We start from the raw sequence: 43,393 nt of genomic DNA, 5'->3' as shown, positions 1-43,393 counted from the left end.
TGGAAATCAACAGCCCCCATTCGCAAACAAATAAAAAGACTGTAGACAAACTTCAATTTTCATTGAGTTTGTCTACAGTCTGAACTAGCAGTTTTTCTAATTGTTCTTTAATTTTCTAAAAAGTTTTCCCCGCTGCATCAGCCTCTTCGTTATAATAGGATTTATAGAGTGGTAACAAATGCCTATCGGCTAATTAGACTGGATTCAGTAAGTAGGGGGATAAACATATGGGTGATTATGAGCAGTTTATTGTCAATATTAAAAGAAAAACAGGCATTGATCTTAGTAAATACAAAGAGGCACAAATGAAGCGGCGCCTCACATCGCTGTATGAAAAAAAAGGCTGCCGTTCTTTTAAGGACTTTTTCGATTTAATGAATGCGGATGCCAACCTTCTTAACGAGTTTTTAGATAGAATGACGATCAATGTATCGGAATTTTACCGGAATGCCAAAAGATGGGAAGCGTTGGAAAAGAAAATTTTCCCGCGGCTGCTTTCGGAAAACAAACGGCTGAAAATTTGGAGTGCTGCCTGCTCAACAGGAGAAGAACCGTATACAACAGCCATGGTTCTTTCCAGTTATTTGCCGCTGCCGCAAATTTCTATTGTAGCGACGGATCTGGATGCCAATGCCATTCAGAAGGCAAAGCGCGGCGTATATTCTGAGCGCTCATTGGCTGAAGTTCCATCAGAGAAAAAACGTCAATTTTTCACAAAAGAAGGAGATTTCTATACAGTCAGCGAAGAAGTGAAGAGAACCGTCACATTCAGAAAGCAGGATTTACTGGCGGATCGGTTTGACTCAGGCTTTGATTTAATTATTTGCCGCAATGTCATGATTTATTTTACCGAGGAAGCAAAAGATCAGCTGTACAAAAAATTTAGCGCTGCTTTAAGAACGGGTGGTGTTTTGTTTGTTGGCAGTACCGAACAGATCTTTAATCCCGGAGAATACGGCTTTGAAGCAGAAGATACCTTTTTTTACCGAAAAACCAACTGAACACAGAAATAAAGGGCTTTCAAAAGGAAGGCCTTTTTCTTTATAATCAGCAAGATTTCGAAAAATCTAAAGAATTATGACAAATTTGACGGCGATTGTGGTAAAATTCTCAAAAAACATACTTAAGAAGTGCAGCAAATTCAAAAAAATATGTTATAGTAGTACATAACCGCTTTAACGAGTTGAAGGGAGAAAGTATAATGAGATATTTAACAGCAGGAGAATCGCATGGACCACAACTAACAACTATTATTGAAGGGCTGCCTGCGGGCATGCCGCTTGTGGCTGAAGACATCAACAAAGAGCTGAGCCGCAGACAAAAAGGCCACGGACGGGGTCGCAGAATGCAAATCGAAAAAGATCAGGCACAGATCAAAAGCGGCGTCCGCCATGGTTCTACGCTTGGCTCGCCTGTTACTCTTGTTGTCGAAAATGACGATTGGAAGCATTGGACAAAAATTATGGGCAGCGAACCGCTTGACGATTCCGAAGGAGAGGAAGTTAAGCGCCAAATTACCCGTCCTCGTCCAGGGCATGCGGATTTAAACGGCGGCATGAAATATGGCCATCGGGATATGAGAAATGTGCTTGAGCGCTCTTCAGCCCGTGAAACAACTGTCCGTGTAGCCGCTGGCGCGGTTGCAAAACAATTGTTAAGACTGCTTGGAATTGAGATCGCCTCGCATGTAATTGAAATTGGCGGCATCAAAGCTGAACAGACAGCAGTGGAACATTTACAGCAGCTGCAGGAATTGAGCGAAAAGTCGCCAGTCCGCTGTCTTGATCCGGAAGCAGAAAAGAAAATGATGCAGGCTATTGATGATGCGAAAGCAAATGGCGATTCAATCGGCGGCGTCGTTGAAGTCATCGCTGAGGGCATGCCAGCAGGAATAGGAAGTTATGTTCATTGGGACAGAAAGCTGGATGCAAAGGTAGCGGCAGCCGTAATGAGCATTAATGCATTTAAAGGAGTAGAGATTGGCATCGGTTTTGAAGCGGCTGAGCGCTTTGGCAGCGAAGTCCATGACGAAATCGCTTGGAGCGAAGAGAGAGGATACTACCGGAAAACGAATCGGCTGGGCGGCTTCGAAGGTGGAATGACAACAGGCATGCCGATCGTTGTCCGTGGAGTCATGAAGCCAATCCCTACGCTTTATAAGCCGCTTGAAAGCGTAGATATCGATACGAAAGAGCCTTTTACAGCGAGCATTGAGCGTTCGGATAGCTGCGCGGTGCCGGCAGCTGCAGTTGTAGCTGAAGCAGTTGTAGCTTGGGAACTGGCCGCCGCCATTGTTGATCAGTTTTACAGTGACCGGATGGAGGCTTTATCTGCGTCATTAGAAGAATTCCGTCGTTACGCGAAGGAGTTCTAATGATGAGAGAGTTGATAATTGAAACACCAGGCCAATCGTACCCTGTGTATGTAGGAGAAGGGGCTTTAGACAAGCTCGCTCATTTGTTTAGCGATTCTTTAAAGGGGACAACCAAGCTCCTCATTATTGCGGATGAGCTGGTTGCCTCTCTTCACGGGGACACATTGAAACAGGCTTTGCCTCAGCTGCCCTATGAATGGCTGACAGTTCCAAGCGGTGAAAAGGCCAAGACGTTTGCTTCATTTGAGACGTGCTTAACGTTTGCTCTTGAAAAAGGGCTGGATCGCAAATCTTGCATTCTGGCATTTGGCGGCGGCGCCGCGGGCGACTTAGCCGGCTATGTGGCCGCGAGTTACATGCGCGGGATTCCGTTTATTCAAATTCCTACAACTATTTTGGCGCATGACAGTGCTGTTGGCGGAAAAACGGCTATTAATCATCCGCTTGGCAAGAACATGATCGGCCATTTTCACCAGCCGGCAGCAGTGGTGTTTGATACCCGCTTTTTGCAAACATTGCCGGAACAGCAAGTACGTTCTGGCTTTGCCGAGGTAATTAAGCATGCATTGATCGCTGATCCTGCCTTTTTAAAGGAACTTCAGACGAATGTAAGCAGTTTTGAAGATTTATCAGCGGATTTTCTTTCTTACTGTCTGGAAAGAGGAATTCAAATTAAAGGGGAAATTGTTCGTCAGGATGTAAAGGAACAAGGGATCAGAGCCTATTTGAATTTTGGCCATACATACGGACACGCTCTGGAGGCTAAGCTCGGTTATGGAAAGGTTACACACGGAGAGGCTGTGGCAGCGGGCATGGTCTTTGCTTTGCATATAAGCGAAAGAAAAGCAGGGTTGGCATTTAATCTCAAGGAATTTATAGCTTGGCTGAAGCAGCTCGGCTATCCGCTGGATTTGAATAAGGAGCTGCTGTTTGACGAACTATATGCGTTGATGGCCAGAGACAAAAAAACCATCGGTGAGAGCATCCGCTTTGTCCTGCTTGAAGAAGTAGGCCGGCCGGTTATCAAGCAAATGAGCCGGATGGAACTTGAGGAGGCCGATCGCTTTATAAGAGAGGAGGCTGCTGTATGATCAGAGGCATCAGAGGAGCGACGACGGTTAAACAAAATACAGAAAAAGAAATGATTGATTGTACGGAAGTGCTTTTGAGAGAGATGGTCCAGCAAAATAATTTGCAGCCTGAGGATGTTTGCTCGGTTTTTATTTCGGTAACAGACGATATTAATGCCGCTTTTCCGGCTAAAGCGCTTAGACGGCTGCCGGGCTGGGAGTATGTGCCGGTGATGTGCATGAATGAAATTCCCGTGCCGGGGAGTCTGACACAGTGCATCAGGGTGATGATGCATGTGAATACGAAAGCAGCACAGCAGGAAGTGAAACATATTTATTTAGAGAAAGCTGTCAAGCTGAGGCCTGATTTGCAAAAGTCAAGCCAATGCGGCCAGTTGAGCAAGTAACCAAAAGAAGGGATTGTGATGAAGATGAAATGGAAACAACAAATTACCAATTTAAAAGCTTATCAGCCTGGACGGTCAATCGAAGATGTGAAAAAAGAGTATGGTCTTGAGAAAATTGTTAAGCTTGCTTCAAACGAAAATCCTTTCGGTTCATCCAATAAAGCAAAAGAGTGGGTGCAATCTTACGGGGCATCGTATGCTCTTTATCCGGACGGTTATACAACAGCTCTCCGTTTAGCTCTCAGTGAATTTCTCAAAGTAGATGAAAAACAGCTGATTTTCGGCAATGGGTCTGATGAGCTTATTTTAATTATTTCCCGGGCGATGCTCGAACCAGGAAAAAACACAGTAATGGCGACCCCGACTTTCCCTCAGTATCGTCACAACGCAACAGTGGAGGGAGCGGAAATACGAGAAATACCTCTTGTAGACGGTGCTCATGATTTAGAGGCGATGTATGCGGCGATCGATGCGCAAACGGCAGTTGTTTGGCTGTGCAGTCCAAATAATCCAACAGGTGTCTACATTAACAATGATCAACTTGTGCAATTTTTAAATAAAGTACCGAATGATGTGCTTGTCGTTCTGGATGAAGCCTATTTTGAATACGTAACGGCTGAAGACTATTACAATGCATTGGACATTGCCAAGCAATATCCAAATGTGCTCGTTTTAAGAACTTTTTCTAAAGTTTACGGCCTTGCCAGCTTCCGGGTCGGTTATGGATTCGGCTCCGAAGAGGTCATCCGTGCCTTAGAACCTGTCCGTGAGCCTTTTAATATCAATACATTAGCAGAAGGCGCGGCGTTAGCGGCTCTTTCTGACCAAGACTTCATCAAGAAATGCCAGGAAGAGAATAAAAAGGGCCTTCAGCAGTTTTATCAATTCTGTGAAAGTGAAAAGCTTGACTATTATCCTTCAGAAGGAAACTTTATTTTAATTAATTTCAATTGTGACAGTGACGAGTTGTTTCAATATTTGATGGAAAAAGGCTATATCGTCCGTTCAGGAAATGCTCTTGGCTGCCCGGGCGCTGTGAGGGTAACGGTCGGTTCACAAGAGCAAAATGAAGGAGTTATTCAGGCTATGAAGAGTTTCATAGCAGAAAAAGCGATTAGACAGTAGGTGCTGGTAGAGAATGAGGGGAACTGTATTTATTGCCGGGTTGGGCTTGATTGGCGGATCGCTCGCGAAGGCGATCAAAGCAGCCCATCCCCAGGCAGAAATCCTCGGATATGACATCCGAGCAAATGAAGTAGGCCTTGCAGAGGCGTTAAATATCATTGATAAAAAAGCAGACACCTTCCAAGAGGGTGCTGAGCAGGCGGACTTGATTATTTTGGCTGTACCGGTTTTGCAAACAGAAAAGCTGATCAGAGAGTTAACTCAATACCGTTTAAAAGACGGTGTTATTATTACCGATACCGGCAGCACAAAAAAAAGAATCATGGATTGCGCCCGGGTTTTAGAAGAGCATCAAATTACTTTTATTGGCGGACATCCGATGGCTGGCTCGCACAAGAGCGGCGTGGCGGCTTCGAAGGAACTTTTATTTGAGAACGCCTTTTATTTATTAACCCCTGGTGAAGGGGCGAACGAAAAAGAAGTAGCTGTCCTGAAAAAATGGCTGCAAGGAACGAAAGCGAAGATTCTTGAAGTCCCTGCAGAGGATCATGATCATCTGACCGGAGTTGTCAGCCACTTCCCGCATGTCATCGCAGCCTCTCTTGTCCATCAGGCTCGTAAATATAACAACAGCAATTCGCTGATTTCCCGCCTTGCTGCCGGCGGCTTCAGAGATTTAACGAGAATTGCCTCCTCTAGTCCGGAGATGTGGAAGGACATTTCACTACATAATAAAGACGTGCTGCTGACCCTTTTGCATGAATGGAAAGCAGAGATGGAAAGAGTCATAGATATTTTGCAAGAAGAAAGCGCTCCGCTCCTCTTTGACTATTTTCATGGAGCGAAAGAGTTTAGAGACGAGCTTCCGGCAAAATCAATGGGAGCCATTCCATCCTTTTATGATTTGTATGTGGATGTTCCGGATTATCCGGGGGTCATTTCAGAAATCACCGGCTACTTAGCAGAGGAAAGAATCAGCATCACCAATATTAGGATTATGGAAACGAGAGAAGATGTGTACGGAGTGCTTGTAATTAGCTTTCAAAATGAAAAAGACCGGAAACAGGCCCGGCAATGCATTGAAAAACACACAAACTACGACTTATTTTTGGCATGAAGGGTGATTCGATGAAGGAACTAAAGCTGACAAATTCCCCGCTGAATGGGCGGGTGGAAGTACCGGGAGATAAGTCCATTTCCCATCGGTCGGTCATGTTTGGCGCCTTAGCAGAAGGCAAGACGACGATAAGGCACTTCCTGAAAGGGGAAGATTGCTTGCGGACCATTGATTGCTTCCGCAAGCTCGGTGTGGACATTGAAGAAACAGAGGAAGAAATCATTGTTCATGGGAAGGGATGGGGCGGTTTAACTGAACCTTCCGAAATTCTTGATGCCGGAAATTCCGGCACCACAATAAGGCTGCTATTAGGCATTCTTTCCGGCCGGCCTTTTCACTCTGTGCTAATTGGCGATGAATCGATTGCCAGACGGCCGATGGACCGGGTGGTGGTTCCTTTAACGGAGATGGGGGCTAAGATTAACGGCAGAAGCAACGGCCGCTTCACCCCTCTCGCTGTGGCTGGCTCCAGCTTGCGCCCGATTAACTACGAATTGCCGGTAGCAAGCGCCCAGGTGAAATCTGCGATCTTATTTGCCGCTTTGCAGGCAGAAGGAGAAACGATTATTACGGAGCCGCAGCTTACCCGTGATCATACAGAAAAAATGATTAAGCAGTTCGGAGGAGACATCACAAGGCGCGGCAATGATATCGTCTTAAGAGGCGGCCAGCCTTTTACAGGAACGGATATATATGTGCCTGGTGATATTTCATCGGCAGCCTTCTTCCTCGTCGCCGGTGCTGTCGTTCCCGGCAGTGAAGTGATCCTTGAGAATGTCGGCTTAAACCCAACAAGAACGGGAATTATCGATGTACTTGTGCAAATGGGGGCCGATATCAAGGTGGAAGAAGCAAATACGGCTGGAGAGGAAATGGGGACCATTACAATCCGCAGTTCCAGCTTAAAAGGCATTGAAATTGGCGGCGATTTAATTCCGAAACTAATTGATGAAATTCCGGTGATCGCCCTGCTTGCTACGCAAGCAGAGGGGAAAACGGTTATCAAGGATGCTGAAGAACTAAAGGTAAAAGAAACGAACCGGATTGATACGGTAGTTAATGAGCTAAAGAAGCTGGGAGCAGACATTAAAGCAACCGATGACGGAATGATTATTTACGGCAAGAGCCCATTAACCGGTGCTCGTGTTTCCTCGCATGGAGATCATCGCATTGGCATGATGCTCGCTGTTGCCTCCCTTGTTGCTGAAGGAGCAGTAGAGCTCGAGAACGATGAAGCCATCGCCGTTTCCTATCCTTCCTTCTTTGAAGATATGGCTCAATTGACTAGCAAATAGTCAGGCTTTGTAAAAATGTAAGGCGAATTCAGAGACCTCACAGCCAAATAGGGTCTCATCCGCTTAAAGACAGAAAAGGAGCTGATTCTATCAGCTCCTTTTCTTATAGAAAGCAGGAAATTCTCTTTTCCTGGAGAATGTATTTAGTATTAAAGGCAGGCTCTCTCACAAATATGGTTGCTTTTTTATCCATTTCGCTGCAGGCAAGCGCTGAGCGGCTTCTCCCGTCCCTTTATGAAATAATAATAGAGCCTAAAGATAAAAAAGTTGCTGTCCGGCTTTTCTTTCACTATGATAACAATATTGAAAGGTGCTGTCCGGGCTATACCGGAAGCACCTGCGGACTGAATGAAAGCGGCTATTCCGTGCGCTGCAGGCAAGACTGCAGTGAAAGAAGCAGCCGTTTGCACAGCCTGCATAATCGCAAACTGTTTTGTAGAAAGGATTCGGAGAAAATGTCATACGCACAGCAGATGCTTGAAAGTTTAGAAAAAGGGGAAGATCAAAAAGCGTTTTCCTTATTTAAGAAGGTTCAGTCGTTTTCTTCAGATGAAGAGAAATTTTCGCTGGCTGAACAATTGTATGGCTTAGGTTTTTTGGCAGAAGCGCAAAAGCTGTATCAAGGGCTTCTTGAAGCTTTTCCGGAGGAGGGAGAGCTGCGTGTCCTTCTTGCTGAAGTGCTCGTTGATATGGATAAAGAAGAGGAGGCTATGCTTCTTCTGGAACAGCTGAACCAGGCAGATGAAAACTATCCAAGGGCGCTCCTGCTGCTGGCGGATTTATATCAAATGCAGGGGCTATATGAAGTAAGCGAGCAAAAGCTGCAAGCGGCAAAGGAGCTGCTTCCTGATGAGCCGGTCATTCAATTTGCCCTTGCTGAATTTTACTCGGAACAGGGCCGGTTTTTGGAGGCTGTCCGCCTCTATAAGGAGTTGCTTGCCGGCGGCCAGGAAGAGATAGCCGGCATCTCCATTCACCAGCGTTTAGCTGAAGCATTAAGCGCAGGAGGGGCATTTGAAGAAAGCCTGGGGTTTTATGAAAAGGCGCTTGAAGGCCAATTGGAGATCAATACATTGTTTGGTTATGCTTTTACCGCTTTTCAAGCCGGCTTTTATCAAACAGCTATTGCCAAGTTTGAGGAATTAAAAGCGCTTGATCCGGACTATCATTCTATCTATCTCTATTTAGCAAAAGCTTATGAGCGGGAGGAGGAGCTAGAGAAAAGCATTGAAGCTGCGAAAGAAGGGCTTCGCCATGATGAATTTCATAAGGAGCTGCACTTCATTGCCGGCAAGCTGAGCTTAAAGCTGGGCAGAGAAGAAGAAGCAGAGCAATTTTTGCGCTCGGCCTTGGCATTAGATCCTGAGTTCTCAGAGGCTGCTCTTACTTTGAATAAGCTATTCTTTCATCAGGAGCGTTACGAGGATGTCTTGGAAATTACTGAACTGCTGAAACGCGAAGGAGAGTCGGATCCGCAGTTTCTATGGGATGAGGCAAAAGCTCTTAATGAATTAGAAAACTATAGTCAGGCATTAACTGCTTATGAGGAAGCATATAATTTCTTTAAGGATCAAGTGCACTTTTTGGAAGAATACAGTTATTTTCTGATGGAAGAAGGCAAGCGGCAAGAAGCGCGCCAAATCTTCCGCAAGCTGCTGCAAACTGATCCGGCGAATGAAGAATGGCTGCTGCTCATTGAGCGGCTTTCGGATTAATCCAACGACTATCTTCACAGAGGAGGGATTTACAAAATGGCTGCCCCTGTATCTGTTCATGAGAAAAAAGATTTTATCCGCTGGTTTTTAAATCACTATCAATTAAAGAGAAGAGAATCTGTCTGGATTTTAAATTATTTGATGAGCCACGATCAGCTTATGGAAAGAGTGCATTTTGTGGAAGACGCCCAATATTGCCCGAGAGGAATGATTATGTCTACTCATTGTGTGGATAGCGCGCCGTTTCGCTTTTTCAAAGAAAACATTATGACGACGGATGCAGAAAAATCCTTTCATGATATCCGGCTGAATAAAGAAGAAGATATTTATATTGAATTAAAGTTTAAATCGGCGAATGTCTCCCATCAGTATGCAGCGGTAATGGAGGAAAACCCGTTTATGCCGAGGAATTTGCGGATTACGGAAAAGGATAAAGTGCTTGCCGAGAATTTCCTCAAGGAAGGCATTTACCGTTTTCAGAAAGAGCGGCTGCTTGAAGAGATCGATCAAGCGCTAGACTGCGGGGATAAGGCGGCGTTTTTGAAGTTGACTGATCAATTGAATGCCTTAAAATAGTCTTTTGCCAAGGGCAAAAGACTTTATTTTTGTGTATGAAGCGTGCAAGAACGTTATACTGGATCATACCTTGTTCATCAACAAAGGTGATTCTTGTAAAAGCATTGTGCTACTATAAGACAGAGGTGAATGAAATGAATTGGAATGGCAAAGACACAGAAAGCTTTCAACAGCAAAAAGAGTATGTCGATACGGCTCTTGTGCCGCTCGTCCCGATTTCTTTTGAAAGCGACATGAAAGAAACTGCTTCGCAGCATGAATTTGTTCAGCTATTAACGATGCTGCTTGAGAAGCAATTCAAGGGCAGAATCCTGCTGATTCCTCCGTTTACGTATATCAAGCAGCAGGAGGAGGAGGAGAAGCTTGCTGCCTTAAAACGCTGGTCAGATGAAATCGACAACGCAGGGTTTAAGCACAAGCTATTTTTTACTTCTGACAGCAACTGGAAGCTTGCTGAAGACAAAATTGACGGCTCACTCGTCTGGGTGCCGGCTGTTCCGCTGGAGCATATGGAGGATTCGTACAAGTATTCATTGATTGAAGATCAGGCCAAGCAATTTGTCAATATTATCGTCCATAAATGGCAGCAGGATTTGTCATAATTCAGAAATTCGTCACACACTTTGACAGATTTTCGAACGCTGTGATATTGACCTGCTATCGAGTTTGGATTATCATAGTGATGTCCTAGTTTATGTTTGTGCGCTTATATTCATGTCCAGTGCGGACACAGCTTACAATAGAGGGGGGAAAAGAATGAGTAAACAACCTGTATCAAGACGTCAATTTCTTAACTATACACTGACAGGCGTTGGCGGCTTTATGGCAGCTGGCATGTTGATGCCAATGGTTCGTTTCGCAATTGATCCGGTTTTGGCGCATGGTGGAAAAGGCGAATACCACACTACGAAGCAAAAAGTGGATGAATTGTCTACGAAACCGACTCGTGTGGACTTCTCTTACGAACAAAAAGATGCATGGTACACATCCGAGGTTACACAAACGGCTTGGGTTTACAAAAACGAGAAAGGCGAAATCGTCGCTCTTTCACCTGTATGTAAACATTTAGGTTGTACGGTTGACTGGGAAGGAAGCGGTCACAAAAGTCAATTTTATTGTCCTTGCCATGGTGGATTATATGAAAAGAGCGGAAAAAACGTTCCAGGTACACCACCGACAAGACCGCTTGATCGGTACCAAACAAAAGTAAAAGACGGTTTCTTGCAGCTTGGCAAGCCAGAGCCACAAGATATTGCGTAAAGGAGGCGTAATTCATGCTAAACAAAATTTATGACTGGGTTGATGAGCGTTTAGATATTACGCCTTTGTGGCGGGATATTGCTGATCATGAAGTGCCTGAACACGTAAACCCGGCTCATCACTTTTCAGCTTTCGTTTACTGTTTTGGCGGATTAACATTTTTCGTAACGGTGATCCAGATTTTATCAGGAATGTTCTTAACTATGTACTACGTGCCTGATATTAAAAACGCCTGGGAATCCGTTTACTATCTGCAAAATGAAGTAGCATTTGGAATGATCGTGCGCGGTATGCACCACTGGGGTGCAAGTTTAGTTATCGTTATGATATTCTTACATACATTGCGTGTGTTCTTCCAAGGAGCTTACAAAAAACCTCGTGAACTGAACTGGGTAGTCGGCGTATTGATCTTCTTCGTTATGCTCGGCCTTGGTTTCACTGGCTATCTATTGCCATGGGATATGAAAGCGCTGTTCGCAACAAAAGTAGGTATCGAAATCGCTGCCTCTACTCCATTAATTGGGGAACAGGTAAAGATTTTGTTGGCGGGTCACCCAGATATCGTCGGTGCCCAAACGCTGACTCGTTTCTTTGCGATTCACGTGTTCTTCCTGCCGGCAGCATTGCTTGGCTTAATGGGAGCCCACTTCATCATGATTCGCAGACAAGGTATTTCTGGACCATTGTAAAATAAAAATTTTATTGAATGTGTAACGATCTTTTTAAAGGAGGGGAACGCCATGCATCGTGGAAAAGGGATGAAATTCGTTGGTGATTCGCGTGTCCCGGCAGTGCGCAAACCGAATATTCCGAAAGACTATTCGGAATATCCGGGAAAAACCGAAGCCTTTTGGCCGAACTTTTTATTAAAAGAGTGGATGGTTGGTGCCGTTTTCTTAATTGGTTATTTATGTTTGACAGTCGCGCATCCATCTCCGCTTGAGCGTGTCGCGGATCCAACGGATACAGGTTATATTCCGCTTCCAGACTGGTACTTTTTGTTTCTTTACCAGTTATTGAAATATACTTATGCTTCTGGTCCTTATAACGTTATTGGAGCTTTCGTTATTCCGGGACTTGCTTTCGGAGGACTTTTACTTGCTCCGTTTATTGACCGCGGACCAGAGCGCAGACCGATGAAACGTCCATTTGCGACTGGATTCATGATGCTTGCTTTAGTATCCGTTATTTTCTTAACTTGGGAATCTGTTGTTCACCATGATTGGGAAGCTGCTGAAGCCCAAGGTAAGATTGTGGAAGAAGCAGAATTTGACAAGAACGATGAAGGCTATAAAGTCTTTGCCGATCAGAAAAACGGCTGTATCAGCTGTCATGGGGAGAACTTGACTGGCGGTGCTGCTGCACCATCGCTTGTCGGCACAGGATTAAAGCCGGACGAAATCAAAAAGATTGCCAAAGAAGGGCGAGGCGCTATGCCTGCTGGATTGTTTAAAGGCACAGATGAAGAGCTCGACAAAATGGCAGAATTTATTTCTAACCTAAAATAATGAACGCGAAAGATGCCCTATGTTGAATAGGGCATCTTTTTTTCTATATAATGACAGTGAATCGTTCGAATTGAGCGTATGGATGAAGCAAAGAAGATAGGATGGTGCTGCGTTGCAATATGTATACTGGTTTTTAGCGAACAGAAAATTTTTGCTCCTGCTTTTTGTTATTAACTTAGTCGGTACGATTTACGGTTATATCTGGTATGCGCCGCAGCTGGCCCGCACCGATTGGTTTTTTTGGCCCTTTGTTCCTGATAGCCCGACGGCCAGCTTGTTTTTCACAATTGTTTTGCTTGGGTTTTTGTGGAGAAAGTCGTGGGGGCTTATGGAAGCGTTAGCGATTGTCACTTTATTTAAATACGGAATATGGGCAGTTGTTATGAATGGGCTCGTATGGAAGGTGACAGGCTATTTGCCATGGGAAGGGTATATGCTGATGGCCTCACATTTAGGCATGGCTGTGCAGGGGCTGCTTTATTCCCCGTTTTACCGGATAAAGCCGTGGCATTTAGCCATTGCTGCTCTTTGGGCTTTACACAATGAAATCATTGATTATGTATTTATGCAGTATCCCGTTTATTCGCAGTTGAATTTATACATTAAAGAAATTGGTTATTTTACTTTTTGGTTAAGTGTTCTTTCCATTTTCCTTGCTTGGTATTTAACCGTCAGGGAAAAGCGTGTCAAGTGGACGCTCTACTAGGGGGACGAAAGAAAAAAGACGCTGTAGCGGCTTCCCGGTCTTTGCGGAGAAGTTTCTCTTCTCGTTTTGTTCGCTCATGCATATATTAACAGCAGGAGCGGAGGAGGGAGAGAAATGAAAAAAATAAAGTGTTTGTTTCTTATTTGTTTCTTGTTTATCATTCCCATTCATACTCAGGCTAAGGATGCCGATGCCCGCCTTCTTAGATTCGATCAAATAGCCGGCCAGGCTCTAGAGTTGACAAAAGCCGGTCATTATGAAAATGCCCAAGCCCAGCTGAAAGCTGTCCAGCTTGAACTTGTACAACCCCAAGTTAAGGACAGTGAGCTTTCTGTGGAAGATTGGACGATTTTATCAACGGCTCTTGCTGAAGCGCTGCAAGTAATAGACTCTCCTGATGGAAAAGAAAGAGAAATTTTAGAAGCTGTTACAACGTTTCGGCTCGTAGCGGATGCAATTGTTTCCCGTTATCAGCCCTTGTGGATCGAAATGGAGCAGCCGGTTATGTCTTCTCTGCAATCTTTAAAAAATTCTTCAGTTACGGCTGATTCCTCGGCGTTTCATGAATCATTGAACCGGTTTTTAGCTAATTATTATATAATTCAGCCAAGCCTGCAGGTAGATGTTTCTGCAAATAAGGTCCGGCTGCTCGATGAACAAGTTCGCTACATGGAGCGCAATGGGGAGAAGCTATTGGGAGAAGCGACTGCTGAAGCTGAGATTCAAGAGCTTGAAAAGACTATGGAGAGGGTATTTGCCGAGATGAAGAAAGAGGATGCAGCCCAGCCTTCTCTTGGATGGGTCATCAGCATTACCGGCGGCATTATTATCATGACGCTGTCTTACGTCGGATGGAGGAAATATAAGGGAGAGAAGAAGGATGGAAGCACAGAGCAGAATAATTGATACAAAAACGGGAAGAGGATAAAATAAAAGAGAAGTGAATAACTATAGGGGGTAACACTAAACGATGAGTTTTCTTCTTTACTTTCTTCTTCTTATCCTCGTTCCACTCTGGGCACAAATGAAAGTAAAAAGCACATACAGCAAATATTCACGCGTTCCTGTTTCTACCGGCATTACCGGGGCGCAATCTGCCCGGCGAATTTTGGACGAAAACGGTCTCCCGCATGTAAAAGTCGTAGAGACACGAGGTTTTTTAAGCGACCATTACAATCCTATGACAAAAACGGTTCATCTTTCTCCAAATAACTACCATGGTCATTCGATTGCGGCAGCTGCTGTCGCAGCCCACGAAGTCGGCCACGCGATTCAAGATAAAGAAGGGTATGCTTTTCTGCGTTTCCGGCATGCGCTTGTGCCGGTAGCTAATATCGGATCCAACTTGTCATGGATTTTCATTATGATTGGGCTATTTACATCGATGACGGGCGCCTTTATGATCGGGATTATTTTAATGGCGGCAGCTGTTTTGTTTCAGCTAGTTACGCTGCCTGTTGAATTTAATGCCTCCTCCCGTGCGATGGACCAAGTCGTTTCATCGGGAATTATCCGTAATACAGAGGAGCGGGAGGCGCGTAAAGTGTTGAATGCAGCAGCGATGACGTATGTTGCGGCAGCGGCAGTAGCCGTGCTTGAGCTCGCCCGTCTAATCTTTATCTTTACAGGCATGCAGCGCAGCGAGGAGTAAGGTGAAGCGTCGGCTTTGCTTTAGCAACTGTTCTTTCCGGTACAGCCGTGAAAGAAGAAAAGCAGGAAGACCCCAGGCCTTCCTGCTTTTTTATATTTCAATGGGTTGTTTGTTCTCATCAAGAGTAAAGCCTTCGCCGAGCACATCATGAACAACCGTTACGGAAACAAAAGCATGCGGATCAACCGAGTTAATAATGTTCTTAAGGCGGACAATTTCATTTTTGCCAACAACGCAGTAGAGAACTTCACGTTCCTGCTGTGTAAATGCGCCGTGGCCTCTTAAAACGGTAACACCTCGTTCCATTTGCTTTGTAATTTTCTCGGCAATTTCATCATGCCGGCTGGAAATAATCATTGCTCCTCTGGCTGCATAAGCGCCTTCCTGCATAAAGTCAATGACGCGGGCACCGACGAACACAGCAACAAGGGTATACATGGCCTGCCGGTAATCAAGGTATGTCAGTGAAGCGGTAATCACGACAGCATCAAATAAAAACATTGTTTTCCCCATGCTGACGCTTCGATATTTATGAACGAGGCGGGCAATAATATCCACTCCCCCGGTCGTTCCGCCGTAACGGAAAATAATTCCAAGTCCGACTCCGATAAAGACACCGGCAAATAAAGCAGCGAGAAATAAATCGTCATGCAGCGGAATAGGCAGCTGATACCGCTGGAAAACCCATAAAAAAACGGAAACGCTTACCGTACCGATTACTGTATAAAAGAAAGGCGTCCGTCCCAGCAGCCTCCAGCCAATGAGAAAAATAGGAATGTTAAGAACTAAGTTGGAGTAGGACGGATCAATATTATATAAATTGTACAGTAAAAGTGTGACACCGGTAAAACCGCCTTCTGCCAGCTTATTTTCCATATTAAAATGAACAAGGCCAAAACTGTAAATGGCGCTGCCAAGCAGAATGAAGAAAATGTTTTTAAATTTCATGCCAAACATCATAGGGGAACCACCTTTATATTCAAAATTAAGACAACTGCCGGTAACTGACATTATATATTAACAATATGGCATCCTACAATAAGGAATAGAGAGGGCAGAAGGATAAATTCATTGTCAACTACTTAAGAATTAGCTAACATAAAATTATTAAAGGAAGAAAGCAGGGAAGACATGGATAAGACAATCAAAGAAATGCAAAAAGAAGTCGATGAGTACATTAGCCAATTTAAAGAAGGCTATTTCAGCCCGCTTGCCATGATGGCCCGTTTGACAGAAGAGCTGGGGGAGCTGGCGCGTGAAGTGAACCATCATCATGGGGAGAAACCTAAGAAAGCAACCGAAGAGGCAAAAACAATTGCAGAGGAGCTTGGTGACTTGCAATTTGTCATCGTCTGTTTAGCCAATTCATTAAATATTGATTTAGAGGCAGCTCATAAGCAAGTGATGGAGAAGTTTAATACAAGAGATAAAGATCGCTGGACGAGAAAAGAGGGGGAATAAATGATGGAATCAATTAAAGTTATTATCGCCGGGCCGCGCGGCAGAATGGGAAAAGAAGCGGTTTATATGGTGGAGAAAGCTGAAAATTTGCAGCTGACGGCTGTTTTGGATCGCAAGTATAACCGCCAGTCCTTAAGTGATCTTGAAGGGTTTGCAGGAATAGATGCCCCTGTGTTCACAGATATTCACGAATGTTTTAGCGAGGTAGAAGCCGATGTGCTGATTGACTTAACAACGCCAGAAACGGGATATATACATACAAAAACTGCATTGGAACATAATATTCGGCCGGTTGTCGGTACAACAGGGCTTACAGAAGAGCAATTGACAGAACTAAAAAAGCTTTCTGAGGAAAAAGGCCTTGGCTGCATTATTGCCCCTAACTTTGCCATTGGGGCAGTATTAATGATGAAGTTTTCGCAAATGGCTGCTAAGTATTTTCAAAATGTGGAGATTATTGAGCTGCACCATGACCGGAAGCTGGATGCTCCATCTGGAACCGCTATTAAAACCGCTCAAATGATTGCTGCAGTAAGGGAGAAGAAGCAGCAAGGCCATCCGGAAGAAAAAGAAACAATGACGGGTGCGCGTGGAGCAGATATGGAAGGCATGCATCTTCACAGCGTCCGTTTGCCGGGACTCGTTGCCCATCAGCAGGTGTTGTTTGGAGCAGATGGCGAAACGCTCACAATCCGCCATGATTCTTATAATCGCGCTTCATTTATGTCAGGCGTCAAAATGTGCGTAGAAACAGTCATGAAGGTGGAAACGCTGATTTACGGCATGGAAAATATTTTAGACTGAGGAGACGCTTATGAAAATCGCTTTAATTGCCCATGATGAGAAAAAAGATGATTTAATCCAATTTTTTTTGGAGCATGCAGATGTCTTTTCAGAGCATGAGCTCTTCGCCACTGGCACGACCGGGCGGCGGCTGATGAAGGCCTCAGGGCTGTCGATCCACTGTTTTCAATCGGGCCCGCTTGGCGGAGACCAGGAAATCGGAGCGAGCATTGCCAGAGGAGAAATGGACTTAGTTTTCTTTTTCAGAGATCCGCTGACGGCCCAGCCGCATGAGCCGGATGTTTCGGCACTTGTACGGCTTTGTGATGTATACACAGTGCCGCTCGCTACCAATATTGGCACTGGAACGATTTTAGCAGAAGGACTGAAGCGGGGCGATTTTGATCAACTACAAGGAAAGAGGCCTACTTATGGAAACAGTTAAAGCAGACATTCTTGCTTTCGGCGCTCATGCCGATGATATTGAGATCGGCATGGGCGGAACAGCTGCCAAGTATGCGGCTGCCGGAAAAAAAGTCATTTTCTGCGATTTGACAAAAGCGGAACTGTCATCGAACGGTACAGTTGCTTCCCGGTTGGCAGAAGCGAAAGAAGCAGCCTCCCTTCTCGGTGTTTATGAGAGAGTGGGTCTGGATTTGCCTGATAGGGGCCTTTTTTTAACGGAGGAGGCCATTCGGGCGGTAGCTGAGATGATTCGCCGTTACCGTCCGACAGTTATTTTTGCCCCTTATGAAAAAGACCGCCATCCTGATCATGGCGCCTGCTCCCGCATCGTCCAGGAAGCTTTTTTTTCTGCCGGGATCAGAAAATATCAAACGCCCGGCCATGAAGGCGCTCATAAAGCCAGCCGATTGTATTTTTATATGATTAATGGCTTTCACCATCCTGATTTTTGTATAGATATCAGTAACTTCATGGATAGGAAAAAACAAAGCCTGCGTGCGTACGAAAGTCAATTCGAAATCGGAGCGCACTCTGTTGCGACACCCTTAACGAATGGCTATATCGAAGCGGTGGAAGCAAGGGACCGCCTGATGGGCAAAGAAGTAGGGCGGACATTTGCAGAAGGTTTTCTGACAAACGTCCCGCTAGTATTAGAACAAGATTTGATTGGGGATTTAGAATGAAATTAAAAATAGGAATTACGTGTTACCCCACTGTTGGCGGTTCCGGAGTAGTGGCATCAGAGCTGGGAAAGCTGCTCGCAGAAAAAGGGCATGAAATTCATTTTATTACAACTGGCCGTCCGTTTAGATTAAACCGGATGTATCCTAATATTTATTTTCATCAAGTAGACGTGAATCAATACTCTGTTTTTCAATATCCGCCATATGAGATCGCGTTAGCTAATAAAATTGCTGAAATTATTAAAAGGGAAGAGCTTGATATTTTACATGTGCACTATGCGATTCCGCATGCCGTTTGCGCCATTCTTGGCCGGCAAATCGCACGTTCCAGCATTAAAATTGTGACTACACTTCATGGCACGGACATTACTGTGCTTGGCCATGATCCTTCTCTGTCGGCAGCTATCCGCTTTGGCATTGAAGAATCAGATGCTGTAACAGCCGTTTCCCATGCGCTGATCTCTCAGACGATGGATGTCATTTATCCAAAGAAGAAGATTCAGCCGATTTACAACTTTATCGATGAACGGGTTTATCGGAAAAGACCGGCCAATGACCAGCTGCGTCACGAACTGGGAATTGCCGATGAAGATAAAGTGATCATGCATGTGTCGAACTTCCGAAGCGTCAAGCGGGTTCCTGATGTAGTCCGTGTCTTTAAACGGGTGAGGGAGAAGATGCCGGCAAAGCTGCTTCTAGTTGGCGATGGGCCGGAAATGACAATCGTCTGCAAGCTTGTTTCCGAGCTGCAGCTTGAGGGAAGCGTCCTGTTTCTTGGCAAGCAAGATAATTTAGAAGAGCTGTACGCACTCAGCGACCTTTTGCTGCTGCTCTCTGAAAAGGAAAGCTTTGGTCTTGTGCTATTAGAGGCGATGGCTTGCGGTGTGCCTTGCATCGGTACAAATGTCGGCGGTATCCCGGAGGTTATTGAACATGGAAGAAACGGTTTTACCTCTGAGTTAGGAGATATCGAGTCGATGACAGCACAAGCCCTGCAGCTGCTGACGGATGAAGAGTTTTATCAAAAGGCCAGTGAACAGGCGCTAAAAACAGTGCAAACGCGCTTTGATTCACAAAAAATTGTTCATGAATATGAAACGCTGTATTTTAACCTGCTTCTCGAACAGGCAGGTGCCGGTCATGAATAACCAATCGATGTTTGAACAGGCCGCCCCGCTGCTTGCTGAGTTGGAGAAGGCGGGGTTTGCTGCTTATTATGTCGGAGGAGCTGTCAGGGATTATTTATTGGACCGTCCAATTGGAGATGTTGATATTGCAACCGCCGCATTGCCGGAAGAGGTGAAGCAGATCTTTCCGAAAACAGTTGATGTGGGAATTGAACATGGAACTGTGCTTGTAATTTGGAAGGGAGAAGGTTATGAAATCACTACCTTTCGAACAGAGTCGGAGTATAAGGACTTTCGTCGTCCTGACAAAGTGTCGTTCGTCCGAACACTGGAGGAGGACTTACAGCGAAGAGATTTTACGATGAATGCAATGGCCATGGACCGGTTTGGAACGATTATAGACCCTTTTAACGGCAGGGAAGCTTTAAAGTTAGGATATATTCAAACGGTCGGCGATGCCAATGAGCGGTTTTCAGAAGATGCCCTCCGCATGATGAGGGCGGCCCGGTTTGCTAGCCAGCTCGGGTTTCGGCTGCACGAGCAAACGAAAGAGGCGCTTAGCCGCTGTGCCCCGCTATTGAAGCATATTGCTGTTGAACGGAAATTAATGGAGATGAATAAACTGTTCGCCGGAAGAAAAGCGGCAGAGGGTCTACAGGTCATGCTTGAAGGCGGCTTGCTTGCTTACTTGCCAGGTCTTTGCGGCCAGGAAAAACTGCTTGAGCAAATGCTTACTTATGATCTTAGCCGATTAACCGCCAGCCAAAAGTGGCTTTTGCTGCTTGTTCTCCTTACACCGGACAAGCCGCTGGATTGGCTGAAGGCCTGGCGGATGCCTGCTAAAAAAATAAAGCATATAGCTGGAACCTACGAATGGTCGCTGAAACAGCGCCTTTGCGGCTGGTCCGACTTAGCCTTATATGAGGCAGGGGTTGAACGGGCAGTGGATGCAGAAGCGGTAAATGCCCTTTTATGCGGCCGTTCTGCCAGCCTGGAAGAGCTTAGAGAGCGTCATAACTCCCTTCCAATCAGAGACAGGAAGGAGCTTGCGGTCACCGGTCAAGAGTTAAAAGCATGGAAAAATGAAGCAGGCGGTCCGTGGATGAAAAGCTATTTGGAGAGAATTGAACGGGCTGTTGTCGAAAAAACTGTAGAAAATGACCCAGAAAAAATAAAGGAGTGGCTAGAAGCGTGCAATCTTCTGTAAAACAGCAGTTATTAGAAGCATTCTCAAAGGCCGATGGAGAGTTTGTATCCGGCCAGGCGCTTGCGGAAATTCTTGGCTGTTCGCGGACAGCCATCTGGAAGCATATTGAATCGCTGCGTCAGGAAGGCTTTGAGCTAGAAGCAGTAAGAAAAAAAGGGTATCGCATTTTAACCAAGCCGGATAAAGTAACAGAAAATGAAATTTTAATTGGCTTGCAAACGGAGTGGCTTGGCAAAGAAATTCTAGCGCTGGATTCTACTCCTTCTACTCAAAAGGAAGCCCATCGCTTGGCGCAGGAGCCCTTTAAGGAAGGAACCATCGTCATTGCAGAAGAACAAACAGCCGGACGGGGCCGGATGACAAGAGCCTGGCATTCTCCAAAATACACGGGCATTTGGATGAGTGTTCTTTTGCGGCCATCCTTGCCTCCTTACAAGGCCCCGCAATTTACCTTGATCACCGCTGTGGCGATTGTCGAAGCTATCATGGAAGTGACTGGATTGCAGCCGGAAATTAAATGGCCTAATGACATTTTGTTAAACGGAAAGAAGATTACTGGCATCTTAACGGAGCTGCAGGCGGATGCAGACCAGATTCATTCTATCATTATCGGTATCGGCATTAATGTGAACCAAAAAGAATTTCCTGATGAACTCAAAGAAATTGCCACATCTCTTGCTATTGAAAAAGGAGAAGCTGTGTCACGCTCCCAATTAGTTCAGGAGATTTTAAAAAAACTTGAGGGATACTATGAAGAATACATGAAGGAAGGATTTGCTAACATTAAAAAATGCTGGGAGAAATATGCGCTTTCTATCGGCAAAAAGATCACCGCCCGGACGGTGACCGGCACGCTGCATGGCAAAGCACTTGGCATTACTGAAGAAGGCGTATTAAAGCTGCTTGATGAGGAAGGAACCATCCACGATATTTACTCAGCGGATATTGAAATTGATAAAAAAGAAGAATAATATTTCTATAAAAGCTGTCCGGCCGGGAGATTAAGCCTCTATCTGCCGGACAGCTTTTGCTGCTTTGCTGGTCGTTCTTTAACGGGGATTACTTGCTGGCGGCATCGTTCGGTAATATAAGCAGCCGATCATCTTCTTCAGAAGGCGTGCCCCGGCCATCCGTATTATTAGTTGCCACGTACACGTATTTCCCATTAACGTATACGTCTCTAAGGCGGCCTGCGTTTTCGAGCGGGACGGTGAGTTCTTTCTGCTGAAGATCGAGGGAGAGCAGTTTTTCTCCTCTAAGGGTAGCGATAAAGAGCCGGCCGTTGCTGTAAGCAATTCCAGATGGCGCCCAGGTTTCTTCTCCAGAGTGGATAAGCGGTGCCTCCATTCCTGCCTTGTGCTCTTCTCCTTCGATAAGCGGCCATCCATAATTTTTTCCGGCTTCAATTCGATTTATTTCATCATGCGCACTTTGCCCGTGTTCAGCCGCATACATCGTTCCATCTGTATCCCAAGCCATGCCTTGCGGGTTGCGATGGCCATAAGAAAAAACGTATGAGCCATTGAAGGGGTTGTCCTCAGGAACAGAGCCATCGACATTCAACCGCAAAATTTTTCCGGCCAGCTGCTGCTTATCTTGGGCGGATTCTTTAACGCCGGCATCTCCTGCTGTGGCAAACAGCTTGCCGTCAGGACCGATGGCGAGGCGTCCGCCATTATGGATCGGACCGCCGGGAATATCGGCCAGCAGCTCCTTAGTTTCCCGCCAAATGTCCGGCTGCTTTTTAATTTGGACGATCCGATTCATGATTTTTCCTTTTTTTAAATAGGTATGATAGGCGTAAGCAAGCTTGTTTTTGGAAAAATCATCGTCCAGCACAAAACCCAATAGACCGCCTTCTCCTTCATGAAGGACCGGCTCGTTTAATTGAAGCTCCATCCTTTTTTTCTTTCCATCCCCGTCAATTTGAATAATAGTGCCTTTACGCTCGGTGATAAAAAAGCTTTCATCCTGCTTGGCAATGGTCCAGGGCACCTCTAAGTTGTCTGCTGCGACTTTTGTTTGGCTAGATGAACTGGCTGGAGCCGTTTCTGAAGAATCCGTTTGATCAGACGCAGAGCATCCGGAAAACAGCAGAACAGCAGCCAAAAGCCCCTTCTTCATTTTCACACCCCCATGTTCGCTTTGTTCCTCATATTATCATGAGCCGATCAATTTACAATAGTCAAAAAAAAAAGATGTTGTTATAATGAAGGCGGGCAGTATCTGAAGAAAGAACTGCACTTGTCTGACGTTTAGCCGCTGGCACAATGAAATAAGCGAAAGTTCTGCCTTGATCCAAATTGGACAGGGACAGAGGGTCGAAACAACGAATCTGATTATTCGGGTCCTTCTGTCTGAAGGACCCTTTTTATTTACTCATTGTTTCGTCTCCTCTGATGAAAAAAGGAGGAAGCGTGCATGAAGCAAACGAGTGACTTTATCAAGATGAAAAAGAACGGGGAAAAGATTGCGATGATTACTGCGTATGATTATCCCTCTGCCAAGCTGTCTGAAGAAGGCGGAGCGGATATCCTTTTAGTCGGTGATTCGCTCGGGATGGTCGTGCTTGGTTATGAATCGACCGTTCCAGTGACGCTCGATGATATGATTCATCATACGAAGGCGGTCAAAAGAGGGGCGAAAGAGACTTTTATCGTCACTGATCTGCCTTTTATGTCTTATCATATCAGCCGGGAGGAGACTATGCGGGCAGCGAGAGCGTTGATGCAGGAAGCGGGTGCCCATGCCGTCAAAATAGAAGGCGGCGAAGAGGCAGAAGAAGCGATCCGCGATCTGACGCGCGCGGGTGTGCCAACAGTGGCTCACCTAGGTTTGACACCGCAATCTGTAGGCGTTCTCGGCGGATATAAAGTGCAGGGCAAGACAGCAGAAGCGGCCAGAAAGCTGCTCGAGGATGCGAAGAAGCTGGAGCAGGCAGGTGCTTTTATGGCGGTGCTGGAATGTGTTCCTCGCCAGATTGCTGCTGAGGTCGCAGGTGCTCTTACTATTCCTGTTATTGGCATAGGGGCAGGCAAGGAAACAGATGGACAGGTGCTTGTCTACCATGATTTGATTCAATATGGTGTGAGCCGGACGCCGAAATTTGTGAAATCGTATAGCAATGTGAACGATCAGATTGCTCCAGCCATTTCCACCTATGTGACAGAAGTGAAAAGCGGAGCGTTTCCCGGACAGGAGCATACATTTACAATGAAAGAAGAAGAATTGGAAGCTTTATACGGAGGAGCGCGCTCATGAAAGTAGTAAAAACCATTCAAGAGTTAAAGGAATTTGTTCAGGCAGCAAAGAAAGCAGGACACCGGATCGGTCTCGTGCCAACAATGGGCTTTCTTCATGAGGGGCACCTCGCTTTGGTCCAAAAAGCGCGGGAGGAAAATGAAGCGGTCATTATGAGTATTTTTGTCAATCCGCTGCAATTCGGGCCAGATGAAGACTTTGAGCGTTATCCGCGGAACCTGGAGCGAGATGAGCAATTGGCTGCAGGGGCAGGGGTTGATTGTTTGTTTACTCCTGATGTGGAGGAAATGTATCCGGAGCCATCTATCATCGCAATGACCGTAACTTCAAGAACGGACAAGCTTTGCGGAGTCAAACGCCCTGGCCATTTTGACGGGGTTGTAACTGTCGTGACGAAGCTCTTTCACTTAGCTGAGCCCGATACCGCTTATTTCGGGTTAAAAGATGCCCAGCAGTTTGCGATTATTGACGGTTTGGTAAAGTCGTTGAATTTTCCCGTAAAGCTTGTCGGGGTAGATACGGTTCGTGAAGAAGACGGGCTTGCGAAGAGTTCCAGAAATGTCTACTTAACGGAAGAAGAACGCATGAAGGCTCCGCATTTGCAGCAGGCCCTTAAGCTTGGTGTCCAAGCAGCTGCGCAAGGAGAAGAAAACGTGCAAGCGATTGTTGATTTGACCATTTCCCATTTAACAGCTTATGCGGGCGCAGCGATTGACTACGTCGAATTGCTTTCCTATCCCGGCTTAATGCCGCTGAAAAAAGCAGAGGGGAAGATGATTTTGGCTGCGGCTGTGAAGTATTCAAAAGCCCGTTTAATTGATAACATTATTTTTACTGCTGGAGAGGAAGGCTGAGTATGTTTCGTACAATGATGAATGGAAAAATCCATCGCGCGACGGTGACGGAAGCAAATTTAAACTATGTTGGCAGCATTACGATCGATCAAAATTTACTGGATGCTGCCGGGATGATGGCAAATGAGAAAGTGCAAATCGTTAATAACAATAATGGGGCCCGTTTGGAAACTTATATTATCCCAGGCGAGCGCAACAGCGGCGTCATTTGTTTAAACGGGGCGGCAGCAAGACTTGTGCAGCCCGGCGATAAGGTGATTATTATCTCGTATGCAATGGTTGCTGAAGAGAAAGTAAAGGATCATCAGCCAAAAGTAGTGGTTGCTGGAGAAAATAATGAAATTGAACAGCTTCTTCACGAGGAAATCGCCGGTACCATCCTATAATGCCGATGCGGATGTAACAGCGTATATAGGTAAGCAGGATCAGCCGAGAGCCCGTTCTCTTTCACAGGAGAGAGGTTCTCGGCTTTTATGCTCGGATGAAAAAGCTTGCCGTTACAGAAAAAAGAAAGCGTGATTTATGAGCGAGCTTTTGTCTCTTCTGGCTCTCAGGCGAATCCATATGTTAAACTGGAAAGAGAAAGTTTAACAGAAAAAGGTGCGTAACCGACTATGAAGGATTTAAAATTTGTCGTAACCGACTTTGAAACGACCGGCCATGCGTCGAAAGGAAATGACCGCATTATCCAGGCCTCCTTTGTCGTAATTAAAAATAAACAAATTACCGGACAATACACTTCTTTTTTTAATCCGGAAGTGCCGATTCCCGCTTTCATCGAAGAGCTGACAGGCATTTCAGATGAACGAGTGAAAGATGCCCCGCTCTTTTATGAAGCGGCTAAGGAGATTCTGCCGCTGTTAGATGGGGCTGTTTTCGTCGCTCATAATGTTGCCTTTGATCTTCAATTCCTGCAATCCGAACTTGAAAGAGCCGGATACCGGACGTTTTCCGGTGCTGCTATTGATACGGTCGAGCTGGCGAGAATTGTTTGGCCGACATCGGACAGCTTTAAGCTGGGAGAATTGACAGGCAATCTGGGGCTGCAGCATGACCGTCCCCATCAGGCGGATAGTGATGCCTATGTAACAGCGGAAATGCTGTTGTTAATGATAGAGAAGCTTGAGGGCCTTCCGATGGTGACGCTTGAGCAGATGGCGCGTCTGGCTGTAAGGCTGAAGAGCGACATTTATTTACTGATTAAAGCGATTATTCAGGAGAAGCAATCCAATATTGAACAGCTTCCTGAACAGGTGGAAGTATATCGGGGTCTCGCTATGCGCAAAAAGAACATTGTAGGCAGGGTGATCGAAAAAACTCCGCCGGTTTATCCGGAAACAGACGAGGAGAAAGCGGCACTGATCGCGGCGATTCCTCATTTTGAGCTTCGTCAAAGCCAGGCAGACATGATGGATTTGATACACAACTCCATGCAAACGTCCAAGCATTTAGCGGTCGAAGCAGGAACCGGCACAGGGAAATCTCTCGGTTATCTCCTGCCGGCTGTCTATCAAAGCAAACAGGAGAAGGAGCCCGTGATCGTCAGCACTTATACGGTGATTTTGCAACAGCAGCTGCTGCAAAAGGAAATTCGCCAGCTGCAGCAAATCTGTCCGTTTCCGGTCACAGCCGCTGTATTGAAAGGCAGGAACCATTATATTGATCTGTACAAATTTTCGCAAAGCCTCAAAGCAACGAGCGATAATTATGATTTCACTCTCGCCAAGATGCAAATTTTGACGTGGCTGCTTGAAACGGAAACAGGAGATGTCGATGAAATTAACCTTTCCTCAGGCGGCGAGTTATTCTGGAATGACATTCGCCAGGATAATGATTATATGAATAAAGGGCGGAAAGCCTGGCTTGATAAAGATTTTTATTTGCATGCTAAAAAACAAGCAAAAGAAGCCGATATCGTTATCACTAACCATTCTCTGCTTGTAGCAGATTTGCTTGCTAAAAGCTCGTTTTTCCCCGCTTGCCGCCATATTATTGTGGATGAAGCTCATCATTTTGAACGGGCAGCAAGAGACCGCCTCGGTTTGTTCATTGACCAAATGACTTGTAAACAGCTCTTTGGGAAGATGGGGACCTATGAGCAAAAAGAATTATTTTACCATATGGAGAAGCTAGTCTCCAAATACGGGAAGAAAGACAAAGAAGATGGCCGCCTGGCTGTTAACCGCAAGCTGCAAGAGTTGCAATTTGAAAGTGACGAATGGTTTAAAGTCTTGCAAGTGTATTTTGAGAAGCATACGAAAAAGCGGACAGGAAACTGGCATCGGCGCCAATTGCGGCTGACGGATGAAGCAAGAAGCTTGCCTTATTGGGAGCATATTGAGTACGGGGCTGAGCGCATTGATGCTTTGATTGGAGAACTTATTCACTGGATGAAGCAGCGGCTGGATCAACTGTCTGAATTCCGGGAACAAATGACCGCTTCAGAACAAGTTAAGATGGATAGCTTTAAAGATGTAATCTCGGAATGGGAAGAATTGCAGCACACCCTTTTACGGCTGATTTTTCGGCCTGAAGAAGAGGAAGTCATTTGGATGGAAGGGGATAGCCGCTCGTTTGCCAATACATTTGTGATTAAGTCCCATCCAATGGAGGCAGCAAAAATGATTCAAGAGGCGCTCCTTCGGCAAAAGCATGTGGTGTTCACGTCGGCAACGCTGGCGGTTAACGGCTCTTTTCACTTCTTTACTGAAGAAACAGGGCTATCCTCCTTTGAGCATGAAGAGGCCATTTTGCCATCTCCGTTTGACTTTAAGCAAAATTGCCGAATGATCATTCCTAATGATGTGCCGGAAGTGAAAAGCGTCCATCAGGAAGAGTACATTGAATCGCTGGCTAACCACTTGACAGCAGTCGCTGAAGCAGCCAAAGGAAGAATGCTCGTGCTTTTCACTTCGTTTGATATGATGAAAAGAACGTATGATTTAATGAAAGACAGCGGTCTTCTCGATGACTATATTTTGCTGGCCCAGGGAATTACAACGGGCAGCCGCTCCCGTCTTACCCGCAATTTTCAGCGTTTCGACAAAGCCATTTTGTTTGGCACAAACAGCTTTTGGGAAGGAATTGATATTCCGGGAGAGGACTTATCTTGCCTTGTTATTGTGCGCCTGCCGTTTTCGCCGCCAGATGAGCCGTTCGCACAAGCGAAAAGCGAACAGCTGGCGCGTGCAGGAAAAAACGCTTTTTCCTCTTATTCCCTGCCTCAGGCTGTGTTGCGCTTCCGGCAAGGATTCGGCCGGTTAATCCGAAGCAGCACAGATCGTGGAATTATTATTGTGTTTGATCGGCGCATACAAACCAATCAGTATGGAAAAACGTTTTTGCAGTCGATTCCGGCGATTTCTATAGAAGAAGCTTCACTTGGCGAGGTTGTGTCTGTGATTGAAAAATGGCTGTGATTTCCGGCAGATGCCTGTGTTTATTTTAGAAGCGAATGACGCACTCTAACGGTATTGAAAGGAGCTGCCGTTATGAGAATCGTCTTAGCAATCAGTATATGTTGGTTCTTTGTTTTTCCGATGTGTGCGGCGGCCTCCGTGATCCATTTGAATTTAGAAGAAGAGGAGTTTGCCCTCTCTTTTTTACCGCTATCGGATGGAGAAGCCGCCTTTTTGCATACAGCGGACGGGCGTCATTTTTTAATTAACACTGGTCATCCAGACAGTGAAGCCGAAATTCTTCAATATATGGACCGCTTTCGGATCAGCAAGCTCGATGGATTGATCCTCACGGAAAAGAAATATTGGAGAACGTCTTTTATTAAAGAGTTGATGACAAAGCGAAAATTAAAAAAAGTGTTTACCAGCTGGCCTTTGCCGGCTAGATGGCGTCATAGCCGTTTGGCGCATGAGCAATGGAAGGAAGGGGAAATTCAAGAGATCGGCCGGGATGTAAGAATTCAGGTGCTCCATAATGGAAGGGGAAAGAACGAAGGACTCGATTTTTCTATTAAATACTATGATTCCCGTTTCTTATGGATGTCTTCCGCTTCCAAGCCGGCTGAAAAGGCGCTGCTGTCTCATTCCCTGAAAGACAGCAACATTATAAAGGTGCCGAATTTCGGAGAGGCTCGAAGCCTTTCCCGTGATTTGCTTATGCACATTGATCCGCAAACCGCTATCCTGTTCAAGCAAAAAGCCGGGCATCCGGATGAAAAATTAATGGAAACACTTCATCAAATGTGGATTGACGTTTACTATACAGACCAGCATGGATTACTTATAATTAAATTTACAAAAGCGGGATATGAGCTTTTTACCTTCCCTGATTTAAAATAAGCGAGATTCGCACTTTTCACAAAATTTATTAATAACCTGCTCTAATTTCCTGCTATAATAGAAAAGAATGGGGGCATTCGCATGGAAAGTAAAATTGAGGTTTTATCCTCTGTTACGGTCAAGAACCAGCCGGATTTATATAAGATTGTTGATACATTAAACCGCACGCTCAAGCGGAACGATTTAATGTTTGGTCTGGCGCTTGATAAGACAGATAAGGATAAAGCTGTTTTTACTATTTACCGTACATAATTAAATAAAAATAGAAAGATAGTGGAGGTATTTTTGTGAACGTACAATTAGCTCAACGAGTGAAAGCATTAACTCCTTCTACAACGCTGGCCATTACAGCGAAAGCAAAAGAAATGAAAGCGCAAGGGATCGATGTGATCGGTCTTGGAGCAGGAGAGCCGGACTTTAACACACCAGATCATATCATTGAAGCGGCTTATGAATCATTAAAGAAGGGTCAGACAAAATATACACCGTCTGGCGGCCTGCCTGAATTAAAAGATGCAATTATCGGCAAATTCGAGAAAGATCAAGGGATTTCCTATAAACGCAGTGAAATTATCGTTACGACAGGAGCTAAGCATGCCCTGTATACATTATTTCAAGTAATTTTGGATGAGGGAGATGAAGTGATCATCCCGACTCCGTATTGGGTCAGTTATCCGGAGCAAGTAAAGCTGGCGGATGGAACTCCTGTTTATATCGAAGGAAAAGAAGAGAACAATTTTAAAATTACGCCGGAACAGCTTCACGCTGCCATTACGCCAAAAACAAAAGCGGTAATCATCAATTCTCCAAGCAATCCAACTGGTATGCTTTATTCAAAAGAAGAGCTTGAAGCACTAGGAGAAGTAGCTTTAAAGCATAATATTTGGATCATTTCCGATGAAATTTATGAAAAACTCATTTACGGTACAAATAAGCATGTGTCCATTGCGGAACTTTCTCCGGCTTTAAAAGAGCAGACAATTATTATTAATGGTGTGTCAAAATCCCACTCCATGACTGGCTGGCGCATTGGGTACGCAGCAGGCAACGAACAAGTCATTAAAGCAATGACAGACTTGGCAAGCCATTCAACGTCCAATCCAACAGCCGTGTCACAATATGGCTCAATCGCTGCATACGAAGGGACGCAAGAGCCTGTCGAGGAAATGAGAAAAGCATTTGAAGAGCGCTTGAATATCGTTCATAGTAAATTAAACGAAATTCCAGGCGTCAGCTGCCTGAAGCCGCAAGGAGCTTTTTATTTATTCCCGAACGTGAAAGAAGCCGCTTTGCTCACTGGCTTCAACGATGTTGACGGTTTTGTAAAAGCTCTGTTGGAAGAAGCAAAAGTGGCGGTTATTCCTGGAAGCGGCTTTGGTGCGCCGGATAATATCCGTCTTTCCTATGCTACATCGCTTGAACTGCTTGAAGCTGCGGTTGCCCGCATTGCTGACTTTGTGAACAGTCATGCCACTGCAAAGAAGCAATAAACGCAACCAGCTTGCATAAAACATTATAGATTTCCAGGTGTTTACTAAACAAAAGGGGTTCGGAAGGAATTTATTTCGAACTCCTTTTTGATGTTGATTGAAAATCAAGAACGCAGAGGGAAGTGGAAAGCTGTCCAAGCTTATCATGCAGATCGCTTCTATGGCTGTTTTCACTGATAGGAGACAGGCATTTCTTGCACATCTTGAAGAAAGACAGGTATAATATGAAGCGAATGGATCAGAATCGCGGAATATGTTGGAGGGAAATATTATATGAAAATAACAATTGCGGAAGTGGGCCAGTTCGTTGGTCAAGAAGTAACAATTGGTGCCTGGCTCGCCAATAAACGTTCCAGCGGAAAAATTGCTTTCTTGCAGCTTCGTGATGGAACAGGCTTTATTCAAGGCGTTGTTGTTAAAAGCGAGGTAGGAGAAGAGCTATTTAAAGCTGCAAAAGCACTGACACAGGAGTCATCCCTGTACGTAACAGGAATGGTTCAAGAGGACACCCGCTCCCCGTTTGGCTTTGAGCTGACAGTAACCGGTCTCGAAGTGATTGCTGAAGCGGTTGATTATCCGATCACACCGAAAGAGCATGGAACAGAGTTTTTAATGGATCACCGCCATCTGTGGCTCCGTTCCCGTCGCCAGCATGCGGTCATGAAAATTCGTAATGAAATTATCCGGGCAACCTACGAGTTCTTTAATGATCACGGATTTGTTAAAGTGGATCCGCCGATTTTAACAGGCAGTGCGCCGGAAGGGACATCAGAATTATTTCATACCCGCTATTTTGAAGAGGATGCCTATCTTTCACAAAGCGGCCAGCTGTATATGGAAGCAGCAGCCATGGCTCTGGGAAAAGTTTTTTCTTTTGGTCCTACATTCCGTGCGGAAAAATCAAAAACACGCCGCCACCTTATTGAGTTTTGGATGATTGAGCCGGAAATGGCTTTTTATGAGTTTGAAGACAATTTAAAAGTGCAAGAGGACTATGTGGCTCATATCGTGCAATCTGTCCTTAAAAATTGCCGCTTAGAACTGGAACGGCTTGGACGGGATACAGCAAAACTTGAACAAGTGAAAGCTCCTTTTCCACGCATTACATATGATAAAGCGATTGAGTTTTTGCATGAAAAGGGCTTCACTGATATCAAATGGGGAGATGATTTCGGGGCTCCGCATGAAACAGCCATCGCAGAAAGCTTTGACAAGCCGGTATTTATTACCCATTATCCTACCTCACTTAAACCGTTTTATATGCAGCCGGATAAAGAGCGCGAGGAAGTGGTCTTATGCGCTGACTTAATTGCTCCTGAAGGATATGGAGAAATTATTGGCGGTTCAGAGCGTATTCATGATTTGCAGTTATTAAGCGAGAGAATCAAGGAGCATCAGCTTGATCCGGAGGCCTACAAGTGGTATTTGGAACTGAGAAAATACGGTTCTGTTCCGCATTCAGGCTTTGGTCTTGGCCTTGAGCGGACGGTTGCATGGATCAGCGGAGTGGAGCATGTTCGTGAAACAATTCCTTTCCCGCGTTTGTTGAACCGTCTCTATCCATAATAAAGAAGAAGCCGTCCTGCCGTCAGGGAATGAATTTGTTTGGCCGCCGCTGCAAGCGTGTAGGTCAAACAAATTCTACAAGCAGGACGGTTTTTTCTTCTTTTTCATTGTTGTAAAAAAGACAAATCACAATTTCGCGTTTGTCAATTCTCATTTTTATAACTTCCCCGTGATATACTTGATTGTGAGGTGTCTGCCATGGAGCAAAAAGAGTTATTAATTAATTGGATGGACGAAGGAATGATCAGTGTTCCGCAAGTTCTCCTTACTTACTATCAGAAATTAGATTTTACAGAAATTGAACTTGTTTTATTGCTGCAAATTTTTGCTTGCAAACAAAAGGGACGCCATTTTCCGACGTTCGAGGAACTTGCCGCCCGTATGACCATTTCTGCCAGTGAATGCTCTCTTGTAGTGAAAAAATTGATACAGCAGCAAGTACTGGAGATTGAACAAGGGGATACGCTAGGTTTTGAAAGTTATTCGTTAAGACCGCTTTGGAAGAAGCTTGCGGATTTTATGATGCAGCAATCCCGGCAATCCGCTTTGCATCAGGCGATGAATGAAGAGCAGGATTTATATACTTGTTTTGAACGGGAGTTTGGCCGCCCGCTTTCTCCGCTTGAATGTGAGACGCTTGCGATTTGGATTGATCAGGATCATCACGACGCGGTCATTATTAAGGCAGCTTTAAGAGAGGCTGTTATCTCCGGAAAGTTGAATTTTCGCTATATTGACCGGATTTTATTTGAGTGGAAGAAGCAAGGGATTGAAACGCTTGAACAGGCGAGAGCATATGGCCAGCGTTTTCGCAAAAGCCAATCCCCGTCTGATCAAGTGCAGCGATCAAAAAAAGCGGTACCTTTCTATAATTGGCTTGAGCAGTAAAAGGAGAAAAAGAGATGTTGAATAAAGCACAAATCAGATATTGTCTTGATACGATGGCTGATATGTTTCCAGAGGCTCATTGTGAACTAAATCATGCGAATCCGTTTGAGTTAGTCATTGCTGTTTTATTATCTGCCCAATGCACGGATGCTTTAGTAAACAAGGTTACGAAGGATTTGTTCCAAAAATACAAAACACCGGAAGACTATTTAGCCGTGCCGCTTGAAGAGCTGCAGCAGGATATTCGTTCAATTGGCTTGTTCCGCAATAAAGCAAAAAATATCCAAAAGCTGTGCCGTATGCTTATTGAAGACAGGGGCGGGGAGGTGCCGAGAACACAAGAAGAGCTTGTGAAGCTTCCCGGGGTAGGCAGAAAAACGGCAAATGTGGTTGCTTCCGTTGCTTTTGGTGTGCCGGCCATTGCGGTTGATACGCATGTCGAGAGGGTCAGCAAGCGGCTCGGCTTTTGCCGCTGGAAAGATTCTGTGACAGAAGTGGAAGAAACGCTTATGCGCAAGATACCAAAAGAGGAATGGTCCGTTACTCATCACCGCCTTATTTTTTTCGGCCGCTATCATTGCAAAGCCCAGTCTCCTCAATGTGAAATTTGCCCGCTTCTCGATTTATGCCGAGAAGGGCAAAAGCGGATGAAGAGGAGAAGCGGATGATGAAGCGCGAGGTGGAGATACCGGAACAATTAAAGCATTCCTTATTTTTTTCTGAAAAGGGACGAGTAGAATGGCCAGCCGAAGCGTCATTGTCTTCGGCTCCTTTTTTCATTTATGAGCTTTCTGGAGAAGGGCAGCCATGGCTGCTTGAGGACAAAGGACTGGACATGATCGAAAGGGAATGGTTCCGCTTAAAGGCAGAGCTTGAAAGTAAATTTCAACGGCGGGATCGAGATACTCAAGTCCAGATGCAGGCTGCTATTGCCTTGTTTCTAATGAAGCTATTTTGGGGCAACGGACAGCCTGTTCAGCTGACCGGCTGGGACAAGCAAGTCAAGAAGCTGGAGGTTCAGCCGGTCAATGCAGCAGATCGGCTGGCATTTGTCTTTCATCGGCCGTATTCCTACCATTCCTACAGGCAAGTGCGCGAGCTTATGATCGAGCAGGACAAGCTGCTAGCAAAAAAGACGGCAATGAAAGAGAAAAAGTAAAAGTAAAAGGATGTCATGCAGGCATGACATCCTTTTACTTTTTGTTGGTTATTCACCACCAGTGCTTTGTTTTTGGTTTTCAGAAGGCGTCTGTGCTCCTGGTGAGTTTTGCTGTGTGTTCCCGCCGGAAGGAGGAGGTGTTGTTGTTTCTCCTGTTCCTGGAGTGGTTCCACCGGTGTTCCCGCCGGTATTCCCGCCATTGCCATTTCCTCCAGTGTTGTTCCCGCCATTGCCGTTCCCTCCGGTGTTGTTCCCGCCATTGCCATTTCCGCCATTATTGTTTCCGCCGTTGTCATTTCCGCCATTATCATTCCCGTTGTCGCCGTTCCCATTTTGTCCGCCATTATTATCCGGATTGGTTGGGGTAGTATCATCCGGCTCGGTTGGAGGCGGAGTCTCTTCGCTATCGTCTTCAGCTGGCGGCTGTTCGCCTCCCGGAACCGTGATCGAAGTGGAGGCTGTATCCACTGTCTTTCCATCAACGGTTGCTGTGACGGTAAAGCTATAAGATTTTCCTGGTTCTGCACCGCCGAAGGACGCGGATGAACCGCCGGTCGATCTAGATTCGCCGGTTGATGACGAAACGGTAAAGCTTGGTGACCCTTTTCCTCCAAATGACCAGGAGACAGAAATGCTCTGAGAACCTGCATCATAAGAAGCGGAAAGGTTTTCGATTTTTCCTTCTGTTTCTTCTTTCTTATCTTTTTCTTTATCTTCTTCCTTAAAGTCGTTGAATACTTTCTTTGGCTCTTCTCCTTTAATAAACAGTTCATACACTTTCTCGCTGTCTGGAGTGCCTTTGCCGGCGATTTGTGCCGGATTTGTGCCTTTTTTAATCGGTAACTCAACCACACTGTTCGGTTTTTTAAAGTTTTTCGTTTCTTTTTTGGATGATACTTCATCCATTAAGTTTTTAAACAGCTCTTTTGAAATGTTCTGGCTGTTTTTCGATAAATATTCTTTTTTATCCTCATAACCTGTCCAAATGGCTGCCGTATAATTTGTTGTGTAGCCGACAAACCAAGAATCTGGAGAAGCCGAGGAAGGGATGTTCCATTCTCTCTTCTCTTTTGCTGTATAGTTCGTTGTTCCGGTTTTACCTGCTAGAGGAAGCCCTGGAATATTCGCTCTGCGGCCCGTCCCTTCATCAACGACATCTTTCAGCATATCAGTAATCATATAAGCAGTATAGTCACTCATTGCTTTCTTCGGCTTAATATCGTTTCTTACTTCTGTATCTCCATCAGCCAAGACAATCTTCTTAACGGCATGCGGCTTGATATACGTTCCGCCGTTACCGAAAGCGGCGTAAGCACCGGACAGATCAAGCGGAGAGATGCCGCTCATGGCACCGATTGAGTTTGATTCGTTTTCCGATTGCTCTTTAGAAAGTTCAATGCCTACATTATTTAAAAACTCGTTCGCTTTTTCATGTCCGACTTTTTTATAAGTTTGCAAAGCCGGAATGTTGCGGGAATAGACAAGAGCTGTTCTCATAGACAACGGTCCCATGTAGGAGCCCCCGGCATTGCGGATCGGCGTGCCGTTTGAATAAGTATCTGGACGGTCATCAAGCTGCTGGTAGGTAGACCATTTTAAATACTCAATCGCTGGACCGTAATCGATTAGCGGTTTAATTACCGATCCAGGCTGACGCTGTTTCAAATCAACGGCATAGTTAAAACCCCGCTCCACTTTTTGGTTGCGGCCGCCGCCAATCGCTCGAACTTCTCCTGTTTGTGTGTCGATAAGAGAAATCCCCGCTTGGAAATTTTCGCTTGGATAATTAATAATTTCATCGGTATTCAGTAATTTTTCCATATAAGTTTGTGCATCTGGGTCAAGTGTTGTATAAATCTTGAGCCCGTCGGAATAAGGGTTGTAATCACCCATCTCCTGCACTTCTTCTACAACCATGTCAATATACGCGTTAAACTTCTTCGCATTGCCGGTGTCCGGTTTTTCTTCAGCAAGCTGCTTGGATACGGGCTTTTGCTTCGCTGCTGTCATTTCAGCGCTTGTGATTTTGTGATGCTGCTCCATTAATGACAAGACTACATTCCGGCGCTTTTCGGCACGGTCCGGATGATTGAACGGATTGTAGTTATTCGGGCTTTGCGGCATACCCGCCAGTAATGCGGCTTCCGATAAAGTCAACTCATCCAGCTCTTTATCGAAATAATAACTGGCTGCTTCTTTAATGCCGAAAATCCGGTCTGACATATATACTTTGTTGACATACATTTCAAAGATTTCTTCTTTGGAATATTCTTTATCAAGCTGGTAAGCCAGCCAAGCTTCCTGCGCTTTCCGCTTCAATGTTTTTTCGGGCTTCAGGAAGGACATTTTTACGACTTGCTGTGTAATTGTGCTGGCTCCTTCTGAACCGAAGCCGTTTGTTACGTTTTTGATGGCCGCGCCGCCAATACGGATCACATCCACCCCGTGATGCTTAAAGAAGCGGGCGTCCTCTGTCGCAAGAATGGCATCTCTTACCAGGGGAGGAATATCTTCATATTTAACGTAATCACGTTTCTCCGAGCCCACAGAGGTAATAAAGTCGCCATTCATATCGTAAATTTTTGAGGAAATCGGATCGCGGAGCAATCCTTCATCCAATTTAGGCGCATCTTTCACCATGAAGGCAAATGTGCCAAGGCCGCCAGCAAGAGTAAGCAGGAATACAGCGGCGAGAGTAAGAAATATTTTCTTGGCTAAAGAAGATTTCTTTTTAGTCGGTTTTTTCGCACCGCCTGCTGTGTTTTTGGGTGTGCGTTTTTTCTTCTTTCTTCTTTCTATACGTGAATTATATTCATCAGACATTTGTTCAATATCCTCGCTTTCAATGGAAATAAAGAGTGTTAAGATCCATAATCTTAAAAATACAGCTTATCGATGACAGACAAGTAGGGAATACGGGGGTGAAGGCCTGTCGGAATCGAAAAGCCTGAGCTCTCAATCTCCGCTTTTGTGATCGATTTTCGGCCGCCGTTCTCCATTCTGTTCCAGAAATCAAACAAACGGCTTGCCGGAAGATAGAAAATTTCCTCCGTTAAGGTAAAACGAATAATGACGAAGCTGATACCTTCCTGCTTCTCCACATTCTCCATATGGGCAATTTGATGTTTATGAAAATTTTTTAACGGAAAGGACGTTGCATTTCTCGTCTCCTTTGCTTCGAAATCGACATACTTCCCCCGATATACGCCGTTATAATCAGTAGTAGAAGCTTGTTTAAAGTAGGCTTCCTTTATGACAGCTGCGCTCCTTCTTGGGTAATCCACCTGGACAATTTGCACAGGCGTCGGCTTTTTATGGATAACTGCCAGGCCGCGCTCAAGATAGAATGTATTTGTTTCGTTTAAATCTTCCTCAAGCGTCATTCCCCTGTTACTATAACTATCCCGCAAAGGAGTCTGCTTCATTGCCGCCGCTTTTGTATCCGCCACATATTTCTTTCCGTTCGGATATCTTATTGTCATAGCATGCACCTCACAAGATAATACATATCATAACAGAAAAAATTATACACGGGGTAGAGAAATAGGACGATTTTTTCCTTTTGGCCGTTCCGGACGTGAAATTTCTTCCTCACTTCCTCTGTGGTCCTCTTGTACAGTTATGCAGTTTAGCGGCCTCATATGACCTTTCCGGCTTCTTTATTATAACCTTTTCACGCCGCGGCTGCATTTCATAGCGCATAGTACTTTTAGGGGATAAAAGCTTTGTCGAATCAAAAGAAATTTTTGTCCGGCTCGTTCTTTCTTTGCCGAAAGACACCTAGTTTTGTCAGCCGAGAAGGAATCCATTATAAAAAGAGAGAAAGAGTTGGGCAAGAGAATAAGCGCAAAGAATATTATAAAAGGAGTGGGAAGAATGACAAGAGAAGAAGTGCTTCGTACCTTAAATGAGATTGAAGAACAAGTAGAGCAAATCGAGAAAGTGTTGCATAAACGATCTGCTGTGATGCACAAAGCCCACTATTCACGCCTTTGGAAGAAAAAGGAGGCGGTGATGGCGCGCATGAGCCAGCTGGAAGAAGGAGCTGAATTCTTGTTGTCTGCCGGTCCTGCCTACAAGATGGTCCAATCCTTTTAACATATAATTGAAATGAAGAAACGATCTCTTGAAGATTCCCCCAAAAACTTATAAAATCGTAAAATAAGCGATGTGCGTGTTGACTCATTTGAATGAAATGAAGAGACGATGACTTTCTCTGTTGTTTTCTTTTTGTTCGATTAAATGAGTTTCTTTATGCGCATGAGCCAAAGCTTAATTAAAATATAACAGGGTGAACAGGAGAATAAATGATGAGCCGACTTCAAGAATTGACAGAGCAGCTGATAGAGATTGTCACCCGTGCCAATAGCCGTTATCACTTAGCGAGGGAAAAACAAGAAAAAGGGGATTTTTATGCAGAAGTCAAACCTTTTGCGGACCAAGCCCGCTTGCGGTCGAGAGAGTGGGAGAAGGAACTGACCGCTTGTTTGCAAACGAGGCGCTTTCGCCATATCCACTATCCGCAAATGAAAGCGGTGGTAGAGAATATCGAGTTGATTTCAGTACAAGCGTTTTTTCCGGAAACCAGCTTTAAACGTTTTCGAAATTACGTTGAGTCAACTCTTTTCGTGTTGCATCAGTTAATAAAAGAATTAACGTGATGGTCACCTTTTCAGCGAATTCGCATACCATGTTGTAACGAATGTTGCGGGAGGGAAAAAGATGAATCCGTGGAGTCAGGTGTACCCATATCCTGGGCATTATCCCTATCATTCACCTTCGGCTTATCCTGGCCACACACCTTCTTCGCCCAGTTATTCCCAATTTCCGGGGGATTTGTGGGGCCATCCGCTTTACCAAATGCCAATGCAAGAAGGACCGTATTCAATGTTTGCGCCCTCTGCTTCTATGACGCAAAACATGGGATCGGCCAAAAGCAGCAGCCAGTCTGCTCTATTGAAATCCTTTCAAAATAAAGATGGCACATTTGACATTAATAAAGCGATGGATACAGCGGGAATGATGGTGAATACGGTATCGCAATTGTCAAAGGTTGTGAAGGATATGTCTGGGTGGCTGAAAGTATAAATAATCCGGCCTTGAAGGAGAATGATGCCTTCAGGGCTTTTTTGCGGGACGAAAACAGTCATTTTTTCTTTCAAATGGATCGTTTGTTCGCTAAAATGAAGAAGAGGTGAGAGCATGCAATTTGGGAGAAAGACGCTGCAAGAAGCCATCGACTGGCTAAGGCAGGAGGAAGCAGTCCGTTCCAATATCATTCATTGGCACACCATACCAGAAAAAGAAGCGGCTGTTGTTCCGCTGCCGGCTGACATTGCTCCTGAGCTTGCAGCCGCGTTAAACAATAGAGGAATTGAGCAGTTATATACGCATCAATTGCTGGCCTATGAAGCAGCAAGGCGGGGAGAAAGCTTCGTAGCTGTTACGCCGACAGCATCTGGAAAAACACTTTGCTACAATTTGCCGGTTATGCAAGCGGTGATCGAAAACGAGAAAGCGCGGGCGCTTTATTTGTTTCCGACGAAGGCACTTGCGCAGGACCAAAAAAGCGAAATCAATGAATTGATTCAGGAAGTGGGTCTGCCAATTCACAGCTATACGTATGACGGAGACACGCCGGCAAATATTCGCCAAAAAGTACGCAAAGCGGGACAAGTCATTCTGACAAATCCAGATATGCTGCATTCGGCAATTTTGCCGCACCATACAAAATGGGTCGCATTATTTGAGAACTTAAAATACATCGTCATTGATGAACTTCATATATACAGGGGAGTATTCGGCAGCCACGTGGCAAATGTTTTGCGCCGTTTACAGCGAATTTGCCGCTATTACGGGAGCGATCCAGTATTTATTTGCACATCTGCTACCATTGCCAATCCGCTGGAGCTTGCCGAGTCATTAACCGGGAAATCTATCCGGCTAATCGATAAAAATGGGGCGCCAGCCGGGAAAAAGCACTTCGTCTTTTACAATCCCCCCGTTGTCAATAAGCCGTTGAATATTCGGCGCAGCGCGGTTTTGGAAGTCCGCCGGCTCGCTGGCGAAATGCTAAAAAATAAAATTCAAACAATCGTATTTGCCAGAAGCCGGGTGCGCGTGGAAATTCTTTTGACGTACTTGCAGGAACTTGTGAAAAACGAACTCGGCGCGAAATCGATCAGAGGCTATCGCGGAGGATACTTGCCCACGCAGCGGCGTGAAATTGAGAAGGGTCTGAGGAATGGAGATATTTATGGAGTGGTCAGCACGAATGCGCTTGAACTTGGAGTCGACATCGGCCAACTCCAAGTTTGTGTAATGACTGGTTATCCAGGAACGATTGCCAGTGCCTGGCAGCAAGCCGGCAGAGCGGGGCGCCGTCATGGGGAGTCTCTTGTGATTATGGTAGCAAGCTCTGATCCGCTCGATCAATTTATTATTGACCATCCAGATTATTTCTTTAGACGCACACCTGAAACAGCTCGGATTAATCCTGACAATCTCGTCATTCTTATTGACCATTTGAAATGTGCCGCTTATGAGCTGCCGTTTAAACAAGGAGAATCATTCGGGGAAACAGATATTGAAGAGGTGCTTGAGTTCTTAACAGCAGAGAGAGTGCTGCATGAGAATCAAGGACAATGGTTTTGGATGAATGATTCATTTCCGGCTCATAATATCAGTCTGCGTTCAGCTTCACAGGAAAATGTGATTATTATTGACATTTCTGTAACAGCTGGCCATAAAGTGATCGGAGAAATGGATACATTCAGCGCGATGACCCTCTTGCATGATGAAGCGATTTACCTTCATCAGGGAGTCCAATACCAAGTGGAGGAACTGGACTGGGAAGAGAAGAAAGCCTATGTTCGCGAAGTGGATGTGGATTATTTTACAGATGCGAATCTGGCGGTCCAGCTTCAAGTGCTGGAGGAGGACAAAAAGCAGGAAAAGGGGACGGCCGCGTTTTCCTACGGGGATGTGGCTGTTCATGCGATGGCCACTATTTTTAAAAAGATTAAATTTGATACGCATGAAAACATTGGTTCCGGTCCGATTCATTTGCCGGAGGTAGAGCTGCATACGAATGCGGTATGGATGTCGCTCGATAACAATGTCCAGGAACTGTCAGAAGAACGAGTAGAGAACGGCCTCATCGGAGCAGCCCATTCATTAAAAGCAATTATCCCTTTATTTGCTATGTGCGATCCGAATGATATCCATATTGTGCCGCAAGTAAAAGCCAGCCATAATGAGAAGCCGACAATCTTCGTCTATGATCATTACCCGGGCGGCATCGGGCTAAGTGAACAAGTTTTCAATCAATTCAGCGAAATTATCAACCAAGCGGCAGAGCTCATTCGTCATTGCCCTTGTCCAAAAGGCTGTCCTTCCTGCATAGGCACCGACACTGCTTTTCCTACGGCGAAGGAAGATGCTTACCGCCTGTTGAAAATGTTCTTATGAGAGGAGTCAAGTGAAATGGGATTATCCGGAAAGCTTCAACGGATGAAACGCCATATTATCAGAGAAGAACAAGATAAGCCTGCAGAAAAACCGCTTGTTCAGCAGCCGGATATCCCTTATATGGATGAATGGGAAAGAGCTGGAGCAACGCCTTATGTGCTTGATGATCAATGGTGTCTCATTCGCGAAGTCAGGTATCCGCTCTCTTTCCAGCATGGCCGGCACCGGTTTTCTGAAGTGAAGCAGGCTGTAGCCAAGTGGAATGAATGGGAAGGAGCCCATCCATTATCTGCGAAAGGGCATCAGGTGTCGGATTTGTTTTTCTTCGATACGGAAACTACCGGTCTCGGCGGAGGAACCGGGAATATCATTTTCTTGCTCGGCTACGCCAGAATCCAGGGGGAGGAGGTCGTGGTGCGCCAGCATTTTTTGCCGGCACCGGGAAATGAAGTGGCGCTGTATTCAAGCTTTCTTGAGAAAGTAGATTACACGACGCTCGTCACGTATAATGGAAAATCCTTCGACTGGCCGCAAGTAAAAACCCGGCATACACTCGTTCGTGAGCATGTGCCAAAGCTCCCGGGGTTTGGCCACTTTGATTTATATCACGCTTCTAGAAGACTATGGAAACATTCAATGGAGGCTGTCAAACTGGTAAATGTTGAGAAGGAAAAGCTTGATATTTGCCGTACAGAAGATATCCCCGGCTACTTAGCGCCAATGATTTATTTTGATTATGTAGAAAGACGGAAGCCGGAAGGTATATTGAAGGTCATGGAGCATAATGAAAGAGATATTTTAACGCTCATTACCCTTTACACCCATGTGAGCCTTCATATTTTGGAGGAAGGGGAAGACCGGACGAGCCGGGAAAAATTTGAAGTTGCACGATGGCTTGAGGCAGTCGGCGAAAAAAAGCTGTCAGCCGGTGCTTACCGAAAGCTTGTTGATGAGCAGGATAAAGAAGTGCAGGCGATGGCCAGCCATGCGCTAGCTTTTCACTATAAGAGGGAAAAAAACTGGGCTCAAGCAGTTGCTTTATGGGATGCCGTCTGCGAGGAAGGAGCGCTGTCCGAAAGAATAGAAGCGCATATTGAGCTGAGTAAATATTACGAGCATAAGCAGAAGGAGCTCTTGAAGGCGATGCAGCACGCAGAAGCAGCAAGCAGTCTTTGTAACGGGACAAATAAGCGGCTGGAAGAGGATTTGGATAAAAGAAAAACAAGGTTAATGAAGAAAATAAATAGATAAGCAAGATGACAGTTTGTAGATAGTTACTTCTTTTCGACTTTTAACAATAAAAAAACGACAAAGTTTTGTTCTTTTCGCCAAAATAAATTCCAGATGTTTATTGTTTCTTATGACAAAAGGCTGTAAAATGTAGAATGGTACAAAAAACATAAGAGAAAATATGTATGGGGTGGAATGAACGTGTATCGCGCTTTACTTGTGTTATTTTTTGTTGTTGTCGGCTTAACTGCTTTTTTCATGACCAATATGAAGGATAGCTTTTCCAGCTTTTTGTAAAACAACTATTTAAAAAATGCGTGTTCCCTTCTTTCTGCACAGATGATCTATATAGAAATAGGGGATGGAAGGATGCATTGCAGCCGGCCCAAAGTATGACCTGTGATGAGTCATCCGCCGATGTGCTGTGAAAATTACATCTTTGAGCAATTTATTGTGCCGCACTTTTATCCAACACATGGCCAACATTAATCATCAAACATACTAGCACCAGCATTATGATCCGCATACCCAATTTTTTGCTCAGAATGTGTATATCAGCAGCTGTTGTGCGGGGAGAATTCTCGCTGGCCATTTGGCTGTTAGGCAGATAAAAAAGTAAGGGCTTTCCCTTGCTTTTTTATTATGCG

At 45.2% G+C, this 43,393-nt stretch carries 43 protein-coding genes; 39 read left to right on the top strand and 4 right to left on the bottom strand.

Annotated features, from left to right (window positions below):
* The first annotated feature begins 227 nt into the window (after positions 1–227).
* The 16 genes from BBA02S_RS08000 (at position 228) to BBA02S_RS07925 (ending at position 14,804) form a co-directional block, all read left to right on the top strand.
* Positions 228–1,001 (top strand): CheR family methyltransferase, encoded by a 774-nt coding sequence (locus tag BBA02S_RS08000; protein ID WP_041113314.1) that lies wholly within the window; start codon positions 228–230, stop codon positions 999–1,001.
* Between the two features lie 200 nt (positions 1,002–1,201).
* Positions 1,202–2,374, top strand: coding sequence for a chorismate synthase (gene aroC / locus BBA02S_RS07995; RefSeq protein WP_041096952.1), 1,173 nt, complete (start codon positions 1,202–1,204; stop codon positions 2,372–2,374).
* Positions 2,375–2,376: 2 nt separating this feature from the next.
* Complete coding sequence (gene aroB / locus BBA02S_RS07990) at positions 2,377–3,465, top strand: 3-dehydroquinate synthase (protein WP_041113315.1); 1,089 nt, start codon at positions 2,377–2,379, stop codon at positions 3,463–3,465.
* On the top strand, positions 3,462–3,851 hold the full coding sequence (gene aroH, locus BBA02S_RS07985; RefSeq protein ID WP_041096948.1) for a chorismate mutase: 390 nt from the start codon (positions 3,462–3,464) through the stop codon (positions 3,849–3,851). The genes aroB and aroH overlap by 4 nt, the downstream gene beginning before the upstream one ends.
* 24 nt (positions 3,852–3,875) lie before the next feature.
* Complete coding sequence (hisC, locus tag BBA02S_RS07980; protein WP_041113412.1) at positions 3,876–4,976, top strand: histidinol-phosphate transaminase; 1,101 nt, start codon at positions 3,876–3,878, stop codon at positions 4,974–4,976.
* Between the two features lie 13 nt (positions 4,977–4,989).
* The gene (locus BBA02S_RS07975; protein ID WP_041096946.1) at positions 4,990–6,093 is read left to right on the top strand and encodes a prephenate dehydrogenase; all 1,104 of its coding nucleotides are present in this window, start codon (positions 4,990–4,992) and stop codon (positions 6,091–6,093) included.
* Complete coding sequence (gene aroA, locus BBA02S_RS07970; RefSeq protein WP_052477255.1) at positions 6,090–7,388, top strand: 3-phosphoshikimate 1-carboxyvinyltransferase; 1,299 nt, start codon at positions 6,090–6,092, stop codon at positions 7,386–7,388. Before BBA02S_RS07975 ends, aroA begins: the two co-directional genes overlap by 4 nt.
* Before the next feature lie 137 nt (positions 7,389–7,525).
* On the top strand, positions 7,526–9,103 hold the full coding sequence (locus BBA02S_RS07965; RefSeq protein ID WP_306305175.1) for a tetratricopeptide repeat protein: 1,578 nt from the start codon (positions 7,526–7,528) through the stop codon (positions 9,101–9,103).
* Between the two features lie 36 nt (positions 9,104–9,139).
* Positions 9,140–9,679, top strand: a complete 540-nt coding sequence (locus tag BBA02S_RS07960; RefSeq protein ID WP_041096942.1) for a ReoY family proteolytic degradation factor — start codon at positions 9,140–9,142, stop codon at positions 9,677–9,679.
* A gap of 134 nt (positions 9,680–9,813) precedes the next feature.
* Positions 9,814–10,281, top strand: coding sequence for a YpiF family protein (locus tag BBA02S_RS07955; RefSeq protein WP_041113317.1), 468 nt, complete (start codon positions 9,814–9,816; stop codon positions 10,279–10,281).
* A 154-nt stretch (positions 10,282–10,435) separates the two neighbouring features.
* Positions 10,436–10,939, top strand: coding sequence for a Rieske (2Fe-2S) protein (locus BBA02S_RS07950; RefSeq protein ID WP_041096937.1), 504 nt, complete (start codon positions 10,436–10,438; stop codon positions 10,937–10,939).
* Between the two features lie 14 nt (positions 10,940–10,953).
* Positions 10,954–11,628, top strand: coding sequence for a menaquinol-cytochrome c reductase cytochrome b subunit (gene qcrB, locus BBA02S_RS07945; protein ID WP_041096935.1), 675 nt, complete (start codon positions 10,954–10,956; stop codon positions 11,626–11,628).
* Between the two features lie 51 nt (positions 11,629–11,679).
* Positions 11,680–12,447, top strand: coding sequence for a menaquinol-cytochrome c reductase cytochrome b/c subunit (locus BBA02S_RS07940; protein WP_041096933.1), 768 nt, complete (start codon positions 11,680–11,682; stop codon positions 12,445–12,447).
* Between the two features lie 112 nt (positions 12,448–12,559).
* The gene (gene lhaT, locus BBA02S_RS07935; RefSeq protein ID WP_041113318.1) at positions 12,560–13,153 is read left to right on the top strand and encodes a lipoprotein heptaprenylglyceryl N-acetyltransferase LhaT; all 594 of its coding nucleotides are present in this window, start codon (positions 12,560–12,562) and stop codon (positions 13,151–13,153) included.
* Positions 13,154–13,267: 114 nt separating this feature from the next.
* Positions 13,268–14,059 carry a sporulation protein YpjB gene (locus tag BBA02S_RS07930; protein WP_052475116.1) on the top strand — a complete coding sequence of 264 codons (792 nt, stop codon included), beginning with the start codon at positions 13,268–13,270 and terminating at the stop codon, positions 14,057–14,059.
* A gap of 64 nt (positions 14,060–14,123) precedes the next feature.
* Positions 14,124–14,804 carry a zinc metallopeptidase gene (locus BBA02S_RS07925; protein ID WP_041096929.1) on the top strand — a complete coding sequence of 227 codons (681 nt, stop codon included), beginning with the start codon at positions 14,124–14,126 and terminating at the stop codon, positions 14,802–14,804.
* A 90-nt stretch (positions 14,805–14,894) separates the two neighbouring features.
* Here BBA02S_RS07925 and BBA02S_RS07920 read toward each other — a convergent pair whose 3' ends face one another.
* Positions 14,895–15,764: a YitT family protein gene (locus tag BBA02S_RS07920; RefSeq protein WP_041096927.1), complete on the bottom strand. Its 870-nt coding sequence runs from the start codon at positions 15,762–15,764 to the stop codon at positions 14,895–14,897.
* Between the two features lie 171 nt (positions 15,765–15,935).
* Between BBA02S_RS07920 and BBA02S_RS07915 the strand changes: the two genes are divergently transcribed.
* From BBA02S_RS07915 to BBA02S_RS07885, 7 genes are read left to right on the top strand one after another with little or no spacing between them, the layout of a single operon-like run.
* On the top strand, positions 15,936–16,265 hold the full coding sequence (locus tag BBA02S_RS07915; protein WP_041113319.1) for a nucleotide pyrophosphohydrolase: 330 nt from the start codon (positions 15,936–15,938) through the stop codon (positions 16,263–16,265).
* 3 nt (positions 16,266–16,268) lie between these two features.
* On the top strand, positions 16,269–17,069 hold the full coding sequence (gene dapB / locus BBA02S_RS07910; RefSeq protein ID WP_041113414.1) for a 4-hydroxy-tetrahydrodipicolinate reductase: 801 nt from the start codon (positions 16,269–16,271) through the stop codon (positions 17,067–17,069).
* A 10-nt stretch (positions 17,070–17,079) separates the two neighbouring features.
* Entirely contained in the window at positions 17,080–17,493 is a 414-nt protein-coding gene (gene mgsA / locus BBA02S_RS07905; RefSeq protein ID WP_041096923.1) for a methylglyoxal synthase, read from the top strand.
* Positions 17,480–18,196, top strand: a complete 717-nt coding sequence (gene bshB1, locus BBA02S_RS07900) for a bacillithiol biosynthesis deacetylase BshB1 (RefSeq protein ID WP_041096921.1) — start codon at positions 17,480–17,482, stop codon at positions 18,194–18,196. The genes mgsA and bshB1 overlap by 14 nt, the downstream gene beginning before the upstream one ends.
* Positions 18,193–19,344, top strand: a complete 1,152-nt coding sequence (bshA, locus tag BBA02S_RS07895; protein WP_041096919.1) for an N-acetyl-alpha-D-glucosaminyl L-malate synthase BshA — start codon at positions 18,193–18,195, stop codon at positions 19,342–19,344. The genes bshB1 and bshA overlap by 4 nt, the downstream gene beginning before the upstream one ends.
* Complete coding sequence (locus BBA02S_RS07890) at positions 19,337–20,530, top strand: CCA tRNA nucleotidyltransferase (RefSeq protein WP_041113320.1); 1,194 nt, start codon at positions 19,337–19,339, stop codon at positions 20,528–20,530. The genes bshA and BBA02S_RS07890 overlap by 8 nt, the downstream gene beginning before the upstream one ends.
* Complete coding sequence (locus tag BBA02S_RS07885) at positions 20,515–21,501, top strand: biotin--[acetyl-CoA-carboxylase] ligase (protein WP_174521402.1); 987 nt, start codon at positions 20,515–20,517, stop codon at positions 21,499–21,501. Before BBA02S_RS07890 ends, BBA02S_RS07885 begins: the two co-directional genes overlap by 16 nt.
* An 88-nt stretch (positions 21,502–21,589) precedes the next feature.
* Here the strand turns inward: BBA02S_RS07885 and BBA02S_RS07880 are convergent, their stop codons facing one another.
* A complete protein-coding gene (locus tag BBA02S_RS07880; protein WP_041113322.1) occupies positions 21,590–22,654 on the bottom strand; it encodes a PQQ-dependent sugar dehydrogenase in 1,065 nt (354 codons plus the stop codon).
* A 297-nt stretch (positions 22,655–22,951) separates the two neighbouring features.
* On the opposite strand from BBA02S_RS07880, the gene panB reads away from it, so the two are divergent.
* The 11 genes from panB to BBA02S_RS07830 all read left to right on the top strand — a co-directional run bounded on the left by panB (position 22,952) and on the right by BBA02S_RS07830 (position 34,046).
* Positions 22,952–23,791 (top strand): 3-methyl-2-oxobutanoate hydroxymethyltransferase, encoded by an 840-nt coding sequence (panB, locus tag BBA02S_RS07875; RefSeq protein ID WP_041096911.1) that lies wholly within the window; start codon positions 22,952–22,954, stop codon positions 23,789–23,791.
* Entirely contained in the window at positions 23,788–24,645 is an 858-nt protein-coding gene (gene panC / locus BBA02S_RS07870) for a pantoate--beta-alanine ligase (protein ID WP_041096909.1), read from the top strand. Before panB ends, panC begins: the two co-directional genes overlap by 4 nt.
* Before the next feature lie 2 nt (positions 24,646–24,647).
* Positions 24,648–25,031 carry an aspartate 1-decarboxylase gene (panD, locus tag BBA02S_RS07865; protein ID WP_041096907.1) on the top strand — a complete coding sequence of 128 codons (384 nt, stop codon included), beginning with the start codon at positions 24,648–24,650 and terminating at the stop codon, positions 25,029–25,031.
* A 228-nt stretch (positions 25,032–25,259) separates the two neighbouring features.
* The gene (dinG, locus tag BBA02S_RS07860; protein ID WP_041096905.1) at positions 25,260–28,064 is read left to right on the top strand and encodes an ATP-dependent DNA helicase DinG; all 2,805 of its coding nucleotides are present in this window, start codon (positions 25,260–25,262) and stop codon (positions 28,062–28,064) included.
* A gap of 72 nt (positions 28,065–28,136) precedes the next feature.
* Entirely contained in the window at positions 28,137–28,943 is an 807-nt protein-coding gene (locus BBA02S_RS07855; RefSeq protein ID WP_041096903.1) for a ComEC/Rec2 family competence protein, read from the top strand.
* A gap of 81 nt (positions 28,944–29,024) precedes the next feature.
* Positions 29,025–29,195, top strand: coding sequence for a YpmA family protein (locus BBA02S_RS20250; protein WP_065849527.1), 171 nt, complete (start codon positions 29,025–29,027; stop codon positions 29,193–29,195).
* Between the two features lie 35 nt (positions 29,196–29,230).
* A complete protein-coding gene (locus BBA02S_RS07850; RefSeq protein ID WP_041096901.1) occupies positions 29,231–30,433 on the top strand; it encodes a pyridoxal phosphate-dependent aminotransferase in 1,203 nt (400 codons plus the stop codon).
* A gap of 273 nt (positions 30,434–30,706) precedes the next feature.
* On the top strand, positions 30,707–31,999 hold the full coding sequence (gene asnS / locus BBA02S_RS07845) for an asparagine--tRNA ligase (protein WP_041096899.1): 1,293 nt from the start codon (positions 30,707–30,709) through the stop codon (positions 31,997–31,999).
* Positions 32,000–32,197: 198 nt separating this feature from the next.
* A complete protein-coding gene (locus BBA02S_RS07840; RefSeq protein ID WP_041096897.1) occupies positions 32,198–32,887 on the top strand; it encodes a DnaD domain-containing protein in 690 nt (229 codons plus the stop codon).
* Between the two features lie 14 nt (positions 32,888–32,901).
* On the top strand, positions 32,902–33,555 hold the full coding sequence (gene nth / locus BBA02S_RS07835; protein WP_041096895.1) for an endonuclease III: 654 nt from the start codon (positions 32,902–32,904) through the stop codon (positions 33,553–33,555).
* A complete protein-coding gene (locus BBA02S_RS07830) occupies positions 33,552–34,046 on the top strand; it encodes a YpoC family protein (protein WP_156141435.1) in 495 nt (164 codons plus the stop codon). The genes nth and BBA02S_RS07830 overlap by 4 nt, the downstream gene beginning before the upstream one ends.
* A gap of 48 nt (positions 34,047–34,094) precedes the next feature.
* Here the strand turns inward: BBA02S_RS07830 and BBA02S_RS07825 are convergent, their stop codons facing one another.
* Positions 34,095–36,869, bottom strand: a complete 2,775-nt coding sequence (locus BBA02S_RS07825) for a transglycosylase domain-containing protein (protein WP_082028122.1) — start codon at positions 36,867–36,869, stop codon at positions 34,095–34,097.
* 53 nt (positions 36,870–36,922) lie between these two features.
* Positions 36,923–37,528: a Holliday junction resolvase RecU gene (gene recU / locus BBA02S_RS07820; RefSeq protein WP_041096891.1), complete on the bottom strand. Its 606-nt coding sequence runs from the start codon at positions 37,526–37,528 to the stop codon at positions 36,923–36,925.
* Positions 37,529–37,922: 394 nt separating this feature from the next.
* Between recU and BBA02S_RS07815 the strand changes: the two genes are divergently transcribed.
* From BBA02S_RS07815 to BBA02S_RS07790, 5 genes are all read left to right on the top strand, one after another.
* Positions 37,923–38,144: a hypothetical protein gene (locus BBA02S_RS07815; protein ID WP_041096889.1), complete on the top strand. Its 222-nt coding sequence runs from the start codon at positions 37,923–37,925 to the stop codon at positions 38,142–38,144.
* Positions 38,145–38,353: 209 nt separating this feature from the next.
* Complete coding sequence (locus tag BBA02S_RS07810; protein ID WP_041096887.1) at positions 38,354–38,707, top strand: DUF1798 family protein; 354 nt, start codon at positions 38,354–38,356, stop codon at positions 38,705–38,707.
* Between the two features lie 61 nt (positions 38,708–38,768).
* Positions 38,769–39,134, top strand: coding sequence for a YppG family protein (locus BBA02S_RS20245; RefSeq protein WP_082040182.1), 366 nt, complete (start codon positions 38,769–38,771; stop codon positions 39,132–39,134).
* A gap of 114 nt (positions 39,135–39,248) precedes the next feature.
* Positions 39,249–41,516 (top strand): DEAD/DEAH box helicase, encoded by a 2,268-nt coding sequence (locus tag BBA02S_RS07795; protein WP_041096883.1) that lies wholly within the window; start codon positions 39,249–39,251, stop codon positions 41,514–41,516.
* 15 nt (positions 41,517–41,531) lie between these two features.
* Complete coding sequence (locus BBA02S_RS07790; RefSeq protein ID WP_041113326.1) at positions 41,532–42,767, top strand: ribonuclease H-like domain-containing protein; 1,236 nt, start codon at positions 41,532–41,534, stop codon at positions 42,765–42,767.
* Positions 42,768–43,393: the final 626 nt, after the last annotated feature.

The sequence above is a fragment of the Bacillus badius NBRC 15713 genome (assembly GCF_001591605.1).
Taxonomy (GTDB): domain Bacteria; phylum Bacillota; class Bacilli; order Bacillales; family Domibacillaceae; genus Pseudobacillus; species Pseudobacillus badius.
The sequence above is the reverse complement of the archived record's forward strand: the minus strand, read 5'-3'. Positions and strand labels throughout refer to the sequence as shown.

Bases quoted from the DNA above. Each gene is read 5' to 3' on its own strand.
- BBA02S_RS07810 (WP_041096887.1), top strand. From the start codon at position 38,354: ATGATGAGCCGACTTCAAGAATTGACAGAGCAGCTGATAGAGATTGTC.
- panC (WP_041096909.1), top strand. From the start codon at position 23,788: ATGAAAGTAGTAAAAACCATTCAAGAGTTAAAGGAATTTGTTCAGGCA.
- BBA02S_RS07830 (WP_156141435.1), top strand. From the start codon at position 33,552: ATGATGAAGCGCGAGGTGGAGATACCGGAACAATTAAAGCATTCCTTA.
- BBA02S_RS07950 (WP_041096937.1), top strand. From the start codon at position 10,436: ATGAGTAAACAACCTGTATCAAGACGTCAATTTCTTAACTATACACTG.
- recU (WP_041096891.1), bottom strand. From the start codon at position 37,528: ATGACAATAAGATATCCGAACGGAAAGAAATATGTGGCGGATACAAAA.
- BBA02S_RS07825 (WP_082028122.1), bottom strand. From the start codon at position 36,869: ATGTCTGATGAATATAATTCACGTATAGAAAGAAGAAAGAAGAAAAAA.
- BBA02S_RS07965 (WP_306305175.1), top strand. From the start codon at position 7,526: ATGTATTTAGTATTAAAGGCAGGCTCTCTCACAAATATGGTTGCTTTT.
- aroC (WP_041096952.1), top strand. From the start codon at position 1,202: ATGAGATATTTAACAGCAGGAGAATCGCATGGACCACAACTAACAACT.
- bshA (WP_041096919.1), top strand. From the start codon at position 18,193: ATGAAATTAAAAATAGGAATTACGTGTTACCCCACTGTTGGCGGTTCC.
- BBA02S_RS07930 (WP_052475116.1), top strand. From the start codon at position 13,268: ATGAAAAAAATAAAGTGTTTGTTTCTTATTTGTTTCTTGTTTATCATT.
- dinG (WP_041096905.1), top strand. From the start codon at position 25,260: ATGAAGGATTTAAAATTTGTCGTAACCGACTTTGAAACGACCGGCCAT.
- BBA02S_RS07840 (WP_041096897.1), top strand. From the start codon at position 32,198: ATGGAGCAAAAAGAGTTATTAATTAATTGGATGGACGAAGGAATGATC.
- BBA02S_RS07890 (WP_041113320.1), top strand. From the start codon at position 19,337: ATGAATAACCAATCGATGTTTGAACAGGCCGCCCCGCTGCTTGCTGAG.
- aroA (WP_052477255.1), top strand. From the start codon at position 6,090: ATGAAGGGTGATTCGATGAAGGAACTAAAGCTGACAAATTCCCCGCTG.
- BBA02S_RS07925 (WP_041096929.1), top strand. From the start codon at position 14,124: ATGAGTTTTCTTCTTTACTTTCTTCTTCTTATCCTCGTTCCACTCTGG.
- BBA02S_RS20245 (WP_082040182.1), top strand. From the start codon at position 38,769: ATGAATCCGTGGAGTCAGGTGTACCCATATCCTGGGCATTATCCCTAT.
- hisC (WP_041113412.1), top strand. From the start codon at position 3,876: ATGAAATGGAAACAACAAATTACCAATTTAAAAGCTTATCAGCCTGGA.
- mgsA (WP_041096923.1), top strand. From the start codon at position 17,080: ATGAAAATCGCTTTAATTGCCCATGATGAGAAAAAAGATGATTTAATC.
- BBA02S_RS07795 (WP_041096883.1), top strand. From the start codon at position 39,249: ATGCAATTTGGGAGAAAGACGCTGCAAGAAGCCATCGACTGGCTAAGG.
- BBA02S_RS07975 (WP_041096946.1), top strand. From the start codon at position 4,990: ATGAGGGGAACTGTATTTATTGCCGGGTTGGGCTTGATTGGCGGATCG.
- asnS (WP_041096899.1), top strand. From the start codon at position 30,707: ATGAAAATAACAATTGCGGAAGTGGGCCAGTTCGTTGGTCAAGAAGTA.
- dapB (WP_041113414.1), top strand. From the start codon at position 16,269: ATGGAATCAATTAAAGTTATTATCGCCGGGCCGCGCGGCAGAATGGGA.
- aroB (WP_041113315.1), top strand. From the start codon at position 2,377: ATGAGAGAGTTGATAATTGAAACACCAGGCCAATCGTACCCTGTGTAT.
- BBA02S_RS08000 (WP_041113314.1), top strand. From the start codon at position 228: ATGGGTGATTATGAGCAGTTTATTGTCAATATTAAAAGAAAAACAGGC.
- BBA02S_RS07955 (WP_041113317.1), top strand. From the start codon at position 9,814: ATGAATTGGAATGGCAAAGACACAGAAAGCTTTCAACAGCAAAAAGAG.
- BBA02S_RS20250 (WP_065849527.1), top strand. From the start codon at position 29,025: ATGGAAAGTAAAATTGAGGTTTTATCCTCTGTTACGGTCAAGAACCAG.
- BBA02S_RS07880 (WP_041113322.1), bottom strand. From the start codon at position 22,654: ATGAAGAAGGGGCTTTTGGCTGCTGTTCTGCTGTTTTCCGGATGCTCT.
- BBA02S_RS07915 (WP_041113319.1), top strand. From the start codon at position 15,936: ATGGATAAGACAATCAAAGAAATGCAAAAAGAAGTCGATGAGTACATT.
- panB (WP_041096911.1), top strand. From the start codon at position 22,952: ATGAAGCAAACGAGTGACTTTATCAAGATGAAAAAGAACGGGGAAAAG.
- BBA02S_RS07790 (WP_041113326.1), top strand. From the start codon at position 41,532: ATGGGATTATCCGGAAAGCTTCAACGGATGAAACGCCATATTATCAGA.
- aroH (WP_041096948.1), top strand. From the start codon at position 3,462: ATGATCAGAGGCATCAGAGGAGCGACGACGGTTAAACAAAATACAGAA.
- BBA02S_RS07920 (WP_041096927.1), bottom strand. From the start codon at position 15,764: ATGATGTTTGGCATGAAATTTAAAAACATTTTCTTCATTCTGCTTGGC.
- nth (WP_041096895.1), top strand. From the start codon at position 32,902: ATGTTGAATAAAGCACAAATCAGATATTGTCTTGATACGATGGCTGAT.
- BBA02S_RS07960 (WP_041096942.1), top strand. From the start codon at position 9,140: ATGGCTGCCCCTGTATCTGTTCATGAGAAAAAAGATTTTATCCGCTGG.
- BBA02S_RS07940 (WP_041096933.1), top strand. From the start codon at position 11,680: ATGCATCGTGGAAAAGGGATGAAATTCGTTGGTGATTCGCGTGTCCCG.
- BBA02S_RS07855 (WP_041096903.1), top strand. From the start codon at position 28,137: ATGAGAATCGTCTTAGCAATCAGTATATGTTGGTTCTTTGTTTTTCCG.
- BBA02S_RS07815 (WP_041096889.1), top strand. From the start codon at position 37,923: ATGACAAGAGAAGAAGTGCTTCGTACCTTAAATGAGATTGAAGAACAA.
- bshB1 (WP_041096921.1), top strand. From the start codon at position 17,480: ATGGAAACAGTTAAAGCAGACATTCTTGCTTTCGGCGCTCATGCCGAT.
- qcrB (WP_041096935.1), top strand. From the start codon at position 10,954: ATGCTAAACAAAATTTATGACTGGGTTGATGAGCGTTTAGATATTACG.
- panD (WP_041096907.1), top strand. From the start codon at position 24,648: ATGTTTCGTACAATGATGAATGGAAAAATCCATCGCGCGACGGTGACG.